The sequence below is a fragment of the Nonomuraea sp. NPDC049480 genome, from assembly GCF_044465905.1.
Lineage (GTDB): Bacteria > Actinomycetota > Actinomycetes > Streptosporangiales > Streptosporangiaceae > Nonomuraea.
Map to the genome: position 1 here is coordinate 55350 of NZ_JBITMD010000033.1, position 56452 is coordinate 111801.

52 protein-coding genes (2 of these 52 only partly in view) are annotated in these 56452 nt (G+C 71.0%); 21 read left to right on the top strand and 31 right to left on the bottom strand.

All coding sequences use genetic code 11. The features are described 5' to 3' along the window. Both ACIBX3_RS52745 and ACIBX3_RS52750 read right to left on the bottom strand, forming a co-directional pair. Positions 1 to 107, bottom strand: partial view of a helix-turn-helix domain-containing protein gene (locus tag ACIBX3_RS52745; protein WP_397128346.1) — the 5' end (the start) only. It extends 712 nt beyond the left edge of the window; only the first 107 of its 819 coding nucleotides appear in the window; the start codon lies at positions 105 to 107; its stop codon lies off the left edge, out of view. 218 nt (positions 108 to 325) lie between these two features. Beyond that, a complete protein-coding gene (locus tag ACIBX3_RS52750; protein ID WP_397128347.1) occupies positions 326 to 547 on the bottom strand; it encodes a DUF397 domain-containing protein in 222 nt (73 codons plus the stop codon). A gap of 371 nt (positions 548 to 918) precedes the next feature. Here ACIBX3_RS52750 and ACIBX3_RS52755 point away from each other — a divergent pair, with 371 nt between their 5' ends. Together ACIBX3_RS52755 and ACIBX3_RS52760 are read left to right on the top strand one after the other, a co-directional pair. Beyond that, a complete protein-coding gene (locus tag ACIBX3_RS52755) occupies positions 919 to 2217 on the top strand; it encodes a hypothetical protein (RefSeq protein WP_397128348.1) in 1299 nt (432 codons plus the stop codon). 281 nt (positions 2218 to 2498) lie between these two features. Next, entirely contained in the window at positions 2499 to 4199 is a 1701-nt protein-coding gene (locus tag ACIBX3_RS52760) for a glycosyl hydrolase family 28-related protein (protein WP_397128349.1), read from the top strand. Between the two features lie 60 nt (positions 4200 to 4259). Here the strand turns inward: ACIBX3_RS52760 and ACIBX3_RS52765 are convergent, their stop codons facing one another. From ACIBX3_RS52765 to ACIBX3_RS52790, 6 genes are all read right to left on the bottom strand, one after another. After that, positions 4260 to 5039, bottom strand: a complete 780-nt coding sequence (locus ACIBX3_RS52765) for an ABC transporter ATP-binding protein (RefSeq protein ID WP_397128350.1) — start codon at positions 5037 to 5039, stop codon at positions 4260 to 4262. Further along, entirely contained in the window at positions 5029 to 6132 is a 1104-nt protein-coding gene (locus ACIBX3_RS52770; RefSeq protein WP_397128351.1) for a FecCD family ABC transporter permease, read from the bottom strand. Before ACIBX3_RS52770 ends, ACIBX3_RS52765 begins: the two co-directional genes overlap by 11 nt. Further along, positions 6125 to 7192 (bottom strand): ABC transporter substrate-binding protein, encoded by a 1068-nt coding sequence (locus ACIBX3_RS52775; protein ID WP_397128352.1) that lies wholly within the window; start codon positions 7190 to 7192, stop codon positions 6125 to 6127. Before ACIBX3_RS52775 ends, ACIBX3_RS52770 begins: the two co-directional genes overlap by 8 nt. A gap of 275 nt (positions 7193 to 7467) precedes the next feature. After that, positions 7468 to 8073: a hypothetical protein gene (locus ACIBX3_RS52780; RefSeq protein WP_397128353.1), complete on the bottom strand. Its 606-nt coding sequence runs from the start codon at positions 8071 to 8073 to the stop codon at positions 7468 to 7470. 302 nt (positions 8074 to 8375) lie between these two features. Beyond that, entirely contained in the window at positions 8376 to 9815 is a 1440-nt protein-coding gene (locus tag ACIBX3_RS52785) for an APC family permease (RefSeq protein WP_397128354.1), read from the bottom strand. A gap of 353 nt (positions 9816 to 10168) precedes the next feature. Beyond that, entirely contained in the window at positions 10169 to 11125 is a 957-nt protein-coding gene (locus ACIBX3_RS52790; RefSeq protein WP_397128355.1) for a LysR family transcriptional regulator, read from the bottom strand. Between the two features lie 132 nt (positions 11126 to 11257). Here ACIBX3_RS52790 and ACIBX3_RS52795 point away from each other — a divergent pair, with 132 nt between their 5' ends. The 4 genes from ACIBX3_RS52795 to ACIBX3_RS52810 all read left to right on the top strand — a co-directional run bounded on the left by ACIBX3_RS52795 (position 11258) and on the right by ACIBX3_RS52810 (position 14750). Continuing rightward, positions 11258 to 12124, top strand: coding sequence for a MaoC family dehydratase N-terminal domain-containing protein (locus ACIBX3_RS52795; RefSeq protein WP_397128356.1), 867 nt, complete (start codon positions 11258 to 11260; stop codon positions 12122 to 12124). 76 nt (positions 12125 to 12200) lie between these two features. Next, positions 12201 to 13361 (top strand): acyl-CoA dehydrogenase family protein, encoded by a 1161-nt coding sequence (locus ACIBX3_RS52800; RefSeq protein ID WP_397128357.1) that lies wholly within the window; start codon positions 12201 to 12203, stop codon positions 13359 to 13361. A 77-nt stretch (positions 13362 to 13438) separates the two neighbouring features. Then, entirely contained in the window at positions 13439 to 14428 is a 990-nt protein-coding gene (locus ACIBX3_RS52805) for a pirin family protein (protein ID WP_397128358.1), read from the top strand. Position 14429: 1 nt separating this feature from the next. Next, positions 14430 to 14750, top strand: coding sequence for a tetratricopeptide repeat protein (locus ACIBX3_RS52810; RefSeq protein WP_397128359.1), 321 nt, complete (start codon positions 14430 to 14432; stop codon positions 14748 to 14750). A 182-nt stretch (positions 14751 to 14932) separates the two neighbouring features. On the opposite strand, the gene ACIBX3_RS52815 is transcribed toward ACIBX3_RS52810, so the two are convergent. Next, positions 14933 to 15556: a TetR/AcrR family transcriptional regulator gene (locus tag ACIBX3_RS52815; protein ID WP_397128360.1), complete on the bottom strand. Its 624-nt coding sequence runs from the start codon at positions 15554 to 15556 to the stop codon at positions 14933 to 14935. A gap of 139 nt (positions 15557 to 15695) precedes the next feature. Here ACIBX3_RS52815 and ACIBX3_RS52820 point away from each other — a divergent pair, with 139 nt between their 5' ends. The 6 genes from ACIBX3_RS52820 to ACIBX3_RS52845 all read left to right on the top strand — a co-directional run bounded on the left by ACIBX3_RS52820 (position 15696) and on the right by ACIBX3_RS52845 (position 20410). Further along, positions 15696 to 16889 (top strand): NAD(P)/FAD-dependent oxidoreductase, encoded by a 1194-nt coding sequence (locus ACIBX3_RS52820; protein ID WP_397128361.1) that lies wholly within the window; start codon positions 15696 to 15698, stop codon positions 16887 to 16889. Between the two features lie 72 nt (positions 16890 to 16961). Next, positions 16962 to 18173, top strand: coding sequence for a cytochrome P450 (locus ACIBX3_RS52825; protein WP_397128362.1), 1212 nt, complete (start codon positions 16962 to 16964; stop codon positions 18171 to 18173). Between the two features lie 28 nt (positions 18174 to 18201). After that, positions 18202 to 18402, top strand: coding sequence for a ferredoxin (locus ACIBX3_RS52830; protein WP_397128363.1), 201 nt, complete (start codon positions 18202 to 18204; stop codon positions 18400 to 18402). 327 nt (positions 18403 to 18729) lie between these two features. Further along, positions 18730 to 19254, top strand: a complete 525-nt coding sequence (locus tag ACIBX3_RS52835; RefSeq protein ID WP_397128364.1) for a hypothetical protein — start codon at positions 18730 to 18732, stop codon at positions 19252 to 19254. 113 nt (positions 19255 to 19367) lie between these two features. Beyond that, positions 19368 to 19757: a hypothetical protein gene (locus tag ACIBX3_RS52840; RefSeq protein ID WP_397128365.1), complete on the top strand. Its 390-nt coding sequence runs from the start codon at positions 19368 to 19370 to the stop codon at positions 19755 to 19757. Between the two features lie 152 nt (positions 19758 to 19909). Then, positions 19910 to 20410 carry a hypothetical protein gene (locus tag ACIBX3_RS52845; RefSeq protein ID WP_397128366.1) on the top strand — a complete coding sequence of 167 codons (501 nt, stop codon included), beginning with the start codon at positions 19910 to 19912 and terminating at the stop codon, positions 20408 to 20410. 70 nt (positions 20411 to 20480) lie between these two features. On the opposite strand, the gene ACIBX3_RS52850 is transcribed toward ACIBX3_RS52845, so the two are convergent. From ACIBX3_RS52850 to ACIBX3_RS52860, 3 genes are all read right to left on the bottom strand, one after another. Further along, entirely contained in the window at positions 20481 to 21188 is a 708-nt protein-coding gene (locus tag ACIBX3_RS52850) for a cation transporter (protein ID WP_397128367.1), read from the bottom strand. Beyond that, the gene (locus ACIBX3_RS52855) at positions 21185 to 21574 is read right to left on the bottom strand and encodes an ArsR/SmtB family transcription factor (protein WP_397128368.1); all 390 of its coding nucleotides are present in this window, start codon (positions 21572 to 21574) and stop codon (positions 21185 to 21187) included. The genes ACIBX3_RS52850 and ACIBX3_RS52855 overlap by 4 nt, the downstream gene beginning before the upstream one ends. A gap of 241 nt (positions 21575 to 21815) precedes the next feature. After that, positions 21816 to 22934: an arabinogalactan endo-beta-1,4-galactanase gene (locus ACIBX3_RS52860; protein WP_397128369.1), complete on the bottom strand. Its 1119-nt coding sequence runs from the start codon at positions 22932 to 22934 to the stop codon at positions 21816 to 21818. 326 nt (positions 22935 to 23260) lie between these two features. Here ACIBX3_RS52860 and ACIBX3_RS52865 point away from each other — a divergent pair, with 326 nt between their 5' ends. After that, entirely contained in the window at positions 23261 to 23989 is a 729-nt protein-coding gene (locus ACIBX3_RS52865) for an expansin EXLX1 family cellulose-binding protein (RefSeq protein WP_397128370.1), read from the top strand. 255 nt (positions 23990 to 24244) lie between these two features. Here ACIBX3_RS52865 and ACIBX3_RS52870 read toward each other — a convergent pair whose 3' ends face one another. The 4 genes from ACIBX3_RS52870 to ACIBX3_RS52885 all read right to left on the bottom strand — a co-directional run bounded on the left by ACIBX3_RS52870 (position 24245) and on the right by ACIBX3_RS52885 (position 27469). Beyond that, positions 24245 to 25051, bottom strand: coding sequence for an MBL fold metallo-hydrolase (locus ACIBX3_RS52870; protein ID WP_397128371.1), 807 nt, complete (start codon positions 25049 to 25051; stop codon positions 24245 to 24247). A gap of 43 nt (positions 25052 to 25094) precedes the next feature. Next, positions 25095 to 25721 carry a DsbA family protein gene (locus ACIBX3_RS52875; protein WP_397128372.1) on the bottom strand — a complete coding sequence of 209 codons (627 nt, stop codon included), beginning with the start codon at positions 25719 to 25721 and terminating at the stop codon, positions 25095 to 25097. A 164-nt stretch (positions 25722 to 25885) separates the two neighbouring features. Beyond that, positions 25886 to 26428, bottom strand: coding sequence for a MarR family winged helix-turn-helix transcriptional regulator (locus ACIBX3_RS52880; protein ID WP_397128373.1), 543 nt, complete (start codon positions 26426 to 26428; stop codon positions 25886 to 25888). Between the two features lie 96 nt (positions 26429 to 26524). After that, positions 26525 to 27469, bottom strand: coding sequence for a LysR family transcriptional regulator (locus ACIBX3_RS52885; protein WP_397128374.1), 945 nt, complete (start codon positions 27467 to 27469; stop codon positions 26525 to 26527). 72 nt (positions 27470 to 27541) lie between these two features. Here ACIBX3_RS52885 and ACIBX3_RS52890 point away from each other — a divergent pair, with 72 nt between their 5' ends. After that, the gene (locus ACIBX3_RS52890) at positions 27542 to 28492 is read left to right on the top strand and encodes a reductase (RefSeq protein WP_397128375.1); all 951 of its coding nucleotides are present in this window, start codon (positions 27542 to 27544) and stop codon (positions 28490 to 28492) included. A gap of 1 nt (position 28493) precedes the next feature. Next, a complete protein-coding gene (locus ACIBX3_RS52895; RefSeq protein WP_397128376.1) occupies positions 28494 to 29375 on the top strand; it encodes an aldo/keto reductase in 882 nt (293 codons plus the stop codon). Here ACIBX3_RS52895 and ACIBX3_RS52900 read toward each other — a convergent pair whose 3' ends face one another. From ACIBX3_RS52900 to ACIBX3_RS52950, 11 genes are all read right to left on the bottom strand, one after another. Next, positions 29376 to 30752, bottom strand: coding sequence for an L-serine ammonia-lyase (locus ACIBX3_RS52900; protein ID WP_397128377.1), 1377 nt, complete (start codon positions 30750 to 30752; stop codon positions 29376 to 29378). It abuts the gene before it with no gap. After that, entirely contained in the window at positions 30749 to 31315 is a 567-nt protein-coding gene (locus ACIBX3_RS52905; RefSeq protein WP_397128378.1) for a sarcosine oxidase subunit gamma, read from the bottom strand. The genes ACIBX3_RS52900 and ACIBX3_RS52905 overlap by 4 nt, the downstream gene beginning before the upstream one ends. Beyond that, positions 31308 to 34205, bottom strand: coding sequence for a sarcosine oxidase subunit alpha family protein (locus tag ACIBX3_RS52910; RefSeq protein ID WP_397128379.1), 2898 nt, complete (start codon positions 34203 to 34205; stop codon positions 31308 to 31310). Before ACIBX3_RS52910 ends, ACIBX3_RS52905 begins: the two co-directional genes overlap by 8 nt. Beyond that, the gene (locus tag ACIBX3_RS52915; RefSeq protein ID WP_397128380.1) at positions 34202 to 34480 is read right to left on the bottom strand and encodes a sarcosine oxidase subunit delta; all 279 of its coding nucleotides are present in this window, start codon (positions 34478 to 34480) and stop codon (positions 34202 to 34204) included. The genes ACIBX3_RS52910 and ACIBX3_RS52915 overlap by 4 nt, the downstream gene beginning before the upstream one ends. A 9-nt stretch (positions 34481 to 34489) precedes the next feature. After that, the gene (locus tag ACIBX3_RS52920; protein WP_397128381.1) at positions 34490 to 35722 is read right to left on the bottom strand and encodes a sarcosine oxidase subunit beta family protein; all 1233 of its coding nucleotides are present in this window, start codon (positions 35720 to 35722) and stop codon (positions 34490 to 34492) included. Continuing rightward, positions 35719 to 36975, bottom strand: a complete 1257-nt coding sequence (gene glyA, locus ACIBX3_RS52925; RefSeq protein ID WP_397128382.1) for a serine hydroxymethyltransferase — start codon at positions 36973 to 36975, stop codon at positions 35719 to 35721. The genes ACIBX3_RS52920 and glyA overlap by 4 nt, the downstream gene beginning before the upstream one ends. A 13-nt stretch (positions 36976 to 36988) precedes the next feature. Then, positions 36989 to 39400, bottom strand: a complete 2412-nt coding sequence (locus tag ACIBX3_RS52930; RefSeq protein ID WP_397128383.1) for an FAD-dependent oxidoreductase — start codon at positions 39398 to 39400, stop codon at positions 36989 to 36991. A gap of 180 nt (positions 39401 to 39580) precedes the next feature. Further along, positions 39581 to 40558, bottom strand: a complete 978-nt coding sequence (locus tag ACIBX3_RS52935; protein ID WP_397128384.1) for an ABC transporter substrate-binding protein — start codon at positions 40556 to 40558, stop codon at positions 39581 to 39583. A 40-nt stretch (positions 40559 to 40598) separates the two neighbouring features. After that, on the bottom strand, positions 40599 to 42596 hold the full coding sequence (locus ACIBX3_RS52940; protein WP_397128385.1) for an ABC transporter permease: 1998 nt from the start codon (positions 42594 to 42596) through the stop codon (positions 40599 to 40601). Next, entirely contained in the window at positions 42593 to 43654 is a 1062-nt protein-coding gene (locus tag ACIBX3_RS52945; RefSeq protein WP_397128386.1) for a glycine betaine/L-proline ABC transporter ATP-binding protein, read from the bottom strand. Before ACIBX3_RS52945 ends, ACIBX3_RS52940 begins: the two co-directional genes overlap by 4 nt. A 24-nt stretch (positions 43655 to 43678) precedes the next feature. After that, positions 43679 to 45139: an aldehyde dehydrogenase family protein gene (locus tag ACIBX3_RS52950; RefSeq protein ID WP_397128387.1), complete on the bottom strand. Its 1461-nt coding sequence runs from the start codon at positions 45137 to 45139 to the stop codon at positions 43679 to 43681. Between the two features lie 224 nt (positions 45140 to 45363). On the opposite strand from ACIBX3_RS52950, the gene purU reads away from it, so the two are divergent. The 5 genes from purU (at position 45364) to ACIBX3_RS52975 (ending at position 50878) form a co-directional block, all read left to right on the top strand. Continuing rightward, positions 45364 to 46227 (top strand): formyltetrahydrofolate deformylase, encoded by an 864-nt coding sequence (gene purU / locus ACIBX3_RS52955; protein ID WP_397128388.1) that lies wholly within the window; start codon positions 45364 to 45366, stop codon positions 46225 to 46227. Between the two features lie 217 nt (positions 46228 to 46444). After that, positions 46445 to 47212 (top strand): ABC transporter ATP-binding protein, encoded by a 768-nt coding sequence (locus tag ACIBX3_RS52960; RefSeq protein WP_397128389.1) that lies wholly within the window; start codon positions 46445 to 46447, stop codon positions 47210 to 47212. Further along, positions 47197 to 49017 (top strand): hypothetical protein, encoded by a 1821-nt coding sequence (locus ACIBX3_RS52965; RefSeq protein WP_397128390.1) that lies wholly within the window; start codon positions 47197 to 47199, stop codon positions 49015 to 49017. Before ACIBX3_RS52960 ends, ACIBX3_RS52965 begins: the two co-directional genes overlap by 16 nt. A 35-nt stretch (positions 49018 to 49052) precedes the next feature. Next, entirely contained in the window at positions 49053 to 50261 is a 1209-nt protein-coding gene (locus ACIBX3_RS52970; RefSeq protein ID WP_397128391.1) for a sensor histidine kinase, read from the top strand. Then, a complete protein-coding gene (locus ACIBX3_RS52975; protein ID WP_397128393.1) occupies positions 50258 to 50878 on the top strand; it encodes a response regulator in 621 nt (206 codons plus the stop codon). The genes ACIBX3_RS52970 and ACIBX3_RS52975 overlap by 4 nt, the downstream gene beginning before the upstream one ends. 593 nt (positions 50879 to 51471) lie before the next feature. Here ACIBX3_RS52975 and betA read toward each other — a convergent pair. Then, positions 51472 to 53112: a choline dehydrogenase gene (betA, locus tag ACIBX3_RS52980; RefSeq protein WP_397128394.1), complete on the bottom strand. Its 1641-nt coding sequence runs from the start codon at positions 53110 to 53112 to the stop codon at positions 51472 to 51474. Positions 53113 to 53239: 127 nt separating this feature from the next. On the opposite strand from betA, the gene ACIBX3_RS52985 reads away from it, so the two are divergent. Beyond that, complete coding sequence (locus ACIBX3_RS52985) at positions 53240 to 54013, top strand: IclR family transcriptional regulator (protein ID WP_397128395.1); 774 nt, start codon at positions 53240 to 53242, stop codon at positions 54011 to 54013. A gap of 27 nt (positions 54014 to 54040) precedes the next feature. Here the strand turns inward: ACIBX3_RS52985 and ACIBX3_RS52990 are convergent, their stop codons facing one another. The 3 genes in view from ACIBX3_RS52990 to ACIBX3_RS53000 are tightly spaced (at most 28 nt apart) and all read right to left on the bottom strand, a layout consistent with a single transcriptional unit that may run on beyond the window. Beyond that, complete coding sequence (locus ACIBX3_RS52990) at positions 54041 to 55156, bottom strand: aromatic ring-hydroxylating dioxygenase subunit alpha (protein WP_397128396.1); 1116 nt, start codon at positions 55154 to 55156, stop codon at positions 54041 to 54043. A 28-nt stretch (positions 55157 to 55184) separates the two neighbouring features. After that, a complete protein-coding gene (locus ACIBX3_RS52995; protein ID WP_397128397.1) occupies positions 55185 to 55808 on the bottom strand; it encodes an MBL fold metallo-hydrolase in 624 nt (207 codons plus the stop codon). After that, a protein-coding gene (locus ACIBX3_RS53000) for an S-(hydroxymethyl)mycothiol dehydrogenase (RefSeq protein WP_397128398.1) crosses the window boundary here: on the bottom strand, positions 55808 to 56452 show its 3' portion. It continues 441 nt past the right edge of the window; 645 of the gene's 1086 nt are visible here — the last part of the coding sequence; its start codon lies off the right edge, out of view; the stop codon is at positions 55808 to 55810. Before ACIBX3_RS53000 ends, ACIBX3_RS52995 begins: the two co-directional genes overlap by 1 nt.

Consider the following 56452-nt stretch of genomic DNA (forward strand, 5'->3'; position numbering starts at 1 on the left):
AGCTCCATACGGCTGATCTTGGAGTGGCTTGCGCGGATGGCGTCCGCGGCCTGTTCACCGGTGATGCCCTTGGCCTCGCGCAACCGGCGCAACTGCGCCCCTACCATGATCCGCAGTGCGGTCGGCCCGCTCGGGGCACCACGCGCGACATCGGCGGAGGCGGAGTTTCCGGCTGGCCTTGCAACGGTCATAAGTCGATCCCTTTACCGGGGGAGAAGTACCTGCTGTATCACGCTGCCCCACTGTTACACAACTCTGCAGATCATATGCCGATATTCTCGCCGATTCGATCTCCGCATTCTTCCGATTGCCCGCGCCGTCGTGATCACGGCCCGGTGACCAGGTCGTCGAACTCGCCGTCTTTGGCGCCGGCGATGAAGGCCGCGAGCTCAGGGCGGGTGTAGACCAGCACGTGCCCGCCGGGGAAACGTGAGTTCCTGAGAGCGATCCGGCCGTCCGGCAGGCCGGCCACCTCCACACAACTGCCGTCCGAGTTGCTGTGCCGGCTCTTGCGCCATGCCACCCCGGACAACACCGAAGCGGACATACCATTGTAAATAGGAGACTCCATCACGTTTCTCCTTTTCGGATCGCGATGACGAACTCGACAAACACCCCGAAACAGAGCTATCGCGGCATATGTGCAGATAAATCACATGGCCACACCGCCGTAGGCAGATGTGTAATGCACGTGCATATGCACTTCTTTTCCATTGTACGTGCGTACGTGCTTGCAGAAATAGGGGTGCACCGGGTGGCTGCTCCGGCTTTCGGACCGGCGCGGCCGCCTACGGCGTCACCCGTCACGAGCGGCGACGCCGAGCGTGGGTCTTATCGCGAAATATCAACTCTTGTCCTGTCATGAGATCGCGGAGACACTGCGGACGTAGCCGTGGTGGACACTCGCTGGGAGGCGTCATGAGATGGCGTGCCGTGATCGTCGCGCTGCTGATGACGCTCGTCGCGGGGGCGGCGGAAGCCCCTGCGGACTCCTACGAGATCTGGCTGGTCGACCAGTCCGACACGAACGGCCTCGCCCACGGCGGCACCGTGCACGTGTACGACGGCCGCGACGTCACCAGGCATCTGTCCGCCACCCGCCCGACCGGCGTGATCGACCTCGGCGGAGCCACCTCGTCCCTGTGCCTGGCGAGCACCGGCCGGAACCCGGTCAGGCCGCACATGATCGTGTTCAACAAGGCCGACACCCACGCGGCGCTCGCCTTCGTCGCGAGCGGCCATGTGGTGATCTTCGACGCCGCCTCCCGCCGGCCGCTCGCCTGCCTCCAAACCGAGGCCGGAGCGGGTGGCGCCCGGCAGGCGCACGCCCTCTGGCCCACCGAGGACGACCGCTACCTCATCATCGCCAACCAGAACGGCAAGAAGCTGGAGCGGATCCGCACCGGCTACGCCGCCGGCGCGTTCACGCAGGAGCCTGCGGCGACGCTCGACCTGGCAGGTTGCACCACCCCGAGCGGCGCGCCCTGCCAGGCCGCCGGGATCCGCCCCGACAACGCTCCGATCTGCCCGTTCATCGCCTCCGACAACGGCCCGGTCTTCGTGAGCCTGCGGGGCGGCGGCATGTTCGTCGTGGACTGGCGCACCGCGCCGATGACCATCGTGGGCGAGTACGACGCGGATCACGTGCCCGCGAACGGCTGCGGCTTCATCGAGGCGAAGGGCGCCGTCTTCGGCGACGGGGGCGGCGGCACCCCCGCCAACCTCGACCAGTTCAGCGTTTTCCGGATGCCGCGGGGCGGCTACTCCGTCTCGAATCCGCCCAACACGCCTCCCGTGGAGCGGCTCTACGACGACGACTCTCCGGACCGCGACGCCCACGGCACCGCGGTCGGCGCCAGGGACCGCCACGTCTGGGTGGGCGACCGCGACGGCAACGTGGCGGAGGTCTTCGACGGCCGCACCGGGGCCCGCGTCAACACGGTGGCGCTGACGTCGCCGTTCAGCGCCGATCCGACGGTGGATCTGTTCGCCGGGTCCCCGGATCGCGCATGGGTGTTCGCGTCCACACGCGGCCCGAACCCGCTCTCCGGCGACCCGCACTCCTCACACGGCACAGACCCCGGGATGCTGATCGTCCGCATGACGGACGAAGGCCGCGCCGGTCAGGTCCGCGGCCTGATCCCCATCACCAACGTCGACGCGGCGGGCGTCGAACGCGCCGACGCGCACGGCATCCGGGTACGGCGCGTGCGCTGACCCGTCGCCGCGGTTCGCGTGGGAACACCTCCGACGTATGCGGGGACGACATCGTGTTTCGGACAGGTGTCGTATGCATGAAGAGCCATTGACAGTTCGGGTGTTCCATGGGATCACAGTCAAAAGATCCCATCTTTACTGACGCCCCCGACCCCCTCCCTCAGCCGGCCACCAGCACGGTGGCGCCGGGCCCCCGCCCTCTCCTCGCCGACGCAGCGCCCGGGAGAGCCGGGACCCGGTGAAGGCACCGTTCATCGCACCACTCGATCCCGAGGAGCACCATGCGTCAGAACCCTGCCAACCTGAGCCGCCGAACGCTCATCGGCGGGGCGGCCGTCGTCGCCGTGCCCACGCTCGCGGGCGGAGTCGCGGCGGCGGCCGCCGCACCCGCCCGCGCGATCACCGAGGGGGCGGCCGGCCGGCCCTCGGACGCATCGGCCGCCCTGCTGGAGCAGTGGGCGCAGGCACCCGGATCCCACCCGGTGATACCCGATATATCCCGCGCCGGTTACCGCCTCGGCGCCCGGCTGCCGCGGCCGCGCGTGGTGACCCGCGTGACCGACCACGGCGCCCGCGCGGACGGGACGACGGACTGCGCCCCGGCGTTCAACGCGGCGCTGCGCGCCGCCGGGGAACGGGGCGGCGGCGTGGTGCTGGTGCCACGCGGCACCTACCTGCTGTCGTCGCCGGTCTTCATGCACTGGTCCAACGTCGTCCTGCGCGGCGCCGGGCGCGACGCCACCGTGCTGCGCTTCAACCGGACGCTGAACGACGGGTACCGGCCGGCCCGGCAGTCCAACGGCAACAGCCGCTGGTCGTGGACCGGCGGGCAGATCTGGTTCATCGCGGCCGAGCGCCGGGCCCGGTCGGAGGCCGAGGACTTCGCCGGCACCGAGGGCTGGCTGCTGGGCGACACCCTCGCGCAGGTCGGCGCCGCCTCCCGCGGCCAGCGGACGCTCCTGGTCTCCGATACCGGCGGGCTGCGCGAGGGCGACATGGTGATGCTCGAGTGCGACAACCCTCCGGACGCGAGCCTGCTGACGCATCTGGCGGGGGACGTGCCCGGCGCCCGGACCTACGACTGGCCGCGGCGGGCACCGCAACTCGTCACCGGCTCCGGCGGCCAGTACATCCAGTACGCCTCCCTTCAGTGGCCCGTCCGGATCGAGGCGATCCTCGGCGACCGGCTGGTCGTCCTGGCCCAGCCGCTCAAGTACGATCTCCGCGCCGGCTGGCCGGCCCGGCTGCGCGCGATCGGCCCGACCGTCCACGACAGCGGCGTCGAGCAGCTGACGATCCGCAACGAGCTGGTCGCGATGACCGCGCACAACAAGCACCCCGGCTCGAACGGAGTGTGCTTCCAGGCCGTGCACGACTGCTGGGCGAGCGAGGTGCGCGTGGAGAACTGCGACCTCGGCTTCGGCTTCACCTACGCCAAGTCGATCACCCTGTCCCGGGTCGCCGTCGGCGGACGGGCCGCCCACCACAGTTTCGCCTGCCGCATGCAGTCGCACGACAACCTCGTCGACGACTTCGAGATCGAGGCGTTCACCGTCCCGGTGCCGTCCGGCGCGGTCCACCACGGCCTCAACCTCGAGGGCCTGTCGTCGGGCAACGTCTGGCGGCGCGGCCGGATGGCCGAGGGCACCTTCGACACCCATCGGGCGCTGCCGTTCGAGAACGCCCGGACCGACATCACCCTGGTGAACAACGGCCGGGTCGGCGGCTCTGCCGCGTCCGGCCCGCTGTTCGGGGCGCGGATCGCGCACTGGAACGTCCGGATCACCGGCGGCAGCCCCTATGCCGTGACGATCGCGGACGTCGCGCCCCGCAGCGTGACCGTCGGCGTCCAGGGCACCACCGGCGCCTCCAGCGAGCTGCCGCCGGATTTCACCGGCGACCTGGAGAGCCTCCTCGTCGGACAGGGCTCGCCGCCCCGCGTCACCGACCTGTACGCCGGCCAGCGCGACCGCACGGATTGACCGGTGCGGACGCGCCGGCACGGGCGTGGGCACACGGGCCGGCGGCGAGCCGGCCCGTGTTCACCCCCTCTGACGCGTGGGTGAGGCCACGGCGATGTGCGGGCGTCCGGTTATGGGATGCGGGCCGACGTGGGCGCGTACCCCGAAGACCGCCTCGATGAAGGCGGGTGTCAGCACCTCCAGGGGCGGGCCGTGCCCGGCGACGTGCCCGTCCCGCAGGACGACGACCTGGTCGGCGTAGGCGGCGGCCTGGTCGAGGTCGTGCAGGGCGGCCAGCAGGGTGAGGCCGAGAGAACGGATCAGGTCCAGCAGGAGGAGCTGGGACCCCACGTCCAGGTGGTTGGTGGGTTCGTCGAGGACCAGCAGCGGCGCCTCCTGCGCCAGCGCGCGGGCGAGCAGGACACGTTGCCGCTCTCCGCCCGACAGGGTGGTCATCAGCCGGTCGGCGGCCCAGTCCATGCCGACCCGTTCCAGCGCGGTGGTGACCACCGCGTGGTCGGCGTCGTTCTCCCGGTCGAGCAGCCGTTTGTGGCTGTGACGGCCGGCGGCGACGACCTCGGCGGCGGACAGTCCGGCGGCGACATGGTTGTGCTGGGGCAGGACGGCGCGGTGGCGGGCGGCCTGGCGGGGCCGCATCCGCCACAGGTCCTGCCCGTCCAGCAGGACCACGCCGCCCGACGGGCGCAGCGACCGGTAGACGGTCCGCAGCAGCGTGGACTTCCCGCTGCCGTTCGGGCCGACGAGCGCGACGAACTCGCCCGGCCCAGCGGTCAGGTCGACGCCGTTGACGATGGTGCGCGCGTCGATGCGGGCGCTGACGCCGGCGAGGTCAAGTCGCATCGGCGCCTCCATCGGCCCGGCGGCGCAGCAGCCACAGGAAGAACGGCACGCCGAGCCCGGTGGTGAAGATACCGACGGGCAGCTCATTGGGCCGGTCCGCGATCCGGGCGGCCAGGTCCACCAGCACCAGGAACAGCGCCCCGGCCACCAGGGACACCGGCAGCACGCGGCGATGGTCGGCGCCGACGACGAACCTGACCAAGTGCGGGATCATCAGCCCGATGAAACCGATGCCACCGACGACGCTGACCACGGTGGCCGTGAGCAGCGATCCGGCCGCCAGCAGCCCGATCCGCAGCGCGGCCACCGGCACGCCGATGGCGATGGCGGCCTCCTCGCCGGCCAGGAGCGCGTTGAGCGCACGGGCCTGCAGCGTCAACCAGGTCATGCAGGAGACGATGAGCAGGGCGGGCACGCCCAGGTCGGCCCAGGACGCGCCGGCGATGCTGCCCATGAGCCAGAACATCATGCCCTGCAGCTCCGTGGGGTTGAGCTGCAGTTGCACGAACGTGGTGGCCGCGGCGCACAGGTAGCCGACTGCGACCCCGGTCAGCACCAGCCAGGAGTCCAGCAGCCGCCCTGCGCGCTGGGCGAGGACATAGACGAGCAGCACCGACAGAATGGCGGCGGCGAAGGCGGCCCCGGTGACGCCGAGCGGGCCGGTCAGGCCGGCGGCCAGCGCGGTGCCACCGAGCGCGGGGACCAGCACCGCCCCGAGGGAGGCAGCCGAGGACACCCCGAGGACGTACGGGTCGGCGAGCGGGTTGCGGACCAGGGCCTGCAACGCGACCCCTGCCACGGACAGGCCGGCTCCGGCCAGCGCGGCCAGCAGCGCCCGCGGGGTGCGGATCTCCCAGACGACCTGGCCGAGCAGCGGGTCCGCCTGCGCGCCGCGACCGGACAGGTGCGCCCAGACCACTCCCCAGACCTGGCCGAGGGGGAGGTTGACCGAGCCGACGGAGATGCCGGCCACCAGAGCCGCGACCAGCGCGACGGCCAGGGCGGCCAGCAGCATGCCCGTCGCGGGTCCGGAGACCAGGTGCGGGCGTCGAACCGGCGCGGACCGTGATACGGGAGTCAGGGTGTCAGTCACCGGGGTGGACCACCTTGGAGATCTTCTCGACGGCCCAGGCGTTGAGCGGGCCCAGATACACACCGTCGGAGACCACCGTGTAGGTCCTGGACCTGGAGGCGGCCCAGTGCGGATAGGCCGCGAACAGCTCGGCCGCCTCTTGCTCCGCGTTCTCGTCCGGTGTGAACAGCCCGACCACCAGCACGTCCACCTGGGCGGTCGCGAGCTGCTCCCTGTTGAGGGTCCGGGTCATGTCCCCTGTCTGGCCGGCGAAGGCGTTGACGCCGCCGGCGGCCTTGATCACGTCGTCGTAGATGCCGCCGGTCATCACGGCCGGCAGTCCGTTGGCGTTCATCATGGCCATGCCGGGATAGGCGATGAGCACCTTCCTGGCGGGCCGGCCCGCCACCCGCGTCCGTACGGCCTCGACGCGGGCGCGCAGCTCACCGATCAGGTCGAACGCGCGTTCCTGCACGTCGAACACCCGCCCGAGCAGGCCGATGAACTCCAGCGAGGAGTTGATCGACTGGTTCTGGAAGGCGCGTTTCTCCTCCGGGGTCGCCTCCGGCTTGCCCATCGCGCAGTTGACCGGGTTCACCAGCGAGGTGATGCCTGCCGCGGCGAGCTGCTCGCGGGTGGCGAAGCCCTTCTTGGCGTCGAACCCGCCGGACCAGGTGGACACCACGAGGTCGGGCTTGAGCTTGAGCACCTGCTCGGCGGGGACGTCGAAGTTCTTGTTCATGGTCAGCCCGCCGGTCGGCAGCGCCTTGATCTTGGCGATCATGGACGGGTCGTCGGAGACGCCGTAGTGCTGGGCGTTGGCCAGGATGGTCTTCTCCAGGCCGAGCAGGATGAAGCTCTCCGCCTCCCCCACGCTGGTCCCGTTGAGGATCAGCACGCGTTGCGGCGGGCGCTGAAAGGTGACCCGGGTGCCGCAGTTGTCGAAGGTCAGCGGGTAGGCGGTCCGCCCGGCGGGTGCGGTGGCGGCGGCCGGCTCGCTGGACGAGCCGGCGGGGGCGCCGCAACCGGTGGCGATCGAGGCCACGAGCGCGGACAGCGCGGCGGCCAGGGGACGGCGCAAACGACAAGGTCTCATCGGAATGTGTGCTCTCTGCGGATTGGAGGTACGCGTCACCCGCACCGGGCACACGGTGGTGTCCGGCTCGGCGACGCCCGGCCTGTCGTCGGCGGAACCGCAGCGGGCGGCGATGGCGATGGCGATCAGCGCAGCCCGAGGCCCGGAGCCGGGTCCGGGCGCGCCACAAGCGCGCCACACCCAGGAAGCGCGTTGTCAGGAACGCCGGACGGCCCCACGCCCGGCGACTCGCCGGCGCAGGTCAGGCAGCCATCACCGGATCACGCGACCGCCGCGGCTCCGGCCGGCCGTCCAGGGGGTCCCCGCCGGACGAGGGCATGGCGCAGGAAGAGCCGGACGCACGCGGTCTCGTCCCCGCCGGCGCGCGGGATCGCCCGCGGCCCGGCGGAGGTCCAACCGGTCGCCAGGAAGAGCAGGACCAGCAGCGGGCGCAGCACCCACCCGGCCAGTTGCCGGACCAGGGCGCACAGGCCCGCCTCGACCCACCGCAACCACGCGGAGGTCACCAGCACGCCGGCCGCGTGCATGACCAGCATCCCCAAGCCCGGCGAGCTCACGTCGTGGAACTGGCTCATGTCCATGCCCGGGGTGTGCACATGGTGTGCCATCGCCTGGCGGTTCGCGCTCTGAGTCAGCAGAACGTGCAGGATGACCTGCGACAAGGCCGTCGCCGGCAGGATGGAGCCCAGGCTGCGTTCACGCCCGGTCAACGCCAGCGCGGGCAGCAGGAGGAGCAGGAACCCCTTCAGTGCCGAGACGGGGTCGAAGGAGCCCCCGCCGGCCAGGTGCCCGAGCGCGGCCAAGGCGGCGCACGTGGCGGCGAAGCTCGCCGCGCGCACCCACCGCACCACCGAGAACGGACCCATACGGGGCAGATCCTCCCACACCACTGCCGAGGTCTAATGATCAGGCGCCATACGCTGAGGTACGCACGGTGCCGTGGCCGGGTTCACCTGCGTGGCGGGCCGTTTTCCTGAAGTCGACCGGTCTGCGAAATCGAACGATCACGTGGCACTATGACCGGGTGCATGTCGGTCAGCCCCTCTTGCGCGCGACCACGCCGGCCGGCGCGCTGGTGCCGGCCTGGATGGCCGGGTCCTGATCGTCGTCACGGGAGGCGCCGGCCACGTTGCGGTGACGGACGGCCAGGCGATCGCTCGATCGGCGTTCAGGCGCCGCGGCCGATGCGGGCGTAGACCTCCGGACGCGCCGAACGCAGGTAGGTCGCGAATGCCAGCCCGAGCGCCCCCGCCGCGAAGATGAGGCCGGGCAACACCCAGGTCAGCATCGACCCCTGCTCCGAGCCGAGCAGGGCGCCGAAGTTCAGCAGCGCCAGGACGAAGACGACGGCGAGCCCGATCCCCGACGCGATCGGCGCGATCATCGTGTTCCACGCGTGCTCCCCGCGCCGGTCACGGGCGAAGAAGCCGGCCACCGCGGCCGAGGTCAGGACCAGCAGCAGGATCACCCCGAGCGCGCCCAGGTTGGTGAACCAGCTGAAGAAGGTCAGCATCGGGTCCCCGCCGGACAGCGCGAACGCCACCACCACTGCCGCGGCGAGCGCCGTCTGCGTCATCGAGCCGACGTGCGGTGAGCCGTGCCGCACGTGCGTCCGGCCCAGGACATCCGGCAGCACGCCCTCACGACCGAGCGAGAAGAAATACCGCGCCACCGCGTTGTGGAAGGACAGCAGCGCCGCGAAGACGCTCGTCGCCAGGAACACCTGCGTCAGGTCCGAGAACACCCGCCCCACGTGCTGCTCGGCCAGGACGAAGACGAGCCCGGGCCCGTGCTCGGCCGACTGGGCGACGATCTTGGACGCCCCGGTGCCCATCGTCATGGCCCAGGCGGTGAAGGCGTAGAAGGCGCCGATCAGGCCGACGGCGATGTAGGTGGCGCGGCCGACCGCGCGGCGGGGGTCACGGCACTCCTCGCTGTAGATCGCCGCCGCCTCGAAGCCCATGAAAGCCGCCATCGCGAAGCAGAAGGCCGCCCCGACCGCGCCCGACCCGAGCGCGCCGAACTCCAGCGGGGCCGCGGAAAGCCTCTCCGGTGCCTGCGCCACCATGCCCAGGTCGAAGATCAGCACGGTGAGGAACTCCACGGCCAGCAGCACGCCCAGCACCCGCGCGTTCAGGTCGATCCGGCGGTACCCCAGCACCGCGACGACCACCACGCCCGCCAGCGCGACCGCCCACCAGGGGAGGTTCAGGCCCATCCGGGTGTTGAGCAGGTCGGCGGTGACGAAGCCGAACAGTCCGTACAGGCCGATCTGCATGGTGTTGTACGACAGGAGGGCGACGAAGGCGGTGCCCACCCCGGCGGTGCGGCCCAGCCCGTGGGAGACGTAGGCGTAGAAGGCCCCCGTGTTGGAGATCGAACGGCTCATGGCCGCGTATCCGCCGGTGAAGAGCGTGAGCAGGATCGCCAGCAGGATGTACAGCAGCGGGACGCCCACCACGCCGGTCACCGCGAACTGGGTCGGCATCCCGCCGGCGGCGACGGTCAGCGGCGCGGACGCGGCGACGACGAAGAAGACGAGTTCGGCGACTCCGATCCGGCGCCGGCCGGTCCGGGAGGAAGAGGACACGACATCGGGAATGGCCATCGCAACTCCAAGGCCGGTGCGGATCCTCCAGATCGTTTGGGCCCGCACGAGATATGAATGCGGCGATCGTACGGGCTCAAACGAAACCTGACAAGGGCCCCGAGCAGCACTTCCCCAAGGCCGGGAGACCCGCCCTTGACGTTCCCGCGACGGGACCGGCGGCGGGCCGGCGCTGTCGCAGCCGTCGCCGCGGCGATGGTCTCGCTCGTGACGGACGTGGCGGTCAGCGTGGCGCCGGTGTCCACGGCCACGAGGAGCTCCCGTCCATCACAGCACGTCCAACAAGGACGAGTGCGTCAGAAGGGGTGAGGAGGGCGTGAAGGCGAAGACATGATCCGCATGGACGAGGGCCGCTAGCCGATCCGCGCGGACGGCCACGCGCCTGACCGCACGAGGTCCCTGGCCAGCCGCGCCAGCTCCGTCGCCACCGCGTCCACCGGGGCCGGGACCCGGCTTCCCTGCCGCAGCCCGAGCACCACCGACCGTTCCACCTCGGGCTCCGTGAGCGGGGCGCCGCTGAGAACCCCCGCCGCGACGTCCGCGGCCACTCCGGCCGCGGGGAGCACCGTCCAGCCGTGCCCGGCGAGGACCAGCTTCTTCTGCAGGCTCATGGAGTTGGTCTGGATGCTGATCCGCGGCTGCCCGGGCACGGCCGAGCGAGCCTGGTCGATGAGGACCCGCAGGCCGTGACCGCTGACCGGGAGGACGAGCGGCTGGGCGAGGACCCTCTCCCACGGTACGGGGGATCCGGCGGTCAGCCCCGCCTCCGGCGGCGCCACCGCCCAGAGGCGTTCCCACAGCAGCGGGACCACCGACAGCGACGGGGTGTCGTTCAGGTTATACAGCAGCGAGATGTCGACCTCGCCGGAGTCGAGCCACTGCTGCAGATGCCCCGAGTAGGCGGTCAGCAGCCGCAGCTCGATCCCCGGATGGCGCTGCGCCACGGCGTCGATCAGCGGCTGGGCGAGGACGTCGATGACGCTTTCCAGCAGGCCCACGGTGACGATGCCGGTGACCGCGCCCGGTTCGGGGCGGAGCTCGGCGCGTGCCCGCTCCAGTTCCTGGAGCGCACGGCGGGCACGCGGGATCAGCAGCTCGGCGGCGGGGGTCGGCACCATCCCGTGCCGGGTCCGCTCGAAGAGCGGCACCCCGAGTTCCTCCTCGAGCGTGCGGATCTGGCGGGTGACCGCCGGCTGCACGACGTGCAGCAAGCGCGCGGCCTTCGTGACGCTGCCCACCTCCGCCACCGTCACGAGCGCCGTCAGCTGCCTGAGCTCCACCGGCCGGCCCTCCTCATGCCGCATGCGCATCGGGTCATCACGAAAGGCTATTTTACCCACGTCTCGATGACATCGCATGATAGGCGCAGGAGCGGGCGATCGGCCGCGAGCGCGTTCGCCGATCGCCGGAGCCGGCCGGAACCGCACACGGAAGGGATGGGGATGAGCCGCAAGGTCGCGGAGGGTTCGCTGGCCCGGTCCCTGCGGGACTGGCAGCCCGGATCGGTCGAGATGACCCGGCGGGTGGATCCGTGGTTTCCTGCCGCGTTCGCCGATCTCATCGGCGCGCCGGCGGCGGGCGACGCGCTTCCCCCGCTGTGGCACTGGTTCGTGCTGCTCGACCACCCCGCCCGGTCGAACACCGGCGAGGACGGCCACCCCGCCGACGGGCCGTTCCTTCCGCCCATTCCGGGCCGCCGCCGCATGTTCGCCGGCGGCAGGCTGCGCCTGGAGGCCCCGATTCCGATCGGGACGGATCTGTCGAGCCGCTCGAGCGTCTCGGACGTGTCGGTCAAGACCGGCCGCAGCGGTGAGATGGCGTTCGTGACCGTCCGGCACGAGCTCGCCGTGGGCGGCGCGACCGTCGGTGTCGAGGAGCAGGACATCGTCTACCGCTCCGAGCCGGCAGGGGCGCCCCGGCGTACGCCGCCGGCTCCGGAGACGGGGCTGCCGGAGCCGGCCGGGGAGTGGCGGGCGGAGCTGGCCACCGATCCGGTCCTGCTCTTCCGCTTCAGCGCCCTGACCTACAACGGGCACCGGATCCATTACGACCGGCCCTACGCCACCCGGGTCGAGGGCTATCCGGACCTCGTGGTGCACGGACCGCTGCTCGCACTCCTGGCGCTGGAGCTCCCGCGCCGCCACGCCCCGGACCGCTCCGTCCGGACCGTCGGCTACCGGCTCGTGCGGCCGGCGTTCATCCCGTCGCGCATCGTGAGCGCCGGCCGGGTCACCGGGGCCGGCGTCGAGGTCGTGGTCGGCGCGCGGGGCGCGAGCCCGTCGCTGACCGCGACCATCGGGCTCGCATGAGCGGGCCGCCGGACCCGCGAGCACAAGAACGCGATCCCGCGCGAGCGCGGCAGAACCACTGAGGAGAGGCATCGGCATGACCGACCTGAGCGCTGAGGAGCGGGCCGTCGTCGAGGTCGTGCGCGACTTCGTCGACCACGAGGTGCGGCCCGCGGTCCGCGACATGGAGCACGCCGACCAGTACCCCGAGAAGTTCATCGAGCAGATGAAGGAGCTGGGCGTCTACGGGCTCGCGGTTCCCGCACCGTGGGGCGAGGCGCCCGTGTCGATGCCCTGCTACGCCCTGGTCACCGCCGAGCTGGCCCGCGGCTGGATGAGCCTCGCGGGCGCGATGGGCGGGCACACCGTCGTCGCCAAGCTGCTCGTCGCCTACGGGACGGAGGAACAGCGGGACCGCTACCTGCCGAGGATGGCCACCGGCGAGATCCGCGCGACGATGGCGCTCACCGAGCCGGGCGGCGGCTCGGACCTGCAGGCCATGACCACGGTCGCCCGTCGTGACGGAGACGGGTACATCGTCAACGGCGCGAAGACGTGGATCACCAACGCACGCCGCTCGCAGCTGATCGCGCTGCTGTGCAAGACCGACCCGGCGGCCGAGCCGAAGCACAAGGGCATGTCGATCCTGCTGGTGGAGCACGGCCCCGGCCTGACGGTGCCGAAGGACCTGCCCAAGCTCGGCTACAAGGGCGTCGAGTCGTGCGAGCTCGTGTTCGACGGCTTCCGCGCTCCCGCCGGCGCGGTGCTCGGCGGCCTCGAGGGCCGCGGCTTCGGGCAGATGATGAAGGGGCTGGAGACCGGCCGCATCCAGGTCGCCGCCCGAGCGCTCGGCGTCGCGCAGGCGGCCTTCGACGACGCCCTGCGCTACGCCCAGGAGCGGGAGAGCTTCGGCAAGCCGATCTGGCAGCACCAGTCGATCGGCAACTACCTCGCCGACATGGGCACCAAGATCACTGCGGCCCGGCAGCTCATCCTGCACGCCGCCGAGCGGTTCGACTCCGGCGACCGCTGCGACATGGAGGCCGGCATGGCCAAGCTCTTCGCCTCCGAGGTCGCCATGGAGGTCGCGCTGAACGCGGTGCGCATCCACGGCGGGTACGGCTACTCCACCGAGTACGACGTCGAGCGTTACTTCCGCGACGCCCCGCTGATGATCGTCGGCGAGGGCACCAACGAGATCCAGCGCAACGTCATCGCATCCCAGCTCGTCAAACGCGGCGGGCTTGGCACGGTGTGAACGGGTGCCGGGAATGCCCGATGGCGGCCGGGCGTTGAGGCGAGCATCAATTTAATATTCAACAACTTGGAGGGGTCATGCCCGCCATCACCGCCGACACCCTGACGCTGCCGCGCGTCACCGTACCCGATCCGGCCTCCGTCGCCCGGCGTCCGGTGAGGTCGGTGACGACCGCGCCGAGCGGGTTCGAGGGTGAGGGATTCCCGGTACGGCGCGCGTTCGCCGGTGTGCCGCAGTCCGCGCTGGACCCGTTCATCCACATGGACCAGATGGGCGAGGTCGAGTACGCGCCCGGCGAGCCCAAGGGCACCTCCTGGCACCCGCACCGCGGCTTCGAGACCGTCACCTACATCATGGACGGCATCTTCGAGCACCAGGACTCCAACGGCGGCGGCGGCACGATCACCGACGGCGACACGCAGTGGATGACCGCGGGGTCGGGACTGCTGCACATCGAGAAGCCCCCGGAGCACCTGGTGGTCTCGGGCGGGCTGTTCCACGGCGTGCAGCTGTGGGTCAACCTGCCCCGCGCCCACAAGTTCCACCTGCCTCGTTACCAGGACATCCGCGGCCGCCAGGCGGCGTTGCTCGCCTCGTCGGACGGCGGTGCGCTGCTCCGGGTGATCGCCGGAGAGCTGGACGGGCACGCCGGACCCGGCATCACGTTCACCCCGATCACGATGGTGCACGCGACGGTGAGCCCCGGCGCCCGGCTGGAGCTGCCGTGGAACCCCGGCTTCAACGCCCTCGCCTATGTGCTGGCAGGGCACGGCTTCGCCGGGGACGAACGCCGACCGGTGCGCAAGGGCCAGCTGGCCGTCTTCGGCCAGGGCGGAGCCCTCACCGTCACCGCAGGTCCGGCCCAGCCGCAGGCCGAGCCCAACCTGGAGGTGCTGCTTCTCGGCGGGCAGCCGATCCGCGAGCCGGTCGTGCACTACGGCCCGTTCGTGATGAACACTCGCGCCGAGATCATCCAGGCGATGGAGGACTACCAGGCCGGCCGCCTGGGCGTCGTCCCCGCCGACCGCGTTCCGCACGCCGACGGGCCCGTCCCGGGAGAGGAGTGACATGCCGATCGAGAACCTGGCCGAGGAGTACGAGCGCGGTCGCCTGTTCTTCGACTCGCAGGACTACATCGGGGCCGCTCGCATCCTGGCAGGGGTGGCCGCGGCGGCGCCGGAGAACCTGGCGGCCCGGCTGCTGCTGGCCCGCGCCTACTATCACTCGGCCCAGCTCGGCCGGGCCGAGTCCGAGCTCCGGCTGGTCCTGGAGCGCGACCCGGCAGAGGAGTACGCCTGCCTGCTGCTCGGCCGGACGCTGCAGCGTCAGAACAGGCCGAAGGACGCCGAGCCGTACCTGCGTCTGCACGCCGCGATGACCGGCGAGTGACGTGCTCGGAAAAGCGCCGGCTGTGACGAGCCGGCGCACTAGCATCGTCCGTCCACTGGACGATGCCGGCGATCAGCCGCACCTGCTGTGCCGGGCGGAGCCTTGACCCCGATGCCTGTGAGCGTCCCCCCGAGAGCCCGGCTGGTGCGGCGGCCGGATCTCCTCATCGAAAATCGCGGACGCTAGTCCTGCGCTTCGACGCGGTAGAGCGCGTGCAGGAGCGGCAAGGTCACCGCGGCCATCTCGGCCGGGGGCCGGTGGCATCCGCGCTGGAGCCAGTCGGCGGCCACGCCGATGAGCGCCCCCGCGGTGAACGCGGCAGGGACGTCCTGCGAGATGTCCGTGGGCGGGCCGGTGGGCCCGGACTGGTCGCCGGCCTGGCGCTGATGATCGTGGATGGCCGTGGCGATGCGGTTGCGGATGTGGTCGATGACGCGTGCGCTGCCCTGCGGCCCCAGCAGGGCGCGGTAGAGCCCGGCGTGCTCGGCGAGGCTGGTGAAGAACGCCGCCAGCGACTGGATCGCCCCCCGCGCCACGTCCGCCGGGTCGGGGCCGGGGACGGCCAAGGACTCGATCAAGCCGTCGATCATCGCGGTGCACGCGTCCTCGGCGAGCTCGTGGACGTCCCGGTAGTGGTCGTAGAAGGCAGAGCGGCTCACTTCGGCGGCCTCGGCGACGTCGGAGACGCTGATCCGGGACAGGTCCTGCTCCTCGACCAGCTGAATCAACGCGCGCGCCAGGGCCGCGCGGGTGCGGCGCACGCGCCGGTCGCCCGATGGGGTGTTGCTCTCTTTGGTGGTGGCCACGTCCCCCAGCTTACCGTATGACTACACATGTCGGTTTTCTTGCACGTGTAGGCTAGTCTGTGATCGGGATGACGAAAGGACCTCGACACATGTGGACACGTGTAAGCCGGACCCCCGCACACCACCCGAGAGACCCCTCGTGACCTCGCCCGGGCGCATTCTGATCGTCGGCGCGTCGGCCGCCGGGCTGAGCACGGCGGAGGCGCTGCGGCGGCACGGCTACCGGGGCAGGCTGACGCTGCTGGACGCCGAAACCCATCTCCCCTACGACCGGCCGCCGCTGTCGAAGCAGGTCCTGGCCGGCGCCTGGGAGCCGGCCAGGACCCGGCTGCGCGGCCAGGCGCAGCTCGAGGCGCTGGACGCCGAGTTCGTGCTGGGCGAGCCCGCTGTCGCGCTGGACGCGGCGGCCCGGGCCGTCACCACCGCCTCCGGCAGCGTGCTCCGGGGCGACGTCCTGGTCATCGCCACCGGTCTGACCCCGCTACGGCTCCCGGGCCAGGACGGGCCGGCGGGCGTGCACGTGCTGCGCGCCCTGGACGACGCGCTCGCCCTGCGCCGCGACCTGACCGCCGCCGAGCGGCTCGTGGTCGTGGGCGAGGGCGTGCTGGGCGCGGAGATCGCCGCCACCGCGCGCACCCTGGGCCTGGACGTCACGCTCGCCGGCATGGGGCACACCCTGCTGGGCGACCAGCTCGGCGACATGGCCGGCGCGATGCTCGGCCGGTTGCACGCCGAGCGCGGAGTCCGGCTGCGGCTCGGCGTCGCCGTCGAAGGGCTGACGGGGGATGCGGGCCGCGTCACGGGGGTACGTCTGGCCACCGGCGAGCTCCTGCCCGCCGACGCGGTCGTGGTGGCCATCGGCTCGCGCCCGGCGATCGGGTGGCTGGAGGGCAGCGGGCTCACCGTGGGCGACGGGGTGGAGTGCGACGCGCACGGCCGCGCCGCCGACGGCGTCTACGCCGTCGGCGACGTGGCCTCCTTCGCGCATGAGGGGCTCGGCAGGCGACTGCGCCTGGAGAACCGCACCAACGCCACCGAGCAGGCCCAGGCGGTGGCGGCGAACATCCTCGGCGCCGGCCGCCCGTACACGCCGGTCCCCTACTTCTGGACCGACCAGTACGACGTCAAGATCCAGGCCTACGGCCTGCCGTCGCCGGCGGCCGAGGTGACCATCGCCGAAGGCGATGTGGCCCAGCGCCGCTTCACCGCCCTCTACCGCGAGGGCGGGCAGGTCACCGGGGTGCTCGGCTGGAACATGCCCAAGCAGGCCCGCCTCCTGCGGCAACAGCTGCTCGGCGCCCGGCCGGCGCCTCACCCCGTCGCGCCCGCGTAGGGCGGCACAGGAACACGACTGATCAGCCGCCTGTCCGCAGGCGACCAACCATCCGTTCCAAGGAGAAGCCGAATGAGTTCCCACGAGCAAGTCCTGACCTATCCCATGCCGAGCGAGGCCGCGCTCGAGCCGCCCGCCGAATGGGGCGAGCTGCGGGGCAAGTGCCCGGTCGCCCACGTGACGCTGCCCAGCGGCGACCAGGCGACGCTGCTGACCCGCTACGAGGACGTCAAGCAGGTGCTCGCCGACCCGCGCTTCACCCGCCAGCTCACCGCCCCCGACGCGGCCCGCATATCGGCCGAGGGCGGCGGGGTGTTCAGCAGCGAGATGGCGGCGATCATCCCCGACGGCGGCGAGGAGCACCAGCACTGGCGGCGCCTGGTCGGCAAGTGGTTCACCGCCAAGCGGATGAACGCCTTGCGGCCCGTGATGGCCCAGATCGCCGAAGACCTCATCGACGACATGGTCAAGCGCGGCCAGCCCGGCGACCTCAAGGCGTCCCTGGGCTTCCCGCTGCCGGTCTACGTCATCTGCGACATGCTCGGCGTCCCCGCCGCCGACCGTGACCGGTTCTCGTACTGGTCCGACACCCTGCTCAACCTCACCCGCTACAGCCAGGCCGACATCGAGGCCGCCCAGGCCGAGTTCTTCCAGTACATGTCCGACCACCTCGCCACCAAGCGCGCCGAGCCGGGCGAGGACCTGCTGAGCGAGCTGATCGCGGCCGGCGGCCCCGAGGACGGCGGGCTGTCCGACATCCAGATCCTGGTCACCGGCATGGGGCTGCTGGTCGCCGGGCACGAGACCACCGCCAACATGATCGGCAAGATGGTGTCCATGCTGCTGGCCGACCGCACCCGCTGGGAGCGGCTGCTGGCCGACCCGTCGCTGATCCGCACAACCGTGGAGGAGGCGCTGCGCTTCGACGCCAACTCCGGCTTCGGCCTCCCCCGCTACCTGCGCGAGGAGACCGAGGTCAGCGGGACGGTGCTACCCCGCGGCACCACCGTGATCTGCAGCATGGCCGCGGCCAACCGCGACGAGGACGCCTTCGAGGCCGCCGACCAGATGGACCTGACCCGCAGCCCGAACCCGCACCTGGCCTTCGGCTCCGGCGCGCACTCCTGCCTGGGCCAGGCGCTGGCCCGTACCGAGCTGCAGGTCGTGCTGGAGGTGCTGCTGCGCAAGCTCCCGGCCCTGGAGCTGGCCGTGCCGGTGGAGGAGCTGGAACGCGTGGAGGGGCTGGCCGTCGGCGGCCTGAGCACGGTCCCGGTCCGCTGGTGACCCCCGATCGACAAGGAGAGAACCCGAGATGAAAGTCATCGTGGACGAGGCCAAGTGCTGCGGCGCCGGCCAGTGCGTACTGATCGCGCCGGAGGTGTTCGACCAGCGCGAGGAGGACGGCATCGTCATCCTTCTGGAGCCTGAGCCCGGCGCGGACCAGCACGCCCTGGTCCGCGAGGCCACCGCCGTCTGCCCCGCCGCCGCGATCGAGGTGAGCGAGCAGGCGTGACGAGCCCGGAGTCCGGCTGAGGGCCGCCGCGCGGCGGCCCTCAGCCGGATCTCCGCACTCACGGGAGCCGGTGCGCCGCGCGTATCCGGGACAGGTGAATCAGCAGGTCGGTTGTAGGCGCACAGATAGCGGAACAGCCGGTGCTTCACGGTCACGGACTCATGCGAGTCGTGGGTGGCCTCCCCCAGTCCCACCACCGCGGCGTCGTCGTCCGCGGGAAGGCGCTTTCTGCCACTCCCGTGGAGGTAACCCGCACGGCCCCTGCTCCGCGGGCAGCGTCTGCCGCTTTGCCAGAGATCTGCCAAAGTCCGTTGTCACCATGCCCGCATGACCACATCACGACTGGGCGCCACCGCCCTGATCGCCGCTGTCGTCCTCGCCACGGTTCCGGGGAACGCCGCCGCGGCCACCCCGCCGGTGACCCCCGACTGCGCCTGGGGCGTCAAGGTGTCCGCTGACACGCGCAACATCTACTATCCCGACTCCGCCGCCGCGTACTGGGTGTTGCCGTTCACCGTGCAGGAGGGGCTGCGGATCAAGCTGTCCGGCCGCTACCCCGACAGCCGGTACGCCTCCATCCAGGTGTACAAGGAGGGCGGCGGCCTGTTCGAGTCGAACGGCGTGGCGTGCCGTTCCCCGGCGTCACGTTCGAGCGCGACGGCGTCTCGAAGCCCGTACCGGCCTGCGACAGCCCGCAGACCGCGGCGGGCGGCACCGTACGGACCGCTCCCGGCGACACCGCGCTACCGGCGCTGGAGCCGGGCGCGCCCGCGTTCGCCCGTCCCGCCCTCGACGGCCGCCCCACCGGCGGCTTCCCGAACGCCGACTCCGCCTAGCTGTACGCGGACCTGACGCCGCCCACCGCCCGCCAGGTCGTCGTCATCCGCGGCAAGGCCCCGCGCCACGTCCAGGGCTCCCATCCGGCGCCGTGGCCGTCCCAGGGCAAGGACCTGCGTTACTGGTCGATGTGCACGAACCTTACGCTGCCCCCGTACGAGGTGGTGCGGAACCCGCTCCCGGACGGCACGTCGGACTACGGCTGCCGAGCCGACGACCAGACCGGGCTCGACTCCGGCGGACGCTACAGCTACGTCGTCGGCAGGGAGTCGCAGCGACAGGAGATCGAGCGGGTGCCCGGCGTGACGTTCCTGCCGCTCTCGGCCGCCAGGCCAGCCGCGACGCACCGGATCATCCTCCGCAACATGGTCGTGGACGGCGGCTTCGCCGAGGCCGTGCACAACGTGCCGCAGGACGGCGACCCCGCGTCCGCCGCGGCCGTCATGGGCGACCACTACCCGGTCGCGAAGATCTGCTCGCTGGCCGCGCTCTCCGCGAGGGGTCCCGCGGACTGCTGAACCGGCCGCCTGGCACACGGCTGCCACGGCGAGGCACCGGGTCGTCACCGTACGTTTGCGCGCCGCGTCATGGGTTATTTCCTCACGGAGAGATCCATTTCCGAATGGTCTGATAGGCGCAACGTCAGGAGCGCCCCGATTCGAGGAGCCACATGCCGGTCCTGGCCAGGTGCATCGCCGCCGCCCTGCTGGTCGCGCTCGCCGCCTGCGCCAACTCGCCCACCGCACCGTCAACGCCTCTCCCGGCGGCGACACGAACGGCGCCCCCCACGCCGACGACCTCTCCCCCGGCCCCGGCTGCCGCGCCTCAGGCGGCTGACGGGAGCAACCTGGCGTCCTGCGAGGACGCCGACTGCGAGGTCGAGATCCAGGCCGGCGACCAGCTCATGATCGACAAGCGGTTCGGCGTGCGGCGGCTCACCATCAGCTTCCTTCACTCGGACGAGGCCGGGATCACGCTCTCGGGTTCCTCCGGTGGGTTGCGTGTTGAGGGCATGAACGTCAGCGTCAGCGGTAGCTGCGTCAACGGCCACTGCCGCGACGAGGGCAAGCTGTCCCTGACCCCGGCCAAACCTGCCCGCATCAATGACATGCGGCTGGAACTGACCCACCTCGCCGGCGATCGCGCCATTCTTCGCCTTACGCCGAAATGAAGGGTGGGGCACCACAGGGCTGGGCGGCACCGGCCCCTCGGCGGCGCCGAGCCCTTGAGGGGGCGGCGGATCACCGTTCCGGCGTGGCGGGCGGGCAGCAGCCGTCCGAGCACTCCCCGGGCGCGCTGGGCGAGGCGGCGGCGGGTACGGCGCAGCAGGCGTCTCCACGCCAGGCTTCGCGGCCTTCCTTGACCGCGACCGCGGCGATGATCAGGGCGGCGATGGGGTCGGCCCAGGACCAGCCGAAGAGGCTGTTGAGCGCGAGCCCGGCCAGCAGGACTGCGGACAGGTAGGTGCACAGCAGCGTCTGCTTGGAATCGGCCACCGCCGAGGCCGAGCCGAGCTCGCGGCCGGCACGGCGCTGGGCGCGTGACAGGACCGGCATGATGCCCAGCGACAGGGCGGCCAGGATCAGGCCGGGCGTGGAGTGCTCGGCCTGGCCGGCGCCGAGCAGGGCGCGTACGGCGTCGAAGCTCACGTACGCGGCCAGGGCGAAGAAGGAGACCGCGATGACGCGGAGCGCGGTCTTCTCGCGCCGCTCGTGGTCGGCGGCGGAGAACTGCCAGGCCACGGCGGCGGCCGAAGCCACCTCGACGATCGAATCGAGCCCGAACCCGATCAACGCGGCGGAGGAGGCGATGGCGCCCGCGGTGATGGCCACGGCCGCTTCGATCACGTTGTAGGTGATGGTGGCGGCGACCAGCAGCCGGATGCGGCGCTGCAGCCAGGCACGCCGGGCCGGTGCCGGGCCGAGGCCGGGCAGGTTCAGCGCGGTCATGGCATCGCCTCCACTCGGACCTCTTCCACCTGCCCGGAGACGGGGCACAGAGTGACGGCGTGGCCGGTGGCGGCCAGCAATTGCTCGGCGGAGGCCAGCAGGTCCATCAGCTCCGGGCGGGTCAAGGAGTAGAACGACTGGCGGCCCTCGGCACGGTAGCCGACGAGACCGCAGTCGCGCAGGCAGGCCAGATGCTTGGACACCGTCGACTGGGCGAGCCCGAGTTCGGCGGTCAGGTCCACCACTCTTGCCTCGCCGCGGGCCAGGCGCCGCACGATGCGCAGCCGGTTCTCATCGGCCAGCGAGTGGAACAGCGCCGCCGCCGGCGGGATGCCCGCGGCGATGTCGGCGCTCACACATCTGCCACCATCGCCATTAATCGTCATATAGCGATGATAACGCGTTTTCGGCATGACTACCATCCTCGGCCGCGCCCCTCCCGCCGTCGAGGATCTTCGCTGACCGGCACCGGGGCGTCGGCGGTCACCGGACCCGCGCCGCTGTGCCCCGGCACCGTGCGGGCCGAGGACGTCGCGGCACCCATGGCGCGAGCGCCTGCGCGGCCATGGGCCCGCGGCGCTGTGAGATGTGCGCCGCGGGCCGGGCTTCTCAGGGTTCTTCAGAGCCCTATGGCGTCCATCTGATGTTCGGATTGATGCCGCCGGTCCAGTTGAACACGGCCATGTTGTCCCACTGGTCTCCGGTGCCGTTGATATTTGCCGGGTCCCATCCGTTGCCGGCGATGGCGTACCAGGTCGGCTCCCAGTAGAAGACGCCGATCGCTCCTGCGTTGCGAGCGGTGTTCTGGACATGCGTGAACTCGGTCGCCTGTCCCTCCCACGTGGCCGGATACCCGGAGCACGGCTGTGATCCGGTTATCACGTTCGGCTCGCTGTCGGCGTTGTTCCCGGTGAACGGGTAGGCGGTCTCCACGACGACGACCGGCTTGCCGTAGCGCGACTTCACGTCGGCGATGACGTTGTAGAGGCTGGAAAGCGGGCCGTGCCACATGCAGTAGTAGGACAGGGCAGTGATGTCCCACGACACACCCTTGGCCCTGATCCCGTCGTAGAACCAGCGTGCGTTGGCCAGGCTGTCGGCGTTCGCGGTATAGATGATCACCTGGGTGCCGCCGTTACAGGCCTTGATCGCGTTGTAGCCGGCTTTGAGCAGCAGGCTCAGGTTGGTGAAATCGTTGTTGACGACCTTGCCGTCGTTCCAGAGCATCCCGACGTTGATCTCGTTGCCGATCTGCACGCTGTCCGGCGTCGTGCCCTGGGCTTTCAGACTGGTGCAGACGTCGTAGGTGTAGTTGTAGACGTCCGTCTGGAGCTGGCTGATGCCATGACTTGCCCACGCCGCCGGCTTGTACTGCTTGCCGGGATCGGCCCAGGTGTCCGAATAGTGGAAGTCGATCATCAGGCGGAGACCCTTGGCCTTGACCGTCCTGGCGTAGGTGAGGACCTTCGCTTTGTTGTTGTATCCGCTGGCGGGGTTGTTCCAGATGCGCAGGCGGGCATAGTTGACCCCGGCGCCCTTGAGAAGGTCCAGTGGGTCGGCGGCGGTCCCGCCGGCGTTGTAGTACTTGGCCCCGAGGTCCACGCTGCGCTGGAGTGACGAGACGTCGGCGCCGAGCATCGTCAGCGGCGCGGCCGAGGCGGGCGGGGCGGCGAGTACGGCCGCGGGCAGCGTTGCCAGTGTCAGGAGCAGAGTGACCGCGGTCCTCCGCAGGCGGTGCGCGGTCATGACTGCTCCGGTCGATTGACGGCCATTCCGATCTCCTTGATCAAGAAATCGTGGGGGGTGAGAGGTGTCGACACGACTGCCATAACCCTGTGAGCGTTCACAGACCCCCGACACGTCAACTACCTGCGCATTCAGTAGTCGTAGATCTGGTGAGGCCGGTCAAATGGTCCGTGAACGTTCACAGAGTCATCTGACCCATGAGGATAGAGATCAGAGGTCCCCTGGGGAAGAGGCAGTTTTCGTCCGCATTTCTGGAAGATGACCACGGCACCACCGCCTGGCGGCCGCTACTGTCGCATCCATCCCGTACGAGAGGAAAACCCCGGATGCGACGCTTACCTTCCGTTTTCGCAGCCGCGCTCGCCGCGACCTCGCTTCTCCCAGCCCCTGCCCTGGCGCAATCAGCCCGGAGCGGGGAGAGCGCCGCGGCCGCCCACGTGCCGGCGAAGTCGGACGGCGGAAAAGCGATCAGGGGAAAGGCGACCTTCTACGAACTCCAGTCCGGGGGCGGTAACTGCTCATATCCGTCGCCTCCCGCCGGCAACCTCTACGTGGCGCTCTCCCCCGGCGAGTACGCCGCCGCGGCCGCCTGCGGCGGCTACCTGAACGTCACCGGCCCGAGGGGTACCGTCCGGGTCAAGGTCGTCGACCAGTGCCCGGAGTGCCCGGCCGGGCACATCGATCTGAGCCGTACGGCCTTCGCCCGCGTCGCCGACCCCGGCAAGGGCATGACAGGGGTCACCTACCGCCCGGTCCGCAACCCGCGGGTCGGCAGACCGCTCTCCTTCCGCGTCAAGGAGGGGTCGTCGCAGTGGTGGCTGGCCCTGCTGGTCATCGACCACGGCAACCCGCTCACCTCGGTCGAGGTGAAGGCCGCGGGCGGCGCGTGGCGCAAGCTGGCCCGGGCCGACTACAACTATTGGATCGCGGAATCCGGCATGGGCCGGGGCCCCTTCGCCGTGCGGGTGACCGACACCCGCGGCCACCGGGTCACGGCCCGGCGTGTCCGCCTGGCCCCCGCCGTCATCCAGCGCACCACCACGAAGATGTACTGACCCGTCCGCGTCGGGCCACGTCGGCGTATTGGGCGGCCTCGTGGAGGCATTCACGTTCGACGCCGGTGCTGACAGGCCTACTGATCGTCTTGCTGCTGGTGCCGGTGGCCGTGGTCAACATGCCGTCCTGGTAGCGGCTGAGCGCCCACTGCAGGTCGGCGTGGCCTCGGCGGTGTTGCCGTGCGCGGCCGTACACCCGTGGACCTGGGCGCGCAGAATTCGTCAGGGATGCATGGCATCGCGGACTTTGACGGCTCAGCCCCAGGTCATCTCGCCCTTGGCGACCTTGGCGCCGATCTGCGCCGCGATCAGCATGCCGTGGCCGGGGTAGCGGGCCACGAGCGCCTCGGTCAAGGCGGCGCCGTCCGCCGCCTTGGCCAGTTCCTCCTCGAAGGCGACCAGGTACTCCCGGGTGCCGGCGATGGCACTGGCGTCGGCGGGGGCCGCGGGCAGCCGGTGGCCGGGCACGACGAGCCGCGGCTCGAGCGCGGCCATGTCGTCCAGCAGCGCGATCCAGGCGGCACGCTGCTCGGCCTTCGATGTGTCGGCGACCCACACGTGCTCGCCGGCGAAGAGCAGCACGCCGCCGAGGATCGCGCGGTGCCCGGCCTGCCACAGGTAGTGGCGGTCCGGCAGTTCGGCGACGCCGCCCTTGAGCTCGAACCGGTGGTCTTCGAGGGTGATGTCGCCGGTCAACGGGCTGAGGTCGACCAGCCGGGTGGGCAGGTTCGCGCCGGCGGCCGCCCACGCTTTGAGCTTGCCTTCGTAGGAGTGCTGGATGTGGTCGATGACGTGCGGCGTGGCGACCAAGGTGGCCTCGGGGAAGGCGTCGGCGATGACCTCGGCGCCGAAGTAGAAGTCGGGGTCGCCGTGACTGATGAAGACGGTGGTCAGCTGCTTGCCGGAGTCCAGGATCTCGGCGGCCAGCCGGTGGCCGTCGGCGCGGGTGAAGCCGGCGTCGACGAGCAGGGCCTCGTTCTCGCCGGTGACGAGGGTGGCCGTCTTGTTCTTGCTGCCGACGGGGAAGTCCAGGTCGAAGATCTTGAAGTCGAGCGTGCTCATGGGAGCTCCTTTTGAGCGGTTCGGAGAATGGAGGAAGGGAGGATCAGGACGCGTCGCGGGCACGCAGGGCGGACAGGTGCTGGTCCACCTCGTCGACGGTGGCGTGTCCGCTCGCCAGAACGACAGGGTGGTCGCCGCCGAGGGCCAGCAGGGTCGGGTACGCGTCCACGCCCAGCTCGGCCGTCCGGCGGAAGTCGGCCTCGGCCGCGGCGTGCGCCGCCGGCGCCTGGAAGGCGGCGACGACGGCGTCGGCGTCCAGCCCCGCCTCCTCGGCCACCTTCCGATAGGTGTCCGGCTCGGACAAACTGTGCCCATCGACGTAGAAGGCGCGCTGGAGGGCCGCGGCCAGTTCCGCCGCCTGCTCTGGGGCGGCTTGACGCAGGGCGGCCACGCCGCGGGCGGCGGCCTCGGAGTCCATCACGAAGGAGCCGTCGGCGATCAGCCGCTGATATCCCTCGCCGAACTCCGCGCCGGTCAGCAGGCTGATCCTGGCATTGGCGCCCTGTACGTAGCCGAACTCCCGGATCGGCACGCGGCGTGCCCCGGTGAACAGGCCGCCGGAGACCGCCTCGACGGGCAGGTCCGGATGCCTGGCGGCGACCTCCCGCAGCGTGCCGGAGAACCCGTGCGACCAGCCACAATACGCGTCGAAGACATAGACGAGCTTCATGGGGACCTCTGGTTGTCCTTGCGATGCCCGCCGGGTGCGAGCAACTCATCTGAGGCAACAGTATCTGACTCGTCAGATATTTCTACCTCAGCGTGACTCTCGTCACACCAGGGCACGGGATTCCGCTTCGATGCCTCCGGCGCCGCAAACCTCCGGCCACGGATTCAGCGCAGGCGCGGCAGCATGTCCCGGGCCGCGTGGCTGAGGATCCGCAGATCCTCGGCGAAGCGCTCGCGATGGGCCGCGGGAAGCGGTTCCACGAAGTACCGCTTGATGTTCTCGACATGCAGCCGCGCGGCACGCACCGCCGTCTCCTCCCCCAGCGGCGTGAGCCGCACCAGCCGTCCCCGCCGGTCACGGGGATCATCGGCCCGCTCCACCAGGCCCGCCGCCTCCATCCGGTCCATCAACCGCGTCGCGCCCCCCGTGGTGAGCACCTGCTCCTGGCTGATGGCGCGCATCGACAGCCCCGGCCCGCCCGCCCTGCCGAGGATCAGCAGCACCTCGAACATCAGGTGGCTGATCCCGAACTCCTCCTCGATCGCCCGTCCCAGGATGTACTCCAGCCGGTTGGCCGCCCCCTGCAGCCGCCCGAAAGCCAGGATCAGCTCGTCGTCCGCCGCCTCCCTCGCCGTCGAGATCCCCGTCGCGTCACCCACGGCACCGCCCCCTTCTGCTTCGTGCACGAACCTCACTCCGTCGATCATGCCCGGATGCGTAGCGCCGCGGCCACCGGGGCAGGCGTGGAGGGGGCGTCGTGCGTGACGGGCGATCAGCAGCGCGGGCGTGCGGGCATGTCGGGGTCACGCGTCGGCCGGCAGCGCGCTTGAGCCCTCCGGCGCCGGGCATCCCCGGCCTACGGCCTGGAGGAGTGCGTCAACCAGGCTTTCGACCAGTGGTTGCGGGCGCCGCCGCCGGGCGGTGGCCACCCCGATGTACCGGGTGGGACGCGGCGGCCGGATCGGCACGACGGCGAGGTCCGCGGCCGAGTGGTCGAGCGCGACAAGAGGGATCAGCGAGACGCTGACACCGGCGGAGACCAGGGACTGAGCGAAGAAATAGTCACTCGTGACGCCCGCGAACCTGGGCTCGAACCCGGCGCCTTCGGCGTAGCGCCGCAGGAAGGCATCGGTCTTGGTGCAGCCGAGAACCCAGCGCTCGCCGGCGAGCTCGGCCAGGTCGAGCGACTGACGGCCGGCGAGCCGATGCCCTGCCGGCAGGACGGCCGACATGGGGTCCTCCATGAGCGGCGTCCAGTGGAGAGCCGATCGGTCGCCCGACGCGAGCGGAAGGGGGCCGTCGAAGTGGTAGGCGATGGCCAGATCGGCCGTTCCGTCGCGGACGAGCGGGATGCCGTCCTCCGGTTCCCGTTCCAGCACGTTGATCTCCACGTCGGGATGATCGGCGGCGAACGGGCCGAGCGCGCGCGGAAGGAGGTGGCGTCCGCCGCTGCCGAACGTGGCGATCGTGAGCGTGGGGCGGCCGGCCGCGATCCGGTCGATCTGCTCCTGAGCGTGGTGGAGCTCGGCGAAGACGGCCTCGGCGGCCTCGACGAGGAGCCTGCCGGGCTCGGTCAGCACCACTCCCCGGGTGCTCCGCTCGACCACCGGCGCGCCGATCGAGCGTTCCAGGGTGGCGATCTGCTGGGAGACCGCCGAAGGGGTGAACAGCAGCGCGGCGGCCGCCTTGCTGAAGCTGCCCTGCCTGGCCACCTCACGGAGGATGCGGAGCCGCTGCACGTCGATCATTAGTTTTCCTCAAAGCCGGTTAAGCAGATCAGCACTTCTGCTTAGGACCATATCCGCGCAGGCTTGGGTGCCGTGAACAACGTATGCGTCATCGGTGGCAGCCGTTACTTCGGAGTGCGGCTGATCGAGCTGCTCCGCGACGCGGGTGCCCGCGTCACGGTGATCAACCGCGGTTCCGCACCGCCGCCTCCTGGGGTCACCCACCTCGTCGCCGACCGCGACGACGCCGAACGGCTCGGCGCCGCGCTCGGGGACCGCGGGTTCGACGCGGTGATCGACCAGGTCTGCTACACGCCGTACCAGGCCGCGATCGCGTGCCGGGTCTTCGCGGGACGCACCCCGCGGTACGTGATGACCTCGACCATGGAGGTCTACGACCCGGCCACCTCCGGGCTGATCACGCCGGCGGTCCCGGGCGTCCCGGTCACCGAGGAGGCGGTCGATCCCGCCTCCTGGCCGATCCCGTCCGAGCAGCCCTGGCATGATCCGCGGCGGATGGCGGACGTCCTCGGCGAGGCGACGAGCTATGCCGAGGGCAAGCGGCAGGCCGAGGCGGTCTTCGCCGGGGAGAGCGCGTTCGAGTTCGTCACCGTACGCACCGCGCACGTCCTGGGCATCGCAGCGTGGGACTTCACCCGGCGGCTCGGCCACTACGTCGAGCGGATCCTGGCGGGTCACCCCGTCGACGTCCACCGCGACCGGTTCCCGACCTCGTTCATCAACGACGAGGAGATCGCCGACCTGCTGTTCTGGACGGCGGGGGCCGGGTACGCCGGCGCCGTCAACGCCTGCTCCCACGGCGAACTGGACGTGACCGACCTGTGCGACGCCATCGCGGCGGAGACGGGGCGGGCGGCGGACTACCGGCTGGTGGACGGCGCCGAGGCTTCGCCGTTCTCGTTCGACCGCTACTACGCCATGGACAACGGCCGGGCGGCCCGGCTCGGATACGCCTTCTCCACGGCCGCGGACTGGCTGCCGAAGGCCGTCGCCGCCGTGATCGACCTGCGGAAAGGCGCTTGACATGCGTACTCGCCGCATCGGAGACGTCGAGGTGGGCGCGGTGGGACTGGGCGCCATGCCGCTGTCCATCGAGGGGCGGCCCGACGCCGGCAGGGCGGTCGCCACCGTCCACGCCGCTCTGGACGCCGGGGTGACTCTGATCGACACCGCCGACTCCTACCACTGGCACGCGGGCGAGACCGGACACAACGAGGAGCTGATCGCGCGGGCGCTGGCCGCCTACGGCGGCGGCACGAGCTCCGTCCTGGTCGCCACCAAGGGTGGGCGAGGCCGGCCGGGAGACGGCTCCTGGACCGTGACGGGCACGCCCGAGCATCTCAAGCGGGCCTGTGAAGGGTCACTCAAGCGGCTCGGGGTGGACGCCATCGGCCTCTACCAGCTCCACAAGCCGGACCCGGCGGTCCCTTGGGCCGAGTCCGTCGGGGCCCTGCGCGAGCTGCTGGATGAAGGCAAGATCAGGATGGCCGGGCTCTCGAATGTGGACGTCCGCCAGATTCGGGAGGCGCACGGGATCCTCGGCGACCGGCTCGTCTCGGTGCAGAACCGCTACTCGCCGGCCATCCGCGACAGCGACCCGGAGGTGGAACTGTGCCGGCGGCTCGGCATCGCGTTCCTGCCCTGGAGCCCGCTGGGCGGCGTCTCCCGCAGCTCGCTCGACGGTCCCTCCGCGCTGAACCCGGCCCGGACCGCCCTCCCCGCGTTCCACGTGATCGCGGCCGAACGCGGTGTGAGCCCGCAACAGGTATGCCTGGCCTGGCTGCTGGCCCGGTCGCCGATCATCGTGCCCATCCCGGGCGCCAGCCGCCCCGAGACGATCCGTGACTCGGCGGCGGCCGCCGATCTGATGCTCGGCGAGGACGAGCTCGCCCGGCTGAGCACCTGACTAGCATTCGATGACGTTGACGGCGAGGCCGCCGCGCGAGGTCTCCTTGTACTTGTCGAGCATGTCCCGGCCGGTGTCGCGCATCGTTTTGATGGCCTTGTCCAGCGGGACGAAGTGGCGGCCGTCGCCGCGCAGGGCGATGCGGGCGGCGGTGATGGCCTTGATGGAGGCCACCGCGTTGCGTTCGATGCACGGGATCTGCACCAGGCCACCGATCGGATCGCAGGTCAGCCCCAGGTTGTGCTCGATACCGATCTCGGCGGCGTTCTCCACCTGCTCCGGGGTGCCGCCGAGCACCTCGGTCAGCCCGGCGGCGGCCATCGAGCAGGCCGAGCCGACCTCGCCCTGGCAGCCCACCTCGGCACCGGAGATGGAGGCGTTCTCCTTGAAGAGCACGCCGATCGCGGCCGCGGTCAGGAAGAAGCGGATCACCCCGTCGTCGTCCGCGCCCGGGATGAGGCGGATGTAGTACGTCAGCACCGCCGGGATGATGCCCGCCGCACCGTTGGTGGGGGCGGTGACGACCCGGCCGCCGGCGGCGTTCTCCTCGTTGACCGACAGCGCGAACAGCGACACCCAGTCCATCGCCTGCAGCGGATCGGCGCCCGAGGACTCGACCTGCAGGCGGCGGTGCAACTGGTGGGCGCGCCGCCTGACCTTCAGCCCGCCCGGCAGCACGCCTTCCTTGGTGATGCCGCGCCGCACGCATTCCGACATCACCCGCCACAGGTGCAAGATCCCGTCGCGGATGTCCTGCTCGGTGCGGCCGAAGGCCTTCTCGTTCTCCAGCATCAGCCCCGAGATCGACAGCCCGGTGGCAGCGCAGTGTTTGAGCAGTTCCTCGGCGGTGGTGAACGGGTACGGCAGGACGGTGTCGTCCGGCTTGATGCGGTCGGCGCCGGTGGCGTTCTCGTCCACCACGAAGCCGCCGCCCACGGAGTAGTAGATCTTCTCGCGCAGCACCGACCCATCGGCGGCCAGGGCGGTGAAGCGCATGCCGTTGGGGTGCCCGGGCAGGGCGATCTTGCGTTCGAAGACGAGATCCTCGCCGACGACGAAGGGGATCTCGCGCATGCCGTACAGCTGGACGGTTCCCGAGGAGCGCATCTCGGCCAGGCGGGCGTCGATGCCGTCGACGTCGACCAGTTCGGGCTTGTCACCCGACAGGCCCAGCAGGACGGCCTTGTCGCTGCCGTGCCCCTTGCCGGTCAGCCCGAGCGAGCCGTACAGGATCACCTGGACGCGGGCTGAGGGCGCCAGCAGCCCGTCGTCGTGCAGGCCCCGCGCGAACTTGTGCGCGGCGGCCATCGGGCCGCCGGTGTGCGAGCTCGACGGCCCGATGCCGATCTTGAACAGGTCGAAGACACCGATGCTCATGTCACGAATTCCGTCGCGGCGTCGAGGAGCCACTCCGACAGGTAGGCCGCGAAGGACGAGCGGACCAGCACGAGAACGCCGTCGTGCCGGGGCAGCAGCACGACCTGGGCCCGCGCCAGCGTGGTCTGCGCGCATCCGCCCGGGCCGAACACGCTCGGGTGCAGGTCGAGGGCGCACCCGTGGGCCAGCAGATCACGCGCGCGGGGGCCGGCCACGAGCAGGGTGGTGCGCTGGGCCGACACGTCCACGATGGATCCGTGCCGCTCGCCGAGCGCCTTGCGCAGCAGCTCGGGCTGGTAGCCCTCGGGTGCGATCACCAGCCACTCGTCCGGGCCGAGCCAGGCCACGGTGACGCCGGAGGCCGCGGGGACGGCGGTGCAGGGCTCGGTGGGGAGCGGCACTCCCAGGACATCCGCGATGTCCCTGGCCGCCGGGCTCGCCGGATCGACCCGTACGTTGACGTGGGTGAGGAAGGGCAGCTCCGCCAGCCGCAGCCCCTCTTCCCGCGACGCGGCCTCGAACCGGCCGGCGTAGGCCGCGGCCGGGCTCCTGCGCTCAGCCATCACGGCGCGCTCCTTCCGGGTCGTACAGGACGTGGGAGGTGATGGTGACGGGCACCAGCGTGCCGGCGACGGGTGCGTACAGCCGCTCCCCCACACGGCCCTGCCCGCCCCTCACCAGGGCGAGGGCGAAGGTGCGGCCCAGGGCGGCGCTGCGGTAGCTGGACGTCACGTGGCCGAGCATGGGGACGGGGGGCTCCGGCAGCGTGGCCGTGGAGACCAGGTGGGTTCCCTCGGGCAGCAGGAGCTCCGGGTCCTCCGGCAGCAGCCCGACGAGCTGCTTGCGGTCCGCCCGCGCGGTGTCGGCCCGTGCGAAGGAGCGCTTGCCGATGAAGTCGGGCTTCTTCTTCGACACCACCCAGGACATGCCCAGGTCGTGCGGGGTGACGGTGCCGTCGGTGTCCTGGCCGACGATGGGATAGCCCTTCTCGGCACGCAGCACGTGCATGGTCTCGGTGCCGTACGGGGTCACGAGGCCGGTGTCCATGATGGCCGTCCACAGGCGCAGGCCGTCCCAGGAGGTCACGTTGATCTCGTACGCCAGCTCGCCGGAGAAGCTGATCCGGCACACCCGCGCCGGGATCCCGGCCACCTCCGCGTCCCGCCAGGTCATGAACGGGAAGTCGGCCGCGCCCACCGCCAGCCCGGGCGCGAGCCCGGCGAGCACCTCGCGCGACCTCGGGCCGACGAGCGCGACGGTGGCCCACTGCTCGGTGACGGACGTGCAGTGGACCCGCAGCCACGGCCACTCGGTCTGCAGCCACTCCTCCATCCAGTCGAGCACGGCGGCCGCGTTGCCCGTCGTGGTGGTGACGAGGAAATGGTCGTCGGCCAGGCGGATGACCGTGCCGTCGTCGAAGACCATCCCGTCGGGCCGGCACATCACGCCGTAGCGGATGGAGCCGACCTTCAGCGAGCTCATCAGGTTGGTGTAGAGCCGGTCCAGGAACTCCCCCGCGTCGGGCCCGATCACGTCGATCTTGCCCAGCGTGGAGGCGTCCATCGCCGCCGCGCTCTCGCGCGCGGCCCGGCACTCGCGCAGCACCGCGGCCTCCATGTCCTCGCCGGGGCGCGGGTAGTACCAGGGACGCTGCCACTGCCCGACGTTCTCGAACAGCGCGCCACCCGCGACGTGCCACTCGTGCAGCGCCGTCACCCTGATCGGGTCGTGCAGCGCGCCGCGGTCGCGACCGGCCAGCGCCGCGAAGCTCACGGGCAGGTACGGCGCCCGGAACGTGGTGGTGCCCAGCTCGGCCACCGAGGCCCCCACGGCGTGGGCCACGACCGCGGAGGTGAGCAGCCCGGAGGTCTTGCCCTGGTCGTGGGCCGTCCCCGCGGTGGTGTAGCGCTTGATGTGCTCGACGGAGCGCAGCCCGGCACCGGTCGCCCGGTGGATGTCGGCCACGGTCACGTCCCGCTGGAGGTCCACGAAGTGCGCCGAGTAGTCGGTCCCGGGGACCAGCCAGTACGCCAGTGCGGTGGCCGCCTCCGGCCGCTCCGCCGCCCGCGGCGCCTCCGTGGCGTGCTGCGCGGTCGTCTCCTGGGGGGAGCGCCCGGCGGGCGAAGGGGACGCGACTTCGCCCGGCGGCACCGCCTGTGGAGAGCGGGCCGCGGTCGCGGCGCGGAGGCCGGCGGCGGTGCCGCCGGCCAGGCAACCGGGCAGCGTGAACACGCCTCCGGCCGCACCCGCCGCCTCGGCCGCCTGGCGGGAGGCGTCCGGTACGAGCGTGCCGAGCGCCTCGTCGTAGCGCAGCGTGCCGCCCGACTGGCTGAACAGGTGCACGACCGGATTCCACCCGCCGGACACGAGCAGCAGGTCGGCGTCGATCGAGCGCTCGCGTGAGACGCCCCCGTCGCCGGCTTCACCGGCCACGACGGAGGAGAGCTGCCCGTCGCCCCGGGCGGCCGTCACCACATGCCCGCTCAGGAGTTCGATGCCGCGCTCGCGTGCCATGGCGGCCCACCGCTCGCCCGGGGCGGTCCGCACGTCCACGATGGCCGCCACCTCGACGCCCGCCTCCGACAGGTCCAGGGCGGCGGCGTAGGCGCTGTCGTTCGCGGTGAACACCACCGCCCGGCGGCCCGGCAGCACGCCGTAGCGGTTGACGTAGGTGCGGGCCGCGCCGGCCAGCATCACGCCGGGCAGGTCGTTGCCGGCGAAGGCGATCGGCCGCTCGTGCGCGCCGGTGGCGAGCACCACCTGCCGCGCCCTGACGCGCCAGACCCGCTCGCGCGCCACGTGCGCGGGGGCCGCCGCGCCGAGATGGTTGGTCCGCCGCTCGACGGCGACCAGGTAGTTGTCGTCGTAGTAGCCGAAGACGGTGGTGCGCCGCAGCACCCGCACCTCGGGCAGCCCTTCCAGGTGGGCCGCGGTCGCGGCGGCCCACTCGGCGCCGGGCGCGCCGTCCACCTCGTCCGGCGACCCGAGGAGGGCGCCGCCCGGCTCGGGCTGCTCGTCGGCGAGGATGACCCGTGCGCCGGCGTCGGCGGCGGCGCGGGCCGCGGCCAGCCCCGCCGGGCCGGCGCCGACCACCAGGACGTCGCAGTGCGCGTGGACGGCGTCGTAGCGGGCCGGGTCCGGCTCGGCGGCCAGCCGCCCCTGCCCGGCCAGGCTCCTCGCGACCAGGCCGTCGTACAGCTCGACCGTGGTGGCGGGGAGCATCGGCTCCGGGAACGGCTCCTCGATCTGGACGACGGCGTTGGGCTCCTCGCTGCCGGCGGAGAACACGCCGCGCGGACGGCCCAGCTTGACGCTCGTGGCGACCTGGCGTACGCCGCCGGCCAGCAGCGCGGAGGCGAGCGTGTCACCGGGGTGGCCGGTGTACTCCCGCCCGTCGAACCGGAAGCGCAGGACGCGGGAGCGGTCGATCCGGCCGCCGCTCTCCCGCCTCATGAGGCCACCGGCCGCGGCTCGCCGGCGCGGTAGACGGCGTGGAGCTCGTTGGTCGCGGTGTCGCGCAGGGCGTTGAACCAGCGGCGGCAGCCGGCGGAGTGGCTCCAGCGCTCGGCGAACACGCCCTTGGGGTTGTCGCGGAAGAACAGGTAGCGGGCCCACTCCTCGTCGGAGAGCGCGGCCGGGTTCTCCGGGTAGGCGACGTGGGCCTGCCCGCCGTAGTGGAACTCGGCCTCTTCACGAGGGCCGCACCATGGGCAAGGGATCAGCATCATGTGACGTCCTCAGTGGGCGACCGCGGCGGCGCCGTGCTCGTCGACGAGCGCCCCGGTGACGAATCGGTCAAGGGAGAAGGGAGCGGCCAGGGGGTGCGGGTCGTCGTGGGCCACCGTGTGGGCGAAGCACCAGCCCACGCCGGGGGTGGCCTTGAACCCGCCGGTGCCCCACCCGCAGTTGAGGTACAGGCCGTCGACCGGGGTCAGGCCGATGATCGGCGAGGCGTCCGGCGTGACGTCCACGACGCCGCCCCAGGTACGCAGCACGTGCGCGCGGGCGAAGACCGGGAACAGCTCCAGAGCCGCGGCCATCTGCCGCTCGATGATGTGGAAGGCGCCGCGCTGGCGGTAGGAGTTGGCCGCGTCGATGCCCGCGCCCATCACCAGCTCTCCCTTGTGGGCCTGGCTGACGTACACGTGGACGGCGTTGGACATGACGACCGTCGGGTGCACGGGCTCCAGCAGCTCGGAGACCAGCGCCTGCAGCGGGTGGCTCTGCAACGGCAGGTCGATGCCGGCCGTGGCGGCGACGACCGAGGTGTGGCCGGCGGCGCACAGCGCCACCCGGCCCGCCGCTATCGCGCCCCGGGTGGTGTCCACCCCGGTGACCCGGCCGTCGCTCACCCGAAGCCCGGTGACCTCGCAGTTCTCGATGAACTCGACGCCGAGCGCGGCCGCGGCCCGGGCGTACCCCCACGCGACGTAGTCGTGCTTGGCGATGCCCGCGCGCGGCTGGTAGGTCGCGCCGAGCACGGGGTAGCGGACGTCCGGGGAGACGTTGACGATCGGGCAGACCTCTTTCACCTGCGCTGGATCCAGCCATTCGGCGTCGACGCCGTTGAGCCGGTTGGCCTCCACCCGGCGCACGCTGTCGCGGACGTCCTGGAGGCTGTGCGCGAGGTTGAGCACGCCGCGCTGGCTGAACAGCAGCGGATAGCCGAGGTCCTCCTCCAGCCCTTCCCAGAGCTTGAGCGCGTGCTCGTAGATGCCCGCGCTCTCGTCCCACAGGTAGTTGGATCTGATGATGGTGGTGTTGCGGGCCATGTTGCCGCCGGCCAGCCAGCCGCGCTCCAGGACCGCGACGTTGGTGATGCCGTGGTTCTTGGCCAGGTAGTAGGCGGTGGCCAGGCCGTGGCCGCCCGCGCCGACGATCACCACGTCGTAGGCGGCCTTGGGCTCGGCGGCGCTCCACAGCCGGTCGGGGTGGTCGGGCAGGTCGGCTCCGGGGGGACGCGGGCTCATCGGGCCTCTCCGTAGAGGGGGTGCTTGCCGGCGAGGGCTTCGACCCTGCCGCGCAGGAACGAAAGATCGGCGCCGGAGGTCAGGGCGCCCGCGATGATGTCGGCGACCTCCCTGAAGTCGCCGGCGGCGAATCCGCGCGTGGCCAGGGCCGGAGTGCCGATCCGCAGCCCGGAGGTGACCATCGGCGGGCGCGGGTCGAACGGCACGGCGTTGCGGTTGACCGTGATGCCCGCGGCGTGCAGCCGGTCCTCGGCCTGCTTCCCGTCCAGCTCGGAGTCGCGCAGGTCCACCAGGACGAGGTGGACGTCGGTGCCTCCGGTGAGCACCTTGACCCCGGCGGCGACGGCGTCGGCGGCCAGCAGCCGTTCGGCGAGGATCCGGGCGCCCTCCAGCGTGCGCCGCTGCCGCTCACGGAATTCCTCCCCCGCCGCGATCTTGAACGCGACGGCCTTGGCGGCGATGACGTGCTCCAGCGGCCCGCCCTGCTGGCCGGGGAACACCGAGGAGTTGATCTTCTTGGCGAGGTCCTCGGTGGACAGGATGACGCCGCCGCGCGGGCCGCCGAGGGTCTTGTGCGTGGTGGTGGTGACCACGTGGGCGTGCGGCACCGGCGAGGGGTGCAGGCCGGCCGCGACCAGGCCGGCGAAGTGCGCCATGTCGACCATGAGGTAGGCGCCGGCCTCGTCGGCGATCCGGCGGAAGGCCGCGAAGTCGAGCTGCCGGGGGTAGGCCGACCAGCCGGCGATGATCAGCTTCGGCCGGTGTTCGCGGGCCAGCCGCTCGACCTCGTCCATGTCGACCAGGTGGTCGCTCTCGCGCACGTGGTAGGCGACGACGTTGTAGAGGCGTCCGGAGAAGTTGATGCGCATGCCGTGCGTGAGGTGGCCGCCGTGGGCCAGGTCGAGGCCGAGGATGGTGTCGCCGGGCTCCAGCAGCGCGGCCATGGCCGCGGCGTTGGCCTGGGCGCCGGAGTGCGGCTGCACGTTGGCCGCCGCCGCGCCGAACAGCGCCTTGACCCGGTCGGCGGCGAGCCGCTCGACCACGTCGACGTGCTCGCAGCCGCCGTAGTAGCGCCTGCCGGGGTAGCCCTCGGCGTACTTGTTGGTCAGCACCGAGCCCTGGGCGGCCATGACGGCCATGGGCGCGAAGTTCTCCGACGCGATCATCTCCAGCGTCGAGCGCTGCCGGCCCAGCTCCGCCTCGATCGCGGCGTGGACTTCCGGGTCCACGACGTCCAGCGGGGTGTCGATCATGTGACGTCCTCTCCTAACCGCGCAGCCGGGTCATCGCCGGGTCGAACAGGGGCTCCTCGGCCACCACGGCCTTGACGCGCCGGTCGAAGTAGCCGATGTGGACGGTCTGGCCCGGGGTGGCGAGGGAGGCGGGCAGCCACGCGTAGGCGATGGCCTTGCCGATCGTGTGCCCGTAGGCGGCGCTGGTGACGTGGCCGACCGCGCGGTCGCCGTCGTACACCGGCTCCCTGCCCATGACGACCTCGTCGGTGAGCAGGCAGGAGAGCCGGCGGGTGACCGACTCCTTGCGGGCGAGCAGCGCGTCGCGGCCGATGAAGTCGCCCTTGTCCAGCTTGACCGCGAACCCGAGCCCGGCCTCGTACGGGTCGTGCTCGAACGTCATGTCCGTGCCGAAAGAGCGGTACCCCTTCTCCAGCCGCAGGCTGGTGAAGGCGCCGCGGCCGGCGGCGATGACGCCCCCTGGGAGCCGGTCCCGGCCCGCCCCCCAGAGGGTGTCCCACAGCTTGAGGCCGAGGTCGGCGGTGGTGTAGATCTCCCAGCCGAGTTCGCCGACGTAGGACAGGCGGAGCATGGTGACGGGCACGTTGCCGATGTAGGCACGGGTGCCGCGGAAGTAGCGCAGCGCGGTCAGGTCGGCGGTGGTGAGCGGCTGCACGAGCTCGCGCGCCTTGGGCCCCCAGACGCCGACGCAGCAGGTGCCGGGGGTGATGTCGCGCAGGTACACGTCGGCGGGGCGGTGCCGGTCGAGCCAGTCGAGGTCGAGGTTGCCGTTGGCGCCGACCTGGAAGTGCTGCGGGCCGAGGCGGGCCACGGTGACGTCGCTGCGGATGCCGCCGTCGGTGTCGAGCAGCAGGCAGTACGTCACGGAGCCGACCGACTTGTCCACGTCACCGGTGGTGAGGCGCTGCAGGAAGGCGACGGCTCCCGGGCCGCTGACCTCCAGCCGCTTGAGCGCGGTCATGTCGTACATGGCGACGGACTCGCGGGTGGCCTGTGCCTCCGCGCCGACGATCGGCGACCAGTAGCGGGCCGCCCAGTCGCCGGGGGCGGGGATCTCACGGCCCCGCAGCAGCGGCTCGTTCGCGCCGTACCACTGCGGGCGCTCCCAGCCCGACGCCTCCAGGAAGAGCGCGCCGAGCTCCTGCTGACGGGGGTGGAAGGGGCTGGTACGCAGCGGGCGGGGGTGCTCCATCGGCTGGAGCGGGTGGATGATGTCGTAGACCTCGACGTAGTTCTGGCAGCCGCGGGCCAGCACGTAGTCGGGCGCGATCTGGTGCGGCTCGAACCTGTTGACGTCGCACTCGTGCAGGTCGAACGACGTGCAGTGGCCGTCGACGAGCCACTCGGCCATCGCCCGGCCTACTCCGGCGGAGTGGGTGACCCAGACCGCCTCGGCCACCCAGAAGCCCTCGACCTCGCGCGACTGGCCCATCAGCGGCAGGTGGTCCGTGGTGAAGGAGAACAGCCCGTTGATGCCCTCCTCGACCTTGGCCGAGCGGGTGGACGGGAGCAGGCTCTGGGTTTCCGACCAGGCGCCGGCGAAGTCGTCGGGGGTGAAGGTGAGCACCGAGGGCATGACCTCGGCGGCGTCGACGGACAGGATGTCGTCGGAGCTGATCGGCATGGGGCGGTGGCCGTAGTAGCCGATGCCGAGGGTGTCGAAGCGCTCGCGGTAGTACAGGTCGGCGTCCTGGTGGCGGAGGATGGGCCGCGAGGCTTCGACGGTCTGGCCGGCCAGGTCGGGCACCTGCCCCGTCCAGGCGAGCTGGTGGGCGAGCGGGGTGAGCGGGAGCTCCATGCCGACCATGCGGGCGACCCGCGGGCCCCAGATCCCGGCGCAGCACACCACGATGTCGGCGGGGATCTCGCCCTGGCCGGTCACCACCGCGGCGACCCGGCCGCCCTCGGTCCTGACGTCCAGCACCTCGTGCCGGGGCAGCACCCGCACGCCGCGCTCGCGGGCGCGGGAGAGCTGCGCGTCGACCGCCTTGACAGCCTTGGCCAGGCCGTCGGTGGGGATGTACAGCCCGCCGAGCACCTTGTCGCGGTCGAGGAGGGAGTGCATGGCCACGCACTCCTCGGGCGAGAGCAAGCGGGCCTCGACCCCCCAGGAGGCGGCCCAGCCCTGCCGGCGGCGCAGCTCGGCGAGCCGCTCCGGGGTGGTGGCCACTTCGAGCCCGCCGACCTGGAGGAAGCTGTCCAGCTCGACGAACTTCTCGACGGTGTAACGGGCCATCTCGGTCATGGTCTTCGAGCCGTTGATCTGGAACACCAGACCGGGGGCATGGGAGGAGGATCCGCCGGTGGCGGGTACGTCTCCCTGGTCGACGACGGTGACGTCGGTCCAGCCGCGGGCGGACAGCTCGTCGGCGAGAGCCGCGCCGACGACGCCCGCGCCGATGATGACGACGCTCTGGCCCGTCATAGCCACCTCCGTTGTTGCGACATATGCAACCAAGCGCACTTTCCGCAACAAGCGTCGCTCGCCGCGTTCCGGGTGTCAAGAGTGCGTTCTGTCTTATTCAGTGCGGTTTTACGGTCTCTCTGGACACGCGCGCGCCCGGCCCGATCGAGACGTCGACCGGGCCGGGCGCAAGGGAGGATCTCAGCTACTGGGCAGCCAGACCTTGACCTTGTCGGGGTTGTCGGCCACCCACTTGGCGGCCGCCTCGTCGGCCGTCATCTTGTCCTCGGCGATGTACTTCGCCACCAGGTTCTGGTCGTCGTTCGTCCAGGAGAAGTTCTTGACCAGGGTGTAGGCGGGGCTGCCCGAGTCGGCGAACTTCTTGCTCACGATCTTGTCGAGCTCGTACGGGGGATAGTCGCACGCCACCTTCTCCGGATCGGCGTCGCAGCCCTCCTTGTAGGCGGGCAGGTTGACCTTGACCAGCCTGAGCTCGGACAGGAACCACTGCGGCTCGTAGAAGTAGCCCAGGATCGGCTTCTGCTGCTTCTCCGACTGACGGAAGGCGGTGATGAGCGCGGTCTCGCTGCCCGCGTACACGACCTTGTAGTCGAGCTTGAGGTTCTTCACCAGGGCCTCGTCGTTGGTGACGAACGAGGGATCGCCGTCGAGGAGCTGGCCCTTGCCGCCGGACTCCGAGGTCTTGAACAGGGAGGCGTACTTGTTGAGGTTGTTGCCGTCGGTGATGTCGGGATACTTCTTGGCCATCCACGGCGCCACGTACCAGCCGATGATGCCCTTGTTGCCGGTCGGCCCGGCGGACACGGCGACCTTCTGGTCCTCGATGTACTTCTTCTTGAGGTCGTCGTGAGCCCAGTTCTCGACGACCGCGTCGACCTCGCCGGTGCCGAAGCCCTGCCAGGCCACCTCCTCCTTCAGGTCCTTCTTGACCACCTTGCAGCCGAGCTGCTTCTCGGCGACGTACGCGATCACCGCGGCGTTGGCCTCGTAGCCGACCCACGGGTTGATCGCGATATTGACGGTGCCGCAGGCCTTCGCGCCACCGCTCGCGGCGGGCTGGGCCTCACCGACCTTCGCCCCTCCGCACGCGGTGAGCAGGAGGCCTGCGCCGGTCATGAGCGCGGCGGCCCGCACTTTGCCGCTCCTGGTAACTGACACTGGTCCTCCTGTGTTTCTCCCGGCCGGCGGCCGGTGTAGTTCACTTCTCATGGGATCCGCCGTGCGCCGCCCGGTCGGCCCGCTGCGTGGCGGCCCGCATGACGCGGTCGAGCACGATGCCGAGCACGACGATCGCGAGCCCGGCGGCCAGCCCCTTGCCCCGCAGCTGGTGCTGCGAGAATCCGGCCACGACGTCGTAGCCGAGCGCTCCCGCGCCGACCAGGCCGCCGACGACCACCATGGCCAGCACGTAGCAAAGTCCCTGGCTGGCCGCCAGGGTCACGGCTCCTCGTGCCATCGGCAGCTGCACCTTGGAGATGAGCTGCCAGGTGCTCGCCCCCGCCGAGGTGGCGGCCTCGACGGTGGTCGCGGAGACGGCCCTGATGCCCTCGGCGACCAGCTTGATCGCGATGGGTGCCGCGTACACCACGGCCGCGATGATCGCGGTGAACCGCGTCGGGCCGAACAGGCCGAGGATCGGCACCAGGTAGACGAAGGCCGGCATGGTCTGACCGGCGTCCAGGACGGGCCGGAGCACCATGTCGGCCCGGTCGCTGCGGCCCATCCACACCCCGGCCACCATGCCGAGCAGCATGACCAGGACGGTCGCGACGAGCGTCGAGGCGAGCGTGACCATGCTGTCCTGCCACAGCCCGAGCACCACCAGCAGCAACAGGCCGGCCGCGGTGACCAGCGCGGCTCGCGCGCTGCCCGCCAGCAGGGCGACGGCCACGGCCACGGCGGTGATGAGCCACCAGGGAGAGCCGGTCAGCAGTGCCTGGAACGGGTTGAGCAGAGCGTTGGTGAGCAGGTTCTTGACGGCGTCGGTGTAGGTGGCCAGATTGTCCTGCACCCACAGGCTGGCGGCGTCGGCGGCGCGGCGCACGTACGAGCCGAGGTTGGCGTCGATGGGGAACTCCGCCGCCCACACGTAGGTGTAGGAGAGGTAGCCCAGCACGGCGGCGACGCCGAGTGCGCCCGCCACCTCCAGGCGGCGTCCCCGCACCGTGCGGAGCCGCCCGGCCCGGCGCGCGGTCTCCACGCGGCGGCTGGCCGCCGAGGTCACCCGGTCGAGCACCACCGCCATGATCACGATGGCCAGCCCGGCGTTGAACGCGGTCCCGACGTCGAGCGTCTGCAGCGCCTTCAGGACCGTCTGGCCCAGGCCGGGCGCGTCGATGAGCGCCGCGATGGTGGCCATGGAAAGGGCGGCCATGATGGTCTGATTCACGCCGACGATGATCGTCTGCCTGGCCATGGGCAGCCGTACGTGCCGCAGCGCCTGGGCGGACGTGGCGCCGAGCGAGGCGCCGGCCTCCAGCGTGTCGGGCGAGACCTGCCGGATGCCGTGCGCGGTGATCCGGATGGCCGGCGGGATCGCGTAGACCATCGTGGCGACCGTCGCGCTGGCGGGGCCGATGAGGAAGAACAGGGTGAGCGGCGCCAGGTAGACGAACGTCGGCATGGTCTGCATGAAGTCGAGCACCGGGGTGATCAGCCGGTGGAAGCGGTCGCTCAGTCCCGCCCACACGCCGAGCGGAATGCCGACGGCCAGCGACAGCGCCACCGCCGTCAGCGTGAGCGCCAGCGTGTCCATGCTCTCCTGCCAGAGGCCGAGCACGCCGAAGGAGAGGAACCCGGCGGCGGTCAGCAGCGCGACCCTCAGGTTGCCGTACAGCCAGGCGACCGCGGTGGCCAGTCCGACCACGCCGAGCCAGCCGAGCACGGGAAGGGGCCGGCCCAGGGCCGGCTGGCTGATGAGGGCCTGGACGAATGTCACGGCCTCGTCGAGGAAGAGCCGGATGTAGTTGATGAAGTAGAGGAAGATCGGGTTGCTGTTGCGGCCGTCGTCGATGGCGTCCATGGCCGTGCTGAGCCCGGTGTGCAGCGGCGTCAGCTCGGCTCCGCCGAGCGGCAGCGTGTCCCGCCCGTTCAGCAGCGCCCAGCCCGCCGCCCAGAACGCGATCACGAGGGCGACCAAGTACCTGCGGGCGGGCAGCCTGGCGGTGAAGGCGCTGGTCACGGAGGCGGTCGTCATCGGTGCTGTCCTCCGGCGATCACCTCGAGCATCTCGGCGCTGGTGACCACGCCCAGCAGGCTCCCGCCGTCGGTGACGCGCACCGGCCGGTCGGCGGAGAGCACCGCGTGGACGGCGTCCCGGATGACCACGTCGGGACCGAGCTCCGGCCCGTCGAGCGGCTCGTCGGGCTGGGGCGGGCGCATGATCCACCGGAGCGTCAGCACGTCCGAGCGCGGGATGTCGCTGACGAAGTCCCTGACGTAGTCGTCGGCCGGCGCCCCCACCACCTGGTCCGGCGTGCCCACCTGGACGAGCTCCCCGTCGCGCATGATGAGGATCCGGTCGCCGAGTTTGAGCGCCTCGCTGAGGTCGTGGGTGATGAAGACCATCGTCTTGCCCACCTCGTGGTGCAGCCGGATGACCTCGTTCTGCATCTCGCGCCGGATCAGCGGGTCCAGCGCGGAGAACGGCTCGTCGAACAGCAGCACCTCGGGGTCGGCCGCGAGCGCCCGGGCCAGGCCGACGCGCTGCTGCATGCCGCCGGAGAGCTGGTCGGGGTAGGAGTTCTCGAAGCCCTCGAGTCCGACCAGGCCGACCACTTCGCGGGCCCGCGTGTACCGGTCCTGCTTGGCGACCCCGCGGATCTCCAGCCCGAAGGCGACGTTGTCGAGCACGCACCGGTGCGGCAGCAGGCCGAAGTGCTGGAAGACCATGGCCATGCGGTGCCTGCGCAGCTCGCGCAGCCGGCGGTCGTCGGCCTTGCGCACGTCCTCGCCGTCGAGCAGGACCTCACCGGCGGTGGGCTCGATCAGCCGCGTCAGGCAGCGGACGAGGGTGGACTTGCCCGAGCCGGACAGTCCCATGACGACGAACACCTCGCCCCGGCGCACCTCGAAGGAGACGTCGCGGACGGCGGCGACGCAGCCGGTCTGCTCCTTGAGCTCCTGGCGCGTGAGCGTGCTTCCGACGACGCTCTCGGCCTTCGGGCCGAACACCTTCCACAGTCCCCGCACGGACAGGATGGGAGGGGCGTCGACGTCGAGTCCACTACGTTCGGCCACTGACGGCACGGTCATGACTACCTCTTGGTCGTCGGAGCGTCAGTTCGCTGGGAACCACCGCTGGGGGCGCGGGCGGGTGTTCTGCCACACATGCTTGATCTCGCGATATTCGTCCAGGCCGGCCGGGCCGAGCTCGCGGCCGATGCCCGACTGCTTGAAGCCACCCCACTCGGCCTGGGGAACGTAGGGGTGGTAGTCGTTGATCCACACGGTGCCGTGCCGCAGCCGTCCCGCCACCCGCTGCGCCCGGCCGGCATCTTGGGTCCAGACGGCGCCCGCCAGGCCGTACTCGGTGTCGTTGGCCAGGTGGACGGCCTCGTCCTCGGTGGTGAAGCGCTCCACGGTGAGCACGGGGCCGAACGACTCCTCGCGGACCACGCGCATGCCCTGCTTGCACTCGTCCAGCACGGTGGGCCGGTAGAAGAAGCCGGGCCCGTCGAGCCGGGCTCCCCCGCAGCGCAGGACGGCGCCCTCGGCCAGCCCCGCCGCCACGTACTCCTCGACCTTGGCCAGGTGCGCGGCGGAGATGAGCGGGCCGGTGTGGGCCTCGGGATCATCCGGCCCGCCCAGCCGGATCAGCTCGGCCCGGCGGACGACCTCGTCGGCGAACGCGTCGTGCAGCGAGTCCTCCACCAGCAGCCGGGCCCCGGCCGAGCAGACCTGGCCGGAGTGCAGGAACACGGCGGTGAGCGCGAAGTCGACCGCGGTCTCGAAGTCCGCGTCGGCGAAGACGATGTTGGGGTTCTTGCCGCCGAGCTCCAGCGCCACCCGCTTGACCGTGGCGGCCGCCGCGGCCATGATCCGCCGCCCGGTGCCCACGCCGCCGGTGAACGACACCAGGTCGACGTCCGGGTGCTCGGCGAGCGGCGCGCCCGCCGCGGGTCCGGCGCCCAGGACCAGGTTCGCGACGCCCGCGGGCAGGCCGGCCTCCTCCAGCGCGCGGATCAGCAGGATCGCGGTGCTCGGGGTCAGCTCACTGGGCTTGAGCACGAAGGTGTTGCCGGCCGCGAGCGCGGGCGCCACCTTCCAGGTGGCCTGCAGCAGCGGGTAGTTCCACGGCGTGATCAGGCCGCACACGCCCACCGGCTCGTAGACGACGCGGCTGATCGCGTCCTCGCGCCCCGTGTCGATCACGCGGCCGGCGTCGGTGCCCGCGACGCCGGCGAAGTAACGCAGGCACGCGACGGAGTCGTCGACGTCGTACTCGCTCTCCACCAGGCGCTTGCCGGTGTCGCCGGACTCGGCGCGGGCGAACGCCGCACGGTCGCGCTCCAGCAGGCCGGCCACCCTGGACAACAGGGCGCCGCGCTCGCGGGCGGGGGTGGCAGGCCATGGGCCGCGGTCGAAGGCCTGCCTGGCAGCCCGGATCGCGGCCACGGTGTCGGTCGCGCCGGCTTCTGCGACCGTGGTAACGAGACTGCCGTCGGCGGGCGAGTGAATGCCGCGTTGTCCACCGTCGGCCGGCTTGGTCCACGTGCCGCCGATATAGAGATCGGTCATCGGCACACCTTTGATCGTTGCGTATGGCGCAAGTCAATGCTGATTGAGGAACAGGATTGACCGCTCCCACGGATTCGTCAAGGGCTGATGGAAATCACTTGACGAACCGCCTAGCTGTTATTTGCGCTGCGCCGCGACCTGGCCCCTTGACTGAGCGCGTTCCGGGAGACACTCTGTTGCGTATAAATCACCATATAGCGCCATACGCAACACTAGGGGGTGCGGTGTCTCCTCGGCCCGATCCTGGACGCGAGTTCATCCTCACGGTCTCCTGCACCGACAAGCCAGGCATCGTGTACGCGGTGACCAGCTTCCTGGTGCAGCACGGCGGCAACATGCTGCAGAGCAAGCAGTTCAACGACCGCAGGGGCGGCGGCTTCTTCATGCGCGTGCACTTCACGGCCCAGCACGGGCTGGAGGAACTGCGCGCCGGCTTCGCCTACGTCGCCGGCTCCTTCCAGATGACCTGGCGGCTCAACGACGCCTCGACCCCCACCAGGTCGCTCATCATGGTGTCGAAGTTCGGCCACTGCGTGAACGACCTGCTCTACCGCCGCCAGGTGGGCGGGCTGAACATCGAGATCCCCGCGATCGTCTCCAACCACCCCGACCTGGAGCCCCTCGCGGCCTCCTACGGCGTGCCGTTCCACCACGTGCCGGTCACCTCCGCGACCAAGGCCGAGGCGGAGGCGAGGACGCTGGAACTCGTCGAGGAGTACGACGCGGACCTCGTGGTGCTCGCCCGCTACATGCAGATCCTCTCCGACGACATGTGCAAACGCCTGGAAGGCCGGGCCATCAACATCCACCACTCGTTCCTGCCGGGGTTCAAGGGCGCCAAGCCGTACCACCAGGCGCACGAGCGCGGGGTGAAGCTCATCGGCGCGACCGCGCACTACGTCACGGCGGACCTCGACGAGGGCCCGATCATCGAGCAGGACGTCGCCCGGGTGGACCACGAACTCGACCCCGACGACCTGAGCGCGGCGGGCCGGGACGTCGAGGCGCAGGTGCTGGCCCGTGCGGTGAAGTGGCACAGCGAGCATCGCGTGCTGCTCAACGGCGACCGCACGGTCGTCTTCCGCTGAGGAACACGATCTGGAGGCGGTGGGGGCCGCGGCGGGGCCCCCACCGCCTTTTTTGCTATGCGGGCTTCCGCGCAGGAACGCGGTGACCAGCTCCGCGCGGGCACAACACGTACCAGCCGCCCCTCCCCGCATCAACCGATCGGTTGATGCCGGAATCCACCATCCCGCTCCCCGGCCGGACGATCCGCCACCCCCGCCCCCACGCGATTCTCAAGGCATGCCAACTCACCGGGAGCCCGCCCTCCGCAGCATCGGACTCCGCAAAGCCTTCGGCGACCACGTGGCCGTCGACGACATCCACCTCACCGTCCCCGCCGGATCCTTCTACGGCCTGGTCGGCCCCAACGGCGCCGGCAAGACCACCACCCTGGCCATGGCCGTCGGCCTGCTCCGCCCCGACGCCGGCAGCGCCGAGATCTTCGGCGTGGACGTCTGGCGCGACACCGTCCAGGCCAAGGGACTGATCGGCGTGCTGCCCGACGGCAACGCCATGCCGGAACGGCTCACCGGCCGCGAGGTCCTCACCTACCTCGGCCTGATGCGCGGCCTGCCCCCCGCCGTCGTCGCCGAGCGCACCGACGAACTCCTCCAGATCCTCGAACTCGACTCCGCCGAGCGGACCCTGGTCATCGAATACTCCACGGGCATGCGCAAGAAGATCGGCCTGGCCGTCGCCCTCCTGCACGCGCCCCGCCTGCTCGTCCTGGACGAGCCCTTCGAGGCCGTCGACCCCGTCTCCGCAGCCACGATCAGGACCATCCTGCGCCGGTTCGCAGGCAACGGCGGCTCGGTGATCATCTCCAGCCACGTCATGGCCCTCGTCGAGCAGCTCTGCGACCACGTGGGCGTCATCTCCGACGGCCGCGTCGTAGCCGCCGGGCCGCTGGCCGACGTACGCGGCGCCGGAACCCTGGAGGACGCCTTCGTCGACCTCGTCGGCGCCCGCACCGGAGGAACGGAGGGGCTGGCATGGCTCACCTCCTGACCCCTGGCCCGGCCGCCTTGGCACAGCACATGATCCGCATGCGGCTGGCACTCATGCGCAACTCCCTGCGCGGCGACAACGCCTCCAACCTCTACACCAGCGTCTCGCTCGGGCTGATCCTGGCCTTCGGAACGATCGCCGTCGCCGTCCTGTGGCCCGCCTACCTGCCCCTCACCCTGGCCGTGTGGCTCTCCGGCTGGATCTTCGGCCCCATCTTCATCGGGGGCGGCAGCGAGGCCCTCCGCCCCGAATACTTCTCCATGCTCCCGGCCACGCCAGGCCGGATCGCGGCGGCACTGCTCGCCGGAGCTTTCGCGGGCCCCGCACCCGCGGTCAATCTCATCGCGCTGCTGTCCCTGCCCGTGTACGGCTGGCGCTTCGGCCCGGCCGGAGTGCTCATCGGCCTGGCAGCCGCCGTCACCACGCTCGTCACCATGGTGATGATCTCCCGCGTCATCGTGGCGCTCATCGGCCTGTTCGTCAGATCCCGCGCCACCGCGGCCGCCGTGGGTATCGTGACCGGCACCGCCATCGCCCTGTGCAGCAACGGCTGGGCACCCGTCGTGGCTCTGGGCGGCACCGACACCGCCGCCTGGTCCCAGGTCCTCGTCCGCGTCCTGCCCTCCGGATGGGGCGTGGCCGCCGTCGAAGCCCCCTGGCCCCTCGCCGTCGCCATCCTCGTCGCCAACGCCGGGGTGATCGCCCTCCTCCTGGCCGCCTGGGCCGGCCTGCTGTCGCGGCGCGTCGTCTCCGCCGCACGCGGCGGTGTGCCGTCCCGCCGCGGCACGCCTCGCCCCTTCCCCACCACCAGCGGCGCCCGCATCGCCGCCGCCAAGGAACTGCGCGCCTGGTGGCGCGACCTCGTCCGCATCCAGCTCCTCACCACCGCCTTCTCCTACGCCGTCGTCACCCCTCTCCTGCTCGTCACCATCGACGCTTGGATCATGGTCCCCTTCACGGGACTCATCGCGATCGTGATGGCCGCCGCGTCCTCGGCCAACCTCTACGGCGCCGACGGGACCGCTCTCTGGCTCACCCTCATGACCCCCGGTGCGGAACGCGCCGACGTACGTGGACGCCAGCTGGCGTGGCTCCTCATCGTCGGGCCGGCCGCAGTGCTCCTGTCCCTGGCCGGCACTCTGGTCAGCGGCCAGGCGTGGGCCTGGCCGTGGGTACTCGGCCTGCTCCCCGCCCTCCTCGGCGGCGGCGCCGGACTCATCGTCCTGCTCGCCGTCACCTCGCTCGTCCCCGGCACCGACCCCCACAAACGCGGCGGCAACCCGCTCAGCACCGGCGCCGACGAAACCGCCGAAACCGGCCTCGCCTGGCTCGTGCTCGTCGCGGTCCCCGCAACCGCCCTTCCCGCAGCCGGTGCCATCCTCCTCAACCCCTGGGCCGGCATCGTCACCGGTGTGCTGACCGGCGCCCTCAGCGCGTGGGGACTCGGCAGGATCGCCTACCGCAGGCTCGAGAGCCACGGGATCGATCTCCTCAACCTCATGAAGCACGGCCCGGCACCCCAGGCCGGCAAACCCACCACCGCGGACCTCCCCATCCAGCACCGCATCGGCGTCACGATCAGCTACACCATCGCCTGGCTTCCCCTGTTCCCCCAGGGTCTCGTGCCCATGGTCATGAAGATCTTCGGCATCGAGAACCGCGCATGGTTCCTCGCCCTTCATCTCCCGCCGATCTGGCAATGGCCCACCATCATCTTCATGATCGCCCTAGGGCTGCTGATGTACGGCTACGCCATCCTGATCCCCATGCGCCTAAGCTCGTCCTCGCCGGCCACCACCAGGTAAAACCCGTCCATACCGAGAGGAGGGGCACGCCCCGGATGAACGACCCCTTCCCGCCCTCCACCTGGGAACGACGCTTCGAGCGCGTCGTCGAGATCGCCCCCTACATCACCCTCGCCGCTTCCCTCGCCATCAGTCTGGCCTCACCCGACCAGCCCGAAGGCGGGATCCCCCGCACCCTCGCGCTCACCGCCCTGGCCCTCGCGTGGATTCTCGGCGCCCATGCCCTCCTCCCCGCCGCCGTGCGCGGACGGAGGGTCGCCGTCACCGTTCACTTCGCCGGCGTCCTGGCCACCGCCGCGCTGCTGACCTTCCACGACCCCATCTTCATCATCTACTGCATCTCCGGCTTCTTCCTCGCCGCCAACTTCGCTCCCTCCAAGTGGACCTTCGCCGCCGTCGCCGCCACCTCCGTCGTCCTGTACGGATCGACGCTCGACTGGGCCCAGGCCACCATCCAGCTCATCGCCTTCCACCTGGCGATCATCGCCGTGCAGACCGTCGCCATCGGCGGCGGCCACATCGCCGGCATCAGGATCGAGGACCGGCAGCGCAAATACCGCAAAGCAGTCAGCGACCTTCAGACCGCCCTGGAGGAGAACGCCGACCTCCACGCCCAGCTCCTCACCCAAGCCCACCAGGCAGGCATCCTCGACGAACGCCAGCGCATGGCACGCGAAATCCACGACACCCTCGCCCAGGGCCTCACCGGCATCATCACCCAGCTACGCGCCGCCCAACGCGTCGAGGACTCCGGCACCCACCTCGAACTCGCGCTCGACCTCGCCCAGGACAGCCTCACCGAAGCCCGCCGCTCCGTCGCCGCCCTCCAGCCCCACCAGCTCGAGGACGCCCACCTCCCCGAAGCCATGACCACCCTGGCCCGCAACTGGGCCCAGACCACCGGCGTCGACCTGCACGTCGAGGTGACCGGCGACCGCGTCCCCCTCAGCCCCGCCATCGAGGTCACCCTCTTCCGTGTCGCCCAGGAAGCCCTCGCCAACGTCGCCAAACACGCGGGCGCCACCCGCGCCGGCCTCACCCTCTCCTACACCGGCGCCGTCGTCCTCCTCGACATCCGCGATGACGGCACCGGCATCCACAACCCCAACAGCAAAGGATTCGGCCTCAGCAGCATGAGACAACGCCTACGCGGCGTCGGCGGCTCCCTCGAAATCGAGAGCACGCCCGGCGAGGGCACCGCCGTCAGCGCCACCGTCCCCGCGCTCCAAGGAAACCCCCGGTGATCCGCCTCCTCATCGTCGACGACCATCCCATCGTCCGCCACGGCCTGCGCGCCGCTTTCGAAGCCGAACCCGACATCCACGTCGCCGGCGAAGCCACCAACGGCCGCGAAGGCATCGACCGCGCCGCCGCACTCCAGGTCGACATCGTCCTCATGGACCTTCGCATGCCCGAAATGGACGGCGTCACCGCCATCACCGCCCTGCGCCACTCCCACCCCCACATCAAGACCCTCGTCCTGACCACCTTCGACGGCGACTCCGACGTCCTGCCCGCCATCGAAGCCGGCGCCACCGGCTACCTCCTCAAAGACGCCCCCACCGACGAACTCCTGCGCGCCGTCCGCGCCGCAGCCGCCGGCGAGCCGGTCCTGTCCCCCTCCGTCGCCGGCCGTCTGATGGGCCAGGTACGCAGACCGGTCAAGGCTGCCCTTACCGACCGCGAACTCCAAGTCCTCGCCCTCGTCGCCGACGGCGCCTCCAATCGCCAGGCGGCCGCCAAGCTCTTCATCAGCGAGGCCAGCATCAAGACCCACCTGCTGCACATCTACGACAAACTCGGCGTCCGCGACCGCGCCGCCGCCGTCGGCGAGGGTTATCGACGAGGTTTGCTCAGTTAGTCGGCCAACAGCCCGCCCTTACCGAGCCCACCCCCGCCTACCTGCAGGAACGCCGCAGATGGCGGCTGGCGGAGCCGACCTTGCCAACAGGCCGGTACCACGCGGGTCTGCTGGAGACGTACCACGGGGTGTTCGACCGGATCGACGCGGTCGTCGGCTGACGCATGGGCCTCGTCGGCCGGCACATCGCGGCATCCGCCCCTACGGCGCCGCGCTCGTGCGCGGCCGTCATGGCACCAGCGGCCACATGTCCAACGCGATCGGCACCCGCCAGATGGCGGACTTCGTGCACCGACCGGACAACCCCTGGGACGTACGTGTCTGGGACGAGATCACTCGGGGGACGTCGCGACCCTGGTCGCCGAGAGGTTCCGAACCGACCCGGCCGCTGTTCTGGCGGGCCGAGATCTCACCGGCGATGAACGCGAGGCGCCGGCCAAGGCCGGCCTTCGCGGCCTGTTCGAGTTCGGGATCCATCCCTTCGTGATCTACCACTTCGCCCTGCGCATGGCCGGCGGGAGCATGCCGTTCATGCAGCAGTACCGCGACGGGCCGGCCCCCGCATGGCCGGCATCACGTTCGGCGTCCCTCTGTCACTTCTTCTTGTGCCGGTAGAACGCGGTGGTCTCGGGCGGGAGCGGGGTGTTGCCGAGGATCAGGTCGGCCGCCTTCTCCGCCAGCATCATGACCGGCGCGTAGATGTTGCCGTTGGTGACGTACGGCATGACCGAGGCGTCCACCACGCGCAGCCCGTCGACGCCGTGCACGCGCATGGTCTCCGGGTCCACCACGGACATCTCGTCGATCCCCATCTTGGCCGTGCAGGAGGGGTGCAGGGCCGTCTCACCGTCCTTCGCGACCCAGTCGAGGATCTCCTCGTCGGTCTCGACGGAGGGCCCCGGCGACAGTTCCCCCGTGCTGAACTCGGCCAGCGCGGGCTGACCGAGGATGCTCCTGGTCACCCGGACGGCCTCTGCCCACTCCCGCCGGTCCTGCTCGGTGGACAGGTAGTTGAACCGCAGGGCGGGGTGTTGCCGCGGGTCGGCGCTCTTGATCTTCACCGAGCCGCGGGCGTCGGAGTACATCGGCCCGACGTGCACCTGGTAACCGTGCCCGCCCGCGGGCGCCGAGCCGTCGTAGCGGACGGCGATGGGCAGGAAGTGGAACATCAGGTTGGGGTAGTCGACGTCGTCGTTGCTGCGGACGAAGCCGCCGGCCTCGAAGTGGTTGGTCGCCCCCGGCCCCTTGCGCAGGAAGAGCCACTGCGCGCCGATCCACGGATGGCGCCACTTCTGCAGGTTGGGCTGCATCGAGACCGGCTGGGAACAGCCGTGCTGGATGTAGACCTCCAGGTGATCCTGCAGGTTCTCGCCGACGCCCGGCAGGTCGTGCACCACGCCGATGCCCAGCGCGGACAGCTCACTCGCGTTGCCGACGCCGGACAGCTGCAGCAGTTGAGGGGAGTTGATGGCGCCGCCGCACAGGATGACCTCTTTCGCGCGTACGGTGCCGCCGTCGTACTCCACGCCGACCGCTCGCGTGCCCTCGAAGAGCACCCTCGACACGAAGGCGCGGGTCTTGACCGTGAGGTTCGGGCGCTTGAGCACCGGATGCAGGTAGGCGCGGGCGGCGCTGAGGCGGCGGCCGTCGCGGATGTTGCGGTCGAAGCGCGCGAAGCCCTCCTGGCGGTAGCCGTTGACGTCGTCGGTCAGCGGGTAGCCGGCTTGCTGGACGGCCTCGAAGAACGCCCCGAAGAGCGGCGTGCCGGCGGGCCCGCGTTCCAGCACCAGCGGCCCGTCGTGGCCGCGGAAGGGGGTGCCCGGGTCGGCCAGGCAGTTCTCCATCCGCTTGAAGTACGGCAGGCAGTGCGCGTAGTCCCAGCTCTTCATCCCCGGGTCGGCGCCCCAGCGCTCGTAGTCCATCGGGTTGCCCCGCTGGAAGATCATGCCGTTGATGCTGCTGGAGCCGCCGAGCACCTTCCCTCGGGCGTGGTAGATGCGCCGGCCGTGCATGTGAGGCTCGGGCTCGGACTCGTACCGCCAGTCGTAGAAGCGGTTGCCGATGGGGAAAGGCAGGGCCGCGGGCATGTGGATGAACACGTCCCACGGATGATCCGGGCGGCCCGCCTCCAGGACCAGCACTCGCGTGGCAGGATCCGCGGAGAGCCGGTTGGCCAGGGCGCAGCCCGCCGATCCGCCTCCGACGATGACGAAGTCGTACTCGTGTGACGTCATAATGCCTCGTCTCATCGCACGTTTCACCGAATCGTATCGCTATACGCATCGCGTTTCACTAGATGCAACAGGAGATCTTTTGGTGGTATGTTCGACGCGGGTTCCTTGTAGCACTTACAGTTTCGCTATGAGCAACGACTCGGGCAGTGGGGGCGTGCAGTCGGTTGACAGGGCGATCAGCGTGCTGGAGATCCTGTCCCGCCGGGGCGAGGCGGGAGTGAGCGAGGTCGCCGCGGAGATCGACGTGCACAAGTCGACCGCCTTCCGGCTGCTCGGCGCGCTGGAGGCACGTGGCCTGGTGGAGCAGGCCGAGGATCGCGGCAAGTACCGCCTGGGCTTCGGCATCATCCGGCTGGCCGGCGGGGTCAGCACGCAGATGGACATCATCCAGCGGGCCCGGCCGGTCTGCCACCGGCTGGCCGAGGAGATCGGGGAGACGGTCAACATCGCCGTGCTCCGCTCCACGTACGCGGTCAACCTCGACCAGGTCCGCGGCCCCTCGGCGGTCACCGCCTACAACTGGGTCGGCCAGATCACCCCGCTGCACGCCACCTCGAGCGGCAAGGCGCTGCTCGCCCACCTCGACGACAACGAGCGCGCCCGGCTGCTGTCGGAGGTGACGCTGGAGAGCCTCACGCCCCAGACCATCACCGACGTCGACGCGCTGGAGAAGCAGCTCGCCGAGACGCGCGTAGCGGGCTACGCCTTCTGCCTGGAGGAGCTGGAGAACGGGCTGAACACCATGGCCGCGCCCATCCGCGCCTACCACGGCGAGGTCGTCGCCGCGATCAGCGCCTCCGGGCCCGCCTACCGCTTCGGCGTCGAGCGCATCCACGAGCTCGCGCCCGTCCTCATCGGCGGGGCCGACGAGATCAGCCGGCGGCTCGGCTACGCGGGCTAGCCGGCCCCCGCTGATCACCGCGCACCGCTATCCGATCCGGCTCTGGACCCACTCGTGGAAGCTACCGATGTGGTGCTCGCTGGGCACCAGCACGCCGCCCTGGGCGTACGTGCGCGAGCTCATCGCGGGCTGGCAGCGCTCGCACGCGTCGAAGTCCTGCTCGTTGACCCGGTGGAAGAGTTCGACCGACTTGTCCAGATCCTTGCCGCCGGCCACCACGTCGGGGAGGTAGAGCCAGTCGCACTCGACCACCGTGCGATCGACGGCGAGGGGGAACATGCGGTGCAGGATGACGTGGTCGGGCACCAGGTTGATGAAGACCTGAGGCTTGATGGTGATCGCGTAGTAGCGCCGGTCCTGCTCCTCGGTCACCGTCGGGATGCGGTCGAGCCCCTCCGAGCCGTCCACGGTGAAGCCCTCGATCCGCTCGCCGAACTCCGCGCCGTGGCCGACGAAGTACTGTGCGGCGTACCCGTCGGCGAACTCCGGCAGCACCTCGGTCAGCTCGGGGTGGATCGTCGCGCAGTGGTAGCACTCCATGAAGTTCTCGACGATGAGCTTCCAGTTGGCCTTGACGTCGTAGACGATCCGCCGCCCGACCTCCAGGTTCGCCACGTCGTAGTTGTCGATCAGCTGCAGCGCGCCCAGCCGCTCCTCCACCGCGCCGTGCACGTCCTGTTCGAATGACGGCGGGTCGTCGGCCAGGCAGACCCACACGTAGCCGAGCCACTCCCGCACGTGCACCTTGACCAGCCCGTACTTCACCCGGTCCAGGTCCGCCATCTTGGTCAGGTTGGGCGCCGCGATCAGTTTGCCGTCCAGGTCGTACGTCCACGCGTGGTAGGCGCACTGGAAGGCCCGCTTGACCTCACCGGACTCCTCCGTGCACAGCGTCGCGCCGCGGTGCCGGCAAACGTTGTAGAAGGCGCGTACCGACCCGTCACGCGCCCGGCTGATGATCAGGTTCTCGGCGCCGACCTGCACCGTCTTGAACGCGCCCGGCTTGGGCAGGTCGGACGAGCGCACCGCGCAGAACCACATCGCCTCGAAGATGTTCCTCTGCTCCAGCGCGAAGAGACCCGGATCGGTGTAGTAGCGGCCCGGGAGAGTGGGAATGACGCTGGAGGTCGTTGCGGTGGTCACGGAAATACTCCTCTGGGAACGGGCCGGGTCAGTGTCCGCGGCGGATCCAGTCCTCTAGCTGCGGAGCCTCGGCTCCGATCGTGGTGTCGGCGCCGTGTCCGGTATGCACCACCGTCTCGGCGGGGAGCGTGAGCAGGGTCTGGCTGATGGACGAGATGATCGTGGAGAAGTCGCTGTGCGACCTCCCCGTGGCCCCAGGGCCGCCCTGGAAGAGGGTGTCGCCGGAGAACAGCGCGCCGAGCTCGGGCACGTACAGGCACACCGCTCCCGGGGCGTGCCCCGGGGTGTGCAGGACGTGCACGGCGCAGTCGCCGATCCGCAGGATCTGCCCGTTCACCAGCGGCCGGTCCGGCGACGCGGAGGGGTGCGCGAGCTTCCACAGCACCTCGTCGTCCGGGTGCAGCAGGACCGGCGCCCCGGTGCGCGCGGACAGGCCGGGCGCGGCGTCCACATGGTCGTTGTGGGCGTGCGTGCACACGATCCCGGTGACCCTGCGGTCGCCCACGGCCGTCGCGATCGCCCCGGCGTCGTGGGCCGCGTCGATGACGAGGACCTGCTCGTCGTCACCGAGCAGCCAGACGTTGTTGTCGACGTCCCACGTGCCGCCGTCCAGGCTGAAGGTGCCGGAGGTGACGAGTCGCTCGATCCGCATCACAGCATCACCACAGACCGGAGCACCTCGCCGTGGTGCATCTTGGCGAAGGCTTCCTCGACGTCGCCCAGGCCGATGGTCTCGGTGACGAACGCGTCGAGGTCGATCCGGCCCTGCAGGTAGAGGGAGATCAGCATGGGGAAGTCCCGGCTCGGCAGGCAGTCGCCGTACCAGCTCGACTTGAGCGCGCCGCCGCGGCCGAAGACGTCGAGCAGCGGCAGGCCGAGCGTCATCTCGGGCGTGGGGACGCCCACGAGCACCGCGGTCCCGGCCAGGTCGCGGGCGTAGAACGCCTGCTTGAACGTCTCCGGGCGGCCGACCGCGTCGATCACCACGTCCGCGCCGAATCCGCCGGTGAGCTCCCTGATCCGTTCGACGGGGTCGGTCTCCTTGGCGTTGACGGTGTGCGTCGCGCCGAAACCGCGGGCCCAGTCGAGCTTCCGGTCGTCCACGTCGACGGCGATGATCGTGGTGGCGCCGGCCAGCCGGGCTCCGGCGATCGCCGCGTTGCCGACGCCGCCGCAGCCGATGACCGCGACAGAGTCGCCGCGGCCGACCCCGCCGGTGTTCACGGCCGCGCCGAGGCCGGCCATCACGCCGCACCCGAGGAGTCCGGCGGCCGCAGGGGAGGCGGCCGGGTCGAC

Coding starts and splice junctions, on each gene's coding strand:
- ACIBX3_RS52750 (WP_397128347.1), bottom strand. CDS start 547: ATGTCCGCTTCGGTGTTGTCCGGGGTGGCATGGCGCAAGAGCCGGCAC.
- ACIBX3_RS52755 (WP_397128348.1), top strand. CDS start 919: ATGAGATGGCGTGCCGTGATCGTCGCGCTGCTGATGACGCTCGTCGCG.
- ACIBX3_RS52760 (WP_397128349.1), top strand. CDS start 2,499: ATGCGTCAGAACCCTGCCAACCTGAGCCGCCGAACGCTCATCGGCGGG.
- ACIBX3_RS52765 (WP_397128350.1), bottom strand. CDS start 5,039: ATGCGACTTGACCTCGCCGGCGTCAGCGCCCGCATCGACGCGCGCACC.
- ACIBX3_RS52780 (WP_397128353.1), bottom strand. CDS start 8,073: ATGGGTCCGTTCTCGGTGGTGCGGTGGGTGCGCGCGGCGAGCTTCGCC.
- ACIBX3_RS52785 (WP_397128354.1), bottom strand. CDS start 9,815: ATGGCCATTCCCGATGTCGTGTCCTCTTCCTCCCGGACCGGCCGGCGC.
- ACIBX3_RS52790 (WP_397128355.1), bottom strand. CDS start 11,125: ATGCGCATGCGGCATGAGGAGGGCCGGCCGGTGGAGCTCAGGCAGCTG.
- ACIBX3_RS52795 (WP_397128356.1), top strand. CDS start 11,258: ATGAGCCGCAAGGTCGCGGAGGGTTCGCTGGCCCGGTCCCTGCGGGAC.
- ACIBX3_RS52800 (WP_397128357.1), top strand. CDS start 12,201: ATGACCGACCTGAGCGCTGAGGAGCGGGCCGTCGTCGAGGTCGTGCGC.
- ACIBX3_RS52805 (WP_397128358.1), top strand. CDS start 13,439: ATGCCCGCCATCACCGCCGACACCCTGACGCTGCCGCGCGTCACCGTA.
- ACIBX3_RS52810 (WP_397128359.1), top strand. CDS start 14,430: ATGCCGATCGAGAACCTGGCCGAGGAGTACGAGCGCGGTCGCCTGTTC.
- ACIBX3_RS52825 (WP_397128362.1), top strand. CDS start 16,962: ATGAGTTCCCACGAGCAAGTCCTGACCTATCCCATGCCGAGCGAGGCC.
- ACIBX3_RS52830 (WP_397128363.1), top strand. CDS start 18,202: ATGAAAGTCATCGTGGACGAGGCCAAGTGCTGCGGCGCCGGCCAGTGC.
- ACIBX3_RS52835 (WP_397128364.1), top strand. CDS start 18,730: ATGACCACATCACGACTGGGCGCCACCGCCCTGATCGCCGCTGTCGTC.
- ACIBX3_RS52840 (WP_397128365.1), top strand. CDS start 19,368: ATGTGCACGAACCTTACGCTGCCCCCGTACGAGGTGGTGCGGAACCCG.
- ACIBX3_RS52845 (WP_397128366.1), top strand. CDS start 19,910: ATGCCGGTCCTGGCCAGGTGCATCGCCGCCGCCCTGCTGGTCGCGCTC.
- ACIBX3_RS52850 (WP_397128367.1), bottom strand. CDS start 21,188: ATGACCGCGCTGAACCTGCCCGGCCTCGGCCCGGCACCGGCCCGGCGT.
- ACIBX3_RS52855 (WP_397128368.1), bottom strand. CDS start 21,574: ATGACGATTAATGGCGATGGTGGCAGATGTGTGAGCGCCGACATCGCC.
- ACIBX3_RS52860 (WP_397128369.1), bottom strand. CDS start 22,934: ATGACCGCGCACCGCCTGCGGAGGACCGCGGTCACTCTGCTCCTGACA.
- ACIBX3_RS52865 (WP_397128370.1), top strand. CDS start 23,261: ATGCGACGCTTACCTTCCGTTTTCGCAGCCGCGCTCGCCGCGACCTCG.
- ACIBX3_RS52870 (WP_397128371.1), bottom strand. CDS start 25,051: ATGAGCACGCTCGACTTCAAGATCTTCGACCTGGACTTCCCCGTCGGC.
- ACIBX3_RS52875 (WP_397128372.1), bottom strand. CDS start 25,721: ATGAAGCTCGTCTATGTCTTCGACGCGTATTGTGGCTGGTCGCACGGG.
- ACIBX3_RS52880 (WP_397128373.1), bottom strand. CDS start 26,428: ATGATCGACGGAGTGAGGTTCGTGCACGAAGCAGAAGGGGGCGGTGCC.
- ACIBX3_RS52885 (WP_397128374.1), bottom strand. CDS start 27,469: ATGATCGACGTGCAGCGGCTCCGCATCCTCCGTGAGGTGGCCAGGCAG.
- ACIBX3_RS52895 (WP_397128376.1), top strand. CDS start 28,494: ATGCGTACTCGCCGCATCGGAGACGTCGAGGTGGGCGCGGTGGGACTG.
- ACIBX3_RS52900 (WP_397128377.1), bottom strand. CDS start 30,752: ATGAGCATCGGTGTCTTCGACCTGTTCAAGATCGGCATCGGGCCGTCG.
- ACIBX3_RS52905 (WP_397128378.1), bottom strand. CDS start 31,315: ATGGCTGAGCGCAGGAGCCCGGCCGCGGCCTACGCCGGCCGGTTCGAG.
- ACIBX3_RS52910 (WP_397128379.1), bottom strand. CDS start 34,205: ATGAGGCGGGAGAGCGGCGGCCGGATCGACCGCTCCCGCGTCCTGCGC.
- ACIBX3_RS52915 (WP_397128380.1), bottom strand. CDS start 34,480: ATGATGCTGATCCCTTGCCCATGGTGCGGCCCTCGTGAAGAGGCCGAG.
- ACIBX3_RS52920 (WP_397128381.1), bottom strand. CDS start 35,722: ATGAGCCCGCGTCCCCCCGGAGCCGACCTGCCCGACCACCCCGACCGG.
- glyA (WP_397128382.1), bottom strand. CDS start 36,975: ATGATCGACACCCCGCTGGACGTCGTGGACCCGGAAGTCCACGCCGCG.
- ACIBX3_RS52930 (WP_397128383.1), bottom strand. CDS start 39,400: ATGACGGGCCAGAGCGTCGTCATCATCGGCGCGGGCGTCGTCGGCGCG.
- ACIBX3_RS52940 (WP_397128385.1), bottom strand. CDS start 42,596: ATGACGACCGCCTCCGTGACCAGCGCCTTCACCGCCAGGCTGCCCGCC.
- ACIBX3_RS52945 (WP_397128386.1), bottom strand. CDS start 43,654: ATGACCGTGCCGTCAGTGGCCGAACGTAGTGGACTCGACGTCGACGCC.
- ACIBX3_RS52950 (WP_397128387.1), bottom strand. CDS start 45,139: ATGACCGATCTCTATATCGGCGGCACGTGGACCAAGCCGGCCGACGGT.
- ACIBX3_RS52960 (WP_397128389.1), top strand. CDS start 46,445: ATGCCAACTCACCGGGAGCCCGCCCTCCGCAGCATCGGACTCCGCAAA.
- ACIBX3_RS52965 (WP_397128390.1), top strand. CDS start 47,197: ATGGCTCACCTCCTGACCCCTGGCCCGGCCGCCTTGGCACAGCACATG.
- ACIBX3_RS52970 (WP_397128391.1), top strand. CDS start 49,053: ATGAACGACCCCTTCCCGCCCTCCACCTGGGAACGACGCTTCGAGCGC.
- betA (WP_397128394.1), bottom strand. CDS start 53,112: ATGACGTCACACGAGTACGACTTCGTCATCGTCGGAGGCGGATCGGCG.
- ACIBX3_RS52985 (WP_397128395.1), top strand. CDS start 53,240: ATGAGCAACGACTCGGGCAGTGGGGGCGTGCAGTCGGTTGACAGGGCG.
- ACIBX3_RS52995 (WP_397128397.1), bottom strand. CDS start 55,808: ATGCGGATCGAGCGACTCGTCACCTCCGGCACCTTCAGCCTGGACGGC.